55 protein-coding genes (2 of these 55 only partly in view) are annotated in these 57,671 nt (G+C 44.8%); 36 read left to right on the top strand and 19 right to left on the bottom strand.

Features of this window, described 5'->3' with window-relative positions; all coding sequences use genetic code 11:
• The 3 genes from F8C82_RS02525 to F8C82_RS02515 all read left to right on the top strand — a co-directional run.
• A protein-coding gene (locus F8C82_RS02525) for an ABC transporter permease (protein ID WP_151691857.1) crosses the window boundary here: on the top strand, window positions 1-645 show its 3' portion. Its footprint begins 600 nt before the window's first position; only the last 645 of its 1,245 coding nucleotides appear in the window; its start codon lies off the left edge, out of view; the stop codon is at window positions 643-645.
• Window positions 646-700: 55 nt separating this feature from the next.
• On the top strand, window positions 701-2,989 hold the full coding sequence (locus F8C82_RS02520) for a transglycosylase domain-containing protein (protein ID WP_151691856.1): 2,289 nt from the start codon (window positions 701-703) through the stop codon (window positions 2,987-2,989).
• Window positions 2,990-3,051: 62 nt separating this feature from the next.
• Entirely contained in the window at window positions 3,052-5,589 is a 2,538-nt protein-coding gene (locus tag F8C82_RS02515; protein ID WP_151691855.1) for a T9SS type A sorting domain-containing protein, read from the top strand.
• 83 nt (window positions 5,590-5,672) lie between these two features.
• Here the strand turns inward: F8C82_RS02515 and mazG are convergent, their stop codons facing one another.
• From mazG to def, 4 genes are read right to left on the bottom strand one after another with little or no spacing between them, the layout of a single operon-like run.
• Window positions 5,673-6,461, bottom strand: coding sequence for a nucleoside triphosphate pyrophosphohydrolase (mazG, locus tag F8C82_RS02510; protein ID WP_151691854.1), 789 nt, complete (start codon window positions 6,459-6,461; stop codon window positions 5,673-5,675).
• Window positions 6,462-6,503: 42 nt separating this feature from the next.
• Window positions 6,504-6,929, bottom strand: coding sequence for a DUF5606 family protein (locus F8C82_RS02505; protein WP_151691853.1), 426 nt, complete (start codon window positions 6,927-6,929; stop codon window positions 6,504-6,506).
• Window positions 6,930-6,943: 14 nt separating this feature from the next.
• Window positions 6,944-7,498: a tetratricopeptide repeat protein gene (locus F8C82_RS02500; RefSeq protein WP_151691852.1), complete on the bottom strand. Its 555-nt coding sequence runs from the start codon at window positions 7,496-7,498 to the stop codon at window positions 6,944-6,946.
• Window positions 7,495-8,064, bottom strand: a complete 570-nt coding sequence (gene def, locus F8C82_RS02495) for a peptide deformylase (protein WP_151691851.1) — start codon at window positions 8,062-8,064, stop codon at window positions 7,495-7,497. The genes F8C82_RS02500 and def overlap by 4 nt, the downstream gene beginning before the upstream one ends.
• A gap of 106 nt (window positions 8,065-8,170) precedes the next feature.
• On the opposite strand from def, the gene ruvX reads away from it, so the two are divergent.
• The 4 genes from ruvX to F8C82_RS02475 are packed head-to-tail and all read left to right on the top strand — an operon-like array spanning window position 8,171 to window position 11,350.
• Window positions 8,171-8,590, top strand: coding sequence for a Holliday junction resolvase RuvX (gene ruvX / locus F8C82_RS02490; RefSeq protein ID WP_151691850.1), 420 nt, complete (start codon window positions 8,171-8,173; stop codon window positions 8,588-8,590).
• Between the two features lie 43 nt (window positions 8,591-8,633).
• Window positions 8,634-9,452, top strand: coding sequence for a 2,3,4,5-tetrahydropyridine-2,6-dicarboxylate N-succinyltransferase (locus F8C82_RS02485; RefSeq protein WP_151691849.1), 819 nt, complete (start codon window positions 8,634-8,636; stop codon window positions 9,450-9,452).
• Window positions 9,452-10,567 carry a glycosyltransferase family 4 protein gene (locus F8C82_RS02480; protein ID WP_151691848.1) on the top strand — a complete coding sequence of 372 codons (1,116 nt, stop codon included), beginning with the start codon at window positions 9,452-9,454 and terminating at the stop codon, window positions 10,565-10,567. The genes F8C82_RS02485 and F8C82_RS02480 overlap by 1 nt, the downstream gene beginning before the upstream one ends.
• A 3-nt stretch (window positions 10,568-10,570) precedes the next feature.
• Window positions 10,571-11,350, top strand: a complete 780-nt coding sequence (locus F8C82_RS02475) for a glycosyltransferase family 2 protein (protein WP_151691847.1) — start codon at window positions 10,571-10,573, stop codon at window positions 11,348-11,350.
• Here the strand turns inward: F8C82_RS02475 and F8C82_RS02470 are convergent, their stop codons facing one another.
• Window positions 11,351-12,406 carry a glycosyltransferase family 4 protein gene (locus F8C82_RS02470; RefSeq protein ID WP_151691846.1) on the bottom strand — a complete coding sequence of 352 codons (1,056 nt, stop codon included), beginning with the start codon at window positions 12,404-12,406 and terminating at the stop codon, window positions 11,351-11,353.
• Between the two features lie 163 nt (window positions 12,407-12,569).
• Here F8C82_RS02470 and F8C82_RS02465 point away from each other — a divergent pair, with 163 nt between their 5' ends.
• Genes F8C82_RS02465 through F8C82_RS02455 form a run of 3 tightly spaced genes read left to right on the top strand, consistent with a single transcriptional unit; the run spans window position 12,570 to window position 14,911 of the window.
• On the top strand, window positions 12,570-12,911 hold the full coding sequence (locus F8C82_RS02465; protein WP_151691845.1) for a hypothetical protein: 342 nt from the start codon (window positions 12,570-12,572) through the stop codon (window positions 12,909-12,911).
• A gap of 18 nt (window positions 12,912-12,929) precedes the next feature.
• A complete protein-coding gene (locus F8C82_RS02460) occupies window positions 12,930-14,360 on the top strand; it encodes a CCA tRNA nucleotidyltransferase (protein WP_151691844.1) in 1,431 nt (476 codons plus the stop codon).
• Window positions 14,361-14,371: 11 nt separating this feature from the next.
• On the top strand, window positions 14,372-14,911 hold the full coding sequence (locus F8C82_RS02455; protein ID WP_151691843.1) for an IS1096 element passenger TnpR family protein: 540 nt from the start codon (window positions 14,372-14,374) through the stop codon (window positions 14,909-14,911).
• Between the two features lie 50 nt (window positions 14,912-14,961).
• On the opposite strand, the gene F8C82_RS02450 is transcribed toward F8C82_RS02455, so the two are convergent.
• Complete coding sequence (locus F8C82_RS02450; protein ID WP_151691842.1) at window positions 14,962-15,261, bottom strand: hypothetical protein; 300 nt, start codon at window positions 15,259-15,261, stop codon at window positions 14,962-14,964.
• Between the two features lie 197 nt (window positions 15,262-15,458).
• On the opposite strand from F8C82_RS02450, the gene F8C82_RS02445 reads away from it, so the two are divergent.
• From F8C82_RS02445 to F8C82_RS02425, 5 genes are all read left to right on the top strand, one after another.
• On the top strand, window positions 15,459-17,282 hold the full coding sequence (locus tag F8C82_RS02445) for a YfbK domain-containing protein (protein ID WP_170266125.1): 1,824 nt from the start codon (window positions 15,459-15,461) through the stop codon (window positions 17,280-17,282).
• Between the two features lie 94 nt (window positions 17,283-17,376).
• The gene (gene miaA, locus F8C82_RS02440; RefSeq protein WP_151691840.1) at window positions 17,377-18,282 is read left to right on the top strand and encodes a tRNA (adenosine(37)-N6)-dimethylallyltransferase MiaA; all 906 of its coding nucleotides are present in this window, start codon (window positions 17,377-17,379) and stop codon (window positions 18,280-18,282) included.
• Between the two features lie 9 nt (window positions 18,283-18,291).
• Complete coding sequence (lpxK, locus tag F8C82_RS02435; protein WP_151691839.1) at window positions 18,292-19,314, top strand: tetraacyldisaccharide 4'-kinase; 1,023 nt, start codon at window positions 18,292-18,294, stop codon at window positions 19,312-19,314.
• A 69-nt stretch (window positions 19,315-19,383) separates the two neighbouring features.
• Window positions 19,384-20,841, top strand: coding sequence for an Asp-tRNA(Asn)/Glu-tRNA(Gln) amidotransferase subunit GatB (gene gatB / locus F8C82_RS02430; protein WP_151691838.1), 1,458 nt, complete (start codon window positions 19,384-19,386; stop codon window positions 20,839-20,841).
• Window positions 20,842-20,846: 5 nt separating this feature from the next.
• Window positions 20,847-22,040: a TlpA disulfide reductase family protein gene (locus F8C82_RS02425; RefSeq protein WP_223279415.1), complete on the top strand. Its 1,194-nt coding sequence runs from the start codon at window positions 20,847-20,849 to the stop codon at window positions 22,038-22,040.
• Here the strand turns inward: F8C82_RS02425 and gap are convergent.
• From gap to ytxJ, 5 genes are all read right to left on the bottom strand, one after another.
• Window positions 22,037-23,023, bottom strand: coding sequence for a type I glyceraldehyde-3-phosphate dehydrogenase (gene gap / locus F8C82_RS02420; RefSeq protein ID WP_151691837.1), 987 nt, complete (start codon window positions 23,021-23,023; stop codon window positions 22,037-22,039). The genes F8C82_RS02425 and gap overlap by 4 nt on opposite strands.
• Window positions 23,024-23,126: 103 nt before the next feature.
• A complete protein-coding gene (locus F8C82_RS02415; RefSeq protein WP_151691836.1) occupies window positions 23,127-26,255 on the bottom strand; it encodes a T9SS type A sorting domain-containing protein in 3,129 nt (1,042 codons plus the stop codon).
• 82 nt (window positions 26,256-26,337) lie between these two features.
• Complete coding sequence (gene lipA, locus F8C82_RS02410) at window positions 26,338-27,210, bottom strand: lipoyl synthase (protein WP_151691835.1); 873 nt, start codon at window positions 27,208-27,210, stop codon at window positions 26,338-26,340.
• Entirely contained in the window at window positions 27,211-27,984 is a 774-nt protein-coding gene (locus F8C82_RS02405; protein ID WP_151691834.1) for a hypothetical protein, read from the bottom strand.
• Window positions 27,977-28,318 carry a bacillithiol system redox-active protein YtxJ gene (gene ytxJ / locus F8C82_RS02400; RefSeq protein ID WP_223279414.1) on the bottom strand — a complete coding sequence of 114 codons (342 nt, stop codon included), beginning with the start codon at window positions 28,316-28,318 and terminating at the stop codon, window positions 27,977-27,979. The genes F8C82_RS02405 and ytxJ overlap by 8 nt, the downstream gene beginning before the upstream one ends.
• Window positions 28,319-28,525: 207 nt before the next feature.
• Between ytxJ and ung the strand changes: the two genes are divergently transcribed.
• From ung to F8C82_RS02375, 5 genes are read left to right on the top strand one after another with little or no spacing between them, the layout of a single operon-like run.
• Window positions 28,526-29,242, top strand: coding sequence for a uracil-DNA glycosylase (gene ung, locus F8C82_RS02395; protein WP_151691833.1), 717 nt, complete (start codon window positions 28,526-28,528; stop codon window positions 29,240-29,242).
• Between the two features lie 7 nt (window positions 29,243-29,249).
• On the top strand, window positions 29,250-30,563 hold the full coding sequence (locus tag F8C82_RS02390) for a DNA recombination protein RmuC (protein WP_170266124.1): 1,314 nt from the start codon (window positions 29,250-29,252) through the stop codon (window positions 30,561-30,563).
• The gene (locus F8C82_RS02385; protein WP_151691831.1) at window positions 30,560-31,903 is read left to right on the top strand and encodes a GWxTD domain-containing protein; all 1,344 of its coding nucleotides are present in this window, start codon (window positions 30,560-30,562) and stop codon (window positions 31,901-31,903) included. The genes F8C82_RS02390 and F8C82_RS02385 overlap by 4 nt, the downstream gene beginning before the upstream one ends.
• Entirely contained in the window at window positions 31,851-32,609 is a 759-nt protein-coding gene (gene rlmB, locus F8C82_RS02380) for a 23S rRNA (guanosine(2251)-2'-O)-methyltransferase RlmB (RefSeq protein WP_151691830.1), read from the top strand. Before F8C82_RS02385 ends, rlmB begins: the two co-directional genes overlap by 53 nt.
• A 38-nt stretch (window positions 32,610-32,647) precedes the next feature.
• Window positions 32,648-35,038: a M1 family aminopeptidase gene (locus F8C82_RS02375; RefSeq protein ID WP_151691829.1), complete on the top strand. Its 2,391-nt coding sequence runs from the start codon at window positions 32,648-32,650 to the stop codon at window positions 35,036-35,038.
• A gap of 20 nt (window positions 35,039-35,058) precedes the next feature.
• On the opposite strand, the gene F8C82_RS02370 is transcribed toward F8C82_RS02375, so the two are convergent.
• Window positions 35,059-37,680 carry a valine--tRNA ligase gene (locus tag F8C82_RS02370; RefSeq protein WP_151691828.1) on the bottom strand — a complete coding sequence of 874 codons (2,622 nt, stop codon included), beginning with the start codon at window positions 37,678-37,680 and terminating at the stop codon, window positions 35,059-35,061.
• Window positions 37,681-37,834: 154 nt separating this feature from the next.
• Between F8C82_RS02370 and F8C82_RS02365 the strand changes: the two genes are divergently transcribed.
• The 5 genes from F8C82_RS02365 (at window position 37,835) to F8C82_RS02345 (ending at window position 42,009) form a co-directional block, all read left to right on the top strand.
• A complete protein-coding gene (locus F8C82_RS02365; RefSeq protein WP_151691827.1) occupies window positions 37,835-38,275 on the top strand; it encodes a DUF1573 domain-containing protein in 441 nt (146 codons plus the stop codon).
• Window positions 38,276-38,358: 83 nt separating this feature from the next.
• A complete protein-coding gene (locus F8C82_RS02360) occupies window positions 38,359-39,558 on the top strand; it encodes a pyridoxal phosphate-dependent aminotransferase (RefSeq protein WP_151691826.1) in 1,200 nt (399 codons plus the stop codon).
• A complete protein-coding gene (gene murB, locus F8C82_RS02355) occupies window positions 39,558-40,577 on the top strand; it encodes a UDP-N-acetylmuramate dehydrogenase (RefSeq protein WP_151691825.1) in 1,020 nt (339 codons plus the stop codon). The genes F8C82_RS02360 and murB overlap by 1 nt, the downstream gene beginning before the upstream one ends.
• A gap of 67 nt (window positions 40,578-40,644) precedes the next feature.
• Window positions 40,645-40,845, top strand: coding sequence for a membrane or secreted protein (locus F8C82_RS02350; protein ID WP_188477447.1), 201 nt, complete (start codon window positions 40,645-40,647; stop codon window positions 40,843-40,845).
• A 174-nt stretch (window positions 40,846-41,019) separates the two neighbouring features.
• The gene (locus tag F8C82_RS02345) at window positions 41,020-42,009 is read left to right on the top strand and encodes a class 1 isoprenoid biosynthesis enzyme (RefSeq protein WP_151691824.1); all 990 of its coding nucleotides are present in this window, start codon (window positions 41,020-41,022) and stop codon (window positions 42,007-42,009) included.
• Window positions 42,010-42,023: 14 nt separating this feature from the next.
• On the opposite strand, the gene F8C82_RS02340 is transcribed toward F8C82_RS02345, so the two are convergent.
• Complete coding sequence (locus F8C82_RS02340) at window positions 42,024-43,025, bottom strand: FAD:protein FMN transferase (protein WP_151691823.1); 1,002 nt, start codon at window positions 43,023-43,025, stop codon at window positions 42,024-42,026.
• A gap of 69 nt (window positions 43,026-43,094) precedes the next feature.
• Here F8C82_RS02340 and F8C82_RS02335 point away from each other — a divergent pair, with 69 nt between their 5' ends.
• The 7 genes from F8C82_RS02335 (at window position 43,095) to F8C82_RS02305 (ending at window position 47,901) form a co-directional block, all read left to right on the top strand.
• Window positions 43,095-44,066, top strand: a complete 972-nt coding sequence (locus F8C82_RS02335; RefSeq protein ID WP_151691822.1) for a hypothetical protein — start codon at window positions 43,095-43,097, stop codon at window positions 44,064-44,066.
• 40 nt (window positions 44,067-44,106) lie between these two features.
• Window positions 44,107-44,931, top strand: coding sequence for a VOC family protein (locus F8C82_RS02330; RefSeq protein WP_151691821.1), 825 nt, complete (start codon window positions 44,107-44,109; stop codon window positions 44,929-44,931).
• 77 nt (window positions 44,932-45,008) lie between these two features.
• Complete coding sequence (locus tag F8C82_RS02325) at window positions 45,009-45,341, top strand: zinc ribbon domain-containing protein YjdM (RefSeq protein ID WP_151691820.1); 333 nt, start codon at window positions 45,009-45,011, stop codon at window positions 45,339-45,341.
• Window positions 45,341-45,709: a group III truncated hemoglobin gene (locus F8C82_RS02320; protein ID WP_151691819.1), complete on the top strand. Its 369-nt coding sequence runs from the start codon at window positions 45,341-45,343 to the stop codon at window positions 45,707-45,709. The genes F8C82_RS02325 and F8C82_RS02320 overlap by 1 nt, the downstream gene beginning before the upstream one ends.
• Window positions 45,710-45,711: 2 nt before the next feature.
• Window positions 45,712-46,203, top strand: coding sequence for a hypothetical protein (locus F8C82_RS02315; RefSeq protein WP_151691818.1), 492 nt, complete (start codon window positions 45,712-45,714; stop codon window positions 46,201-46,203).
• Between the two features lie 72 nt (window positions 46,204-46,275).
• The gene (locus F8C82_RS02310; RefSeq protein WP_151691817.1) at window positions 46,276-46,974 is read left to right on the top strand and encodes a DUF2490 domain-containing protein; all 699 of its coding nucleotides are present in this window, start codon (window positions 46,276-46,278) and stop codon (window positions 46,972-46,974) included.
• 48 nt (window positions 46,975-47,022) lie between these two features.
• On the top strand, window positions 47,023-47,901 hold the full coding sequence (locus F8C82_RS02305; RefSeq protein WP_151691816.1) for a hypothetical protein: 879 nt from the start codon (window positions 47,023-47,025) through the stop codon (window positions 47,899-47,901).
• Between the two features lie 159 nt (window positions 47,902-48,060).
• On the opposite strand, the gene nqrF is transcribed toward F8C82_RS02305, so the two are convergent.
• The 6 genes from nqrF to F8C82_RS02275 are packed head-to-tail and all read right to left on the bottom strand — an operon-like array spanning window position 48,061 to window position 53,992.
• Window positions 48,061-49,371, bottom strand: a complete 1,311-nt coding sequence (gene nqrF, locus F8C82_RS02300; RefSeq protein WP_151691815.1) for an NADH:ubiquinone reductase (Na(+)-transporting) subunit F — start codon at window positions 49,369-49,371, stop codon at window positions 48,061-48,063.
• A gap of 25 nt (window positions 49,372-49,396) precedes the next feature.
• Window positions 49,397-50,014: an NADH:ubiquinone reductase (Na(+)-transporting) subunit E gene (gene nqrE, locus F8C82_RS02295; protein WP_151691814.1), complete on the bottom strand. Its 618-nt coding sequence runs from the start codon at window positions 50,012-50,014 to the stop codon at window positions 49,397-49,399.
• Window positions 50,015-50,035: 21 nt separating this feature from the next.
• Window positions 50,036-50,716: an NADH:ubiquinone reductase (Na(+)-transporting) subunit D gene (locus tag F8C82_RS02290; RefSeq protein WP_151691813.1), complete on the bottom strand. Its 681-nt coding sequence runs from the start codon at window positions 50,714-50,716 to the stop codon at window positions 50,036-50,038.
• A gap of 1 nt (window position 50,717) precedes the next feature.
• Entirely contained in the window at window positions 50,718-51,413 is a 696-nt protein-coding gene (nqrC, locus tag F8C82_RS02285) for an NADH:ubiquinone reductase (Na(+)-transporting) subunit C (RefSeq protein ID WP_151691812.1), read from the bottom strand.
• 3 nt (window positions 51,414-51,416) lie between these two features.
• On the bottom strand, window positions 51,417-52,619 hold the full coding sequence (locus F8C82_RS02280) for an NADH:ubiquinone reductase (Na(+)-transporting) subunit B (RefSeq protein WP_151691811.1): 1,203 nt from the start codon (window positions 52,617-52,619) through the stop codon (window positions 51,417-51,419).
• A gap of 20 nt (window positions 52,620-52,639) precedes the next feature.
• The gene (locus tag F8C82_RS02275) at window positions 52,640-53,992 is read right to left on the bottom strand and encodes a Na(+)-translocating NADH-quinone reductase subunit A (RefSeq protein ID WP_151691810.1); all 1,353 of its coding nucleotides are present in this window, start codon (window positions 53,990-53,992) and stop codon (window positions 52,640-52,642) included.
• A 184-nt stretch (window positions 53,993-54,176) separates the two neighbouring features.
• On the opposite strand from F8C82_RS02275, the gene F8C82_RS02270 reads away from it, so the two are divergent.
• The 4 genes in view from F8C82_RS02270 to F8C82_RS02255 are tightly spaced (at most 41 nt apart) and all read left to right on the top strand, a layout consistent with a single transcriptional unit that may run on beyond the window.
• A complete protein-coding gene (locus tag F8C82_RS02270) occupies window positions 54,177-55,433 on the top strand; it encodes a type IX secretion system plug protein (RefSeq protein WP_151691809.1) in 1,257 nt (418 codons plus the stop codon).
• Between the two features lie 41 nt (window positions 55,434-55,474).
• Window positions 55,475-56,545 carry a DUF3667 domain-containing protein gene (locus F8C82_RS02265; RefSeq protein WP_151691808.1) on the top strand — a complete coding sequence of 357 codons (1,071 nt, stop codon included), beginning with the start codon at window positions 55,475-55,477 and terminating at the stop codon, window positions 56,543-56,545.
• Between the two features lie 6 nt (window positions 56,546-56,551).
• Window positions 56,552-56,938, top strand: a complete 387-nt coding sequence (gene apaG / locus F8C82_RS02260; protein WP_151691807.1) for a Co2+/Mg2+ efflux protein ApaG — start codon at window positions 56,552-56,554, stop codon at window positions 56,936-56,938.
• 20 nt (window positions 56,939-56,958) lie between these two features.
• A protein-coding gene (locus F8C82_RS02255; RefSeq protein ID WP_151691806.1) for an L-threonylcarbamoyladenylate synthase crosses the window boundary here: on the top strand, window positions 56,959-57,671 show its 5' portion. Its footprint extends 253 nt past the window's final position; 713 of the gene's 966 nt are visible here — the first part of the coding sequence; it begins with the start codon at window positions 56,959-56,961; its stop codon lies off the right edge, out of view.

Raw genomic sequence — 57,671 nt, 5'->3', positions numbered from 1 at the left:
CCCAAAGGTTCCTCATCCATTTTCTCTGGCGATAATGCCGTGCTCATTCCGATCACCCGAGCTAGAGCTAGCCTCACCTCCCCCTCATCAGGCTACAGCATTAATGTGATGACGGGAAATGGCGCCAACTTAGATGCCACCGTGAGTGAGGCGACAGCCGTAATGCGCGCAATCAGAAAACAACATCCACGAGAAGAATCATCCTTTAATATTACCCGAAGTGATGCGCTTAGCTCAATGTTACTAGAGAATAAGAATCAACTCTACATTGCAGCCATTGCTGTTAGCCTCATCACACTATTAGTAGCTGCCATCAACCTGCTGAATATTATGTTGGTTAGCGTTCGTCAGCGTACGCGAGAAATTGGTACCCGAAAGGCTATTGGCGCTAAGCAAAGACACATTGTACTCCAGTTCTTAACGGAAGCGGCGTTAGTAAGTCAGCTGGGTGGCGTAATGGGAATCATTTTTGGAATTATCATTGGTAACTCAGTTGGATCACAGCTAGGAACCACATTTACTGTTCCTTGGGATTGGGTGATTTTTGCAGTGAGTATCACATTTGTAACTGGAGTTCTTTCTGGCTTATACCCTGCAGTTAAAGCGGCTCGTTTGGATCCGATAGAATCCCTTCGTTACGAATAGCGGATTCACCGAAATCACGTCGCGTATTTTGTAGTCATTTCCTCTCAAAACCTATATGAAGAAGAAAAAGAAGTCCACTCGTCGCCTTTGGATTGTACGATTATTCAAACTTGCTCTTGCCGGAGCAGCCCTACTAGCTTTGTTCATCTTCTTGGTGTGGGCCGGTGCTTTTGGTCGGTTACCCAATGATGAAGACATCCTATCCATCCGCAATTATTTAGCTTCTGAAGTATACAGTTCAGACAACACCTTGATTGGTAAATACTTCGTTCAAAACCGTACAGGGGCTAACATCGACGAGATTCCCCAAACACTGATCGATGCGTTAGTTGCCACGGAAGACGCTCGTTTCTTTGAACACAATGGAGTAGATAAGCGAAGTCTTGCTCGTGTAATCTTTAAAACCCTCATCTTGCAAGACGCCTCTTCCGGTGGTGGCTCTACCCTTACTCAGCAGCTAGTTAAAAACACCTATGGTAGAGACGACTTTGGCTTTTTGTCAATGCCCGTAGCCAAGGTGAAAGAAATCATTATCGCTCAGCGCTTCGAAGAAACTTTTAATAAGGAGCAAATCTTAGAGTTGTACTTGAATACAGTGAGTTTTGGTGAAAACGTTTATGGGATCGAAACCGCCTCCCAACGTTACTTCAATAAGAAACCCGCCTCACTTTCTATTGAGGAATGTGCCGTACTTGTAGGACTTCTCAAGGGTAACACTCTATACAATCCGAGAAGGAATCCAGAACTCGCACTCGATCGTCGCAATACCGTGTTGGACCAAATGGCGAAGTATGAATACATCACTGAAGCAGCAGCGGACTCTATTCAAGCCATCCCAATGGAATTGAATTACTACAATTTGGAATCCGATAATCCCGCACCCTATTTCATCGCTCATATTGAACCTCAAATTAAGGCCATTCTTGATGAGCTTAGAAAGCCTGATGGCTCAGAATACGACTTGAGAACGGACGGACTGATAATTGAAACGACCTTAAATAGTCGTCTGCAACAATATGCCGTTGCCTCTGTAGAACGACACATGAAATCTCTTCAAGGTGAGTTCAATGCTCATTGGGGACATAACAATCCGTGGGGCAATAACCACAGTGTGATTCAAAGCCAAGTTGTAAAAACTGGAATCTACAAACGACTAAAAGCCAATGGAAAAAGTGATGAAGAAATCATCGAGGCGATGTCGATTCCTCACCCTATGACTGTGGTAGATCTCAGTGGAGAACACGGAGTGAAGAATGTGGAAATGAGTTCGCTTGACAGCATAGGATATTACCAGTCCATGTTACACACAGGCTTTCTAGCCATGGAACCCAATTCAGGAAACGTCTTGGCTTGGGTAGGGGGATTGGACTATACCTACCTTCCGTATGACCATGTCACCACTCGCCGTCAAACAGCTTCAACCTTTAAGCCTTTTGTGTACGGCGCAGCCATTGAATCGGGCATTGATGAGTGTACCTATTTCAGAAATGTCTCTCAAACTTATCCTGATTACGACAATTGGCATCCAACCAACTCTGGTGGAGATGATTCTCTCTATTATAACCTGAGAGGAGCTCTGAAAAAGTCGCTGAACGTAATTTCTGTTGAAGTCTTGCTTCGAACAGGAATGGGCAAAGTAGAGAACTTCGCCAAGCGTGCTGGATTTTCAAGCCCAATTCGTCGCGTTCCATCTATGGCACTTGGAACAAATGAAGCCACCCTACTTGAGATGGTGAATTCATACTGCACCTTTGCCAATCACGGAAAACGCGTTCGTCCCCGGTATATCACAAAAATTACAGATGCATTTGGCACTGTGATATACAAAGCCCCAGGAGCGTCGAGTTCAGATGCTATAGAGAATGCAGTATGCGATGAACTCACGTCATACTTGCAAGCAGTCATCAATGAAGGTACCGCACGAAGTGCACGTTCTACCTACGGACTGAGCAGTGAATACGCCGGGAAGACGGGAACCGCTCAAGACTATGCCGATGGATGGTTTATTGGATACTCTCCAAAGCTTGTAGCTGGTGCATGGGTTGGAGCGAGTAATCCTAAAGTTCACTTCAGAAATGGAGCACTTGGTGCTGGATCACACATGGCTCTACCGATTTGGGCGAGATTCTTCCGAAGTATTGAAGGTTCAGGCTACCGTTCTAAGTACACGGGTAGTTTTGAGCTCAACCCACTATCTGACAGCTTGGATGTACGAGATTGTCCTGATATACGCGAAGCAGATTTTCTTGAGCGTCTAGGTAATTACTTCGACGATGGAGAAAGAAAAGTAGACACGAACGATACAGGTGATCGAAGCTTCTGGGATAGACTCTTTGGAAGATAAAACGAACCAACCGTAAATTAGTTACATTCGTTATAAGGAACGTCTAACCTTAGATTCTCTTTATGACCTCAGCACTACGCTCTCAAAGATGTTTATGGGCTTTCCATTTGATGGTACTTTCAATAGGGTTGATGGGGCAATCGCTTCATTACCAAGTACAGGAACTAACTGATTCCCATCCCCCTACCCACAACGCTACTTCTGTCACCAGCGCTAAAAGGGCAACAACAACCATATATTCCGAGAACTTTTCAAATGGAGTTCCCGCAGGATGGAACACCTATGGCTACAGTTCTTCAGGAACCCCTATGCCTGCCTGTATTTGGGAGTATCGTGGAACGTCTACAACTCCTAACAATACTGTGGGATCTAGAGGCGCCTATAGTACTAGCTCGAATGGATTTAATCAACCACTTAACTCTACCACCCGCTCCAATGGGTTTATGATTTTTGACTCCGACTACCTAGACAACGGGGGTGTAAGCGCAAATCAAGGTCAAGGACCTGCGCCTACTGGACACGTTGGAATCCTCAGATCGGACACCATTGATTTGTCAGGACAATTCAATCTTCGCTTAGTATTTGAACACAGTGCACGTGTTTATCAAGCAAACTTGGTGGTAGAATACTCCGTTGATGGAGGTCTGACATGGCCGTATTCAGACACGATCGCAAGCCATAATACACTCGGCATCAATGGGTTCATTTCGAACGCCACAGTAGCGTCCCGAGACATTTCTTCCACCATTGCAGGGGCTAGCAATGCAATGATTCGATTTGTTTTTGATGGAACACCAGGCAATACAATCAATCACGGCTATTACTATTGGATGATTGACGACATCCGCATTGAGGTGATCCCTCAACATGAGCTTCAGATTACTTCTGTGAATAACCGTCCTGCCATTTTCGTAGAGGCTGGAAATCCAGCGCAGCCTCTCAAGAGTATCTACGGGCATCAATCTGTAGATGAAGCCCGCCCCATCGCTTTCTCGGGAATTATTGAAAACACAGGAGCTAGCTACCAAACGAATGTTCAGCTCAAAGTTGATGTCGTGAATAGCGCTGGCGTGGTTGTACATACCTGTTCCTCCATCGCTATCGACACCTTGTTCCAAGGAGCAACGGCAAGCAGAGCACAAACGACAACCAGCACATGGACGCCTTCGACCATTGATGAATACCAATTGAAGTATTATCTATCTTCCGATTCGCTCACTACCTCCTCCAACGATTCTCTCCCCTTCTCGTTTTCCAATTACATCACGTCTCTTGATTTTAGTCACAAAGACAATAGTATTGGTTCCAATGAACTAGGGGATACAGGACAGATTGCCGTTCGTATGGAATTTCTGCAAGATGAATACATCCACAGTGTCCAAGTGGGTATCGACGGAAATAACACGGACGTAGGTGGAATTCTTGAAGTATCCATTTACGATACTGCTGGATTCAATCTGTCCTCTGGATTTCCTACTTACCCCATCGCAACCGCTAGCCATACGATCACCCAAGCCGACATCAATAATGAAATGGCCGAAATCAGCATGGCAACCCCAGCTACAGGCAGCTCGGCCTATTGTGACATGTCGGTAACAGGGGCTTATTACGTGGTGGTAAAACTAAACACTCTGAATGGCACAAAAGACATAGCGATCTGGAATGATCAGCAAGTGATTCAACCCCTGCTTGCAAGCATTATGTACTTCACAAAATCGAACCCAAGTTGGTATTTCGGTTTCACTACGCCCGAATTGAATGCTCCGCATATCCGTGTAAAAAGCTCCAACCAATGCTATTTAAACATAGACATGGGAACTATAGAAAGAGCATGTGGACCGTATTCCGCCCCAAGCGGAACGACTTATACCCAAAGTGGAACTGGATTTTTGGACACCGTTCCTTCAACTTCTGGATCAGGTTGTATAATGGTTTATCATTTTGATCTTGATCTCGAAGCTGAAGGATCTATCGCGGTTGAAATTTGCAATGGTAAGTCTTTCACGCTCCCTTCGGGCAACGGAACACTTCAAACGGCAGGTACCTACACAGACACTATAGTAGGAGGAGCCGCTGCAGGGTGCGACAGTATTGTGAATATCACCTTAACCACAGTCAACGTGAATATGGCCGTTACGCGTCAGCCGAATTCAACCATCTTACAAGTTGGTGAAACTTCAGCCTCATATCAATGGATTAAATGTGACAACCCGAATGCTGGCATTATTAACGGAGCTACCGGTCGACTATTCTACGTTCCTGCCAATGGTTCTTATGCGGTGATTGTAACTAAAGGCGGATGTAAGGACACTTCCAACTGTTTCTCCGTGCAAGATATAGGCCTCAATGATCTCCATTCTCCCACAGCTGTCGTCTATCCCAATCCGGCTCAATCGGTATTGCATGTTCAGCGATCCAATTGGAATCGTGTAATCCGGGTTGAGTTATGTGACCTCAGTGGAAAAGTTCACACAACTGTAGAAAATCCGAATGAAGACCTCTCACTCCCTGTGAATCAGCTTCAGAATGGCATGTATATTCTCAGAGTCATAAGTGCGGATAACTCGTCCACTTCTGTGAAAGTTTCCATTCTGAGATAACGAAACTACACTTCTGTTTCAAATTGAAAAGGTGAGTCTGGAATATTCCCAAACTCACCTTTTTCTGTATTCATTAGGCGAAATTACTTCGAAGCAGCTTTCGCCTTATCCCAGTAGTAATCGAGCTCTTCTAAATTCATCTCGCTCATGCTTTTGCCATCTTCCCGTATGGCAGTTTCCATAAACTTAAATCTGGAAATAAACTTCTTGTTGGTGCGCTCAAGGGCCATTTCAGGATCGAGATCTACAAATCGGGAATAGTTGATCATCGAAAAGAGCACATCGCCAAATTCAGCTTCCATCTCTTCACGATTTCCACTTTCCACCGCTTCTTGAAACTCATTCAATTCCTCGTGAACTTTGTCCCAAACTTGAGTGCGGTTATCCCAGTCAAAGCCCACGCCTCTTGCTTTATCTTGAATACGGGTGGCTTTAACCATGGCAGGAAGAGAGCGAGGAACTCCTTCAAGAACACTTTTCTTTTCGTTGTTTCCTTCTTTGAGTTTGATTTTCTCCCAGTTGGCTTTCACTTCTTCTTCACCTGTCACCTTTACGTCGCCATAAATATGAGGGTGACGATGAACGAGCTTATCGCAAATGCCGTGAAGAACATCTCCTACATCAAAAGCTCCTTTTTCTGAACCAATCTTTGAATAAAAAACCATGTGTAACATGAGGTCGCCAATCTCCTTCTTGATTTCCTCCAAATCATTGTCCACAATGGCATCGGCCAATTCATACGTCTCTTCAATGGTGAGGTGACGAAGGGACTCCATAGTTTGTTTTCTATCCCACGGACATTGCTCTCGCAATTCATCCATGATGGTCAGTAGTCGACTAAAAGCCTCTAAGTTCTCTTCTCGGGTATGCATGGGGTGAGGTGTAAAAAAAGGCGAGAAAACTCGCCTTAATCATTATTCTTCCGTCTTGACCTCTTCCGCTTCGGCTTCTGGAGCTTCCGCAGTAAGGTGACCTGTTTGATGCAAGATGTTATACCAGCTCAACACTTTTTTAATATCACTTGGATATACTCTATCGGTGTCATACTCAGGCAGAATCTCAGCGAAGTACGCTTCGAGTTCACGTGCGCTCGACTTTGGAGAAAGTGCTTTCTCTTCACCGTGCTTTTCCAACATTGTTTCGAAAATCTCTTTGAGAGGCTTTTCGTCGTCCATTGTGAAAATAGCGATATCCTCAAGTGCACTTACCTGTGCTTGAGCACCAATGCTCAATCTCTTCTTGTCAGTGAGATGTTCAACAATCACCCCGCCTCTGCTCTGTGCTACGAGTTGATATAAACCCGGCTTGCCACCAATGGCTAATACACCTTCTAAATTCATACTGTCGATCTAGTTTATTCTTGTGTTTTGTTTGCGTTCTCCAACCACGCCTTCACTTGGGTATCAAGATCCGTTGTGTCTGTGCTCATTTGCAACATCGCTTGCGCATCTGGAGCCCAATCATGGGATGGGTAGGCTTCTAAAAAATGCTCAAAGCTCACGGCTGCTCTTTCTTTATCTCCCATTTTATCAAAGGCTACACCCGATAGAAAAACCGACTGAGGTGCCAATGCATGGTTGGGATGGTCTTCAAAGATATTGGCGAAATATGTAACAGCGTACAATTCCTTACCTGGAATATTCTGAGCAATCTCACCGGCCTTGTACCAATAAATAACAGACGCCGTATCCGCTTCAAACTCTTTGGCATACCCCACGTATGCATCGATCATTTGAAGACCTAAATCTTCATCCAAATCTCCCTCGGCAGCTTTCAACACCGATTCCAACGAATCGATACTCGTCTTCATTTCCGCCTTTCTATCCACTACCTGAGATTCTTTTTGCTCGCATGAAACCAAGCTTACAAGCACGGCTAACATGAAAAATGCAACGATGAACTTTCTCATTTTTTTGGGAATTTCATTCGGTAATCCACTTTGATTTTCCCTTTCGAGATGTTCTGTAGCTTGCCTTTAATCATACGTCTTCTCAATGGTGACAAGTGCTCCACAAACAAAACTCCTTCAATGTGATCGTATTCATGTTGAACCACCCGAGCAGCTAAACCGCTCAGCTCTTCTTCGTGTTCAACCCAATTCTCATCGAAGTAGCGAATGCGTAATGTCTCATGGCGATAGACATCTTCATGAATATCAGGAATGCTTAAACAACCTTCAGAAAAAGCCCATTCTTCTCCTTCTTCATTCAGAATCTCTGGATTGATAAAGGCTTTCTTAAAGTCTTTGAGTGTCTCGTATTCCTCATCTCCCTCTTCTACAAAACCACTGGCATCTACAACGAATAGTCGAAGTGACTTTCCCACTTGGGGTGCCGCCAACCCAACACCATGTGCGTTGTACATGGTCTCGTACATATCTTCAATTAGCTTAGGCAACTCTGGATCGTTCTTTTCCAAATCCTCTCCTCTCTTTTTCAGAACAGGATCACCATATGCTACAATCGGTAAAATCATCTATCTCTAATTTGAAGGGCAAAGGTATGAAAGTTACAACGCTAATCTAAGCAGAGAAATGAGGATGTAATCTCGCTACTCCATCTAAATTGCAGACCTTTGCGCCATGGGTAAATTATTGGCATTTGATATCGGCGAACGCAGAACGGGAATCGCAGAAAGTGATCCGATGAAAATTATTGCATCTCCCGTAGGCTACGTGGAAACCTCAACGCTTCTCGACTGGCTGACATCGCACTTATCCAACAACGAAGTTGAAACCCTGGTCGTTGGTAAACCTATTCGAATGCACGGTGTGCCTTCCGACGTAGAGACGTTTATTTCAGAGCTCATTGTCAAGGTGCAATCTGCCCACCCTAATCTTTCTATAGAACGTGAAGATGAGCGCTTTACATCAAGAATGGCTCAACGCGCAATGATTGATGGGGGAATGAAAAAACAGAAGAGAAAAGAAAAGGGAATGGTCGACCAGATTTCCGCAGTACTCATCCTGCAATCGTTTATGAATAGAGGACCATCCTTTTGATTCAGACCTTATCTTTGCAGACTTAAAATTTGAACACTTTGTCATGATTGATACACTTCAACAAAAGATAGAAGCCGCTTGGGTAAACAGAGATCTTCTCCAAAACTCAGAAACACAAGACGCGATTCGAAAAGTAGTTGAATTGTTAGATAGCGGTGAACTTCGCACTGCTGAACCGACTAACGACGGCTGGAAGGTGAACGAATGGGTGAAAAAAGGAGTGATTCTCTACTTCCCTATTCAAAAAATGGAAACCATCGAGGTGGGTCCATTCGAGTTCCATGACAAAATCGCATTGAAAAAAGACTACGCAGCTAAAGGAGTTCGCGTTGTTCCTCATGCCATTGCTCGCTACGGATCATATGTATCTAAAGGAGTGATTATGATGCCAAGCTACGTGAACATTGGCGCCTACGTAGACGAAGGCACGATGGTAGATACGTGGGCTACAGTGGGTTCATGTGCTCAAATTGGAAAGAACGTTCACCTCAGCGGAGGTGTTGGAATTGGTGGAGTTCTTGAGCCAGTTCAAGCTTCTCCTGTTATTATTGAAGATAACTGCTTCATCGGTTCTCGATGTATTGTAGTGGAAGGTGTGCACGTGGAAAGCGAAGCTGTTCTCGGTGCTAATGTTGTCCTAACGGCTTCTACCCGCATCATCGACGTAACGGGTAATGAACCTGTTGAAATTCGTGGAAGAGTTCCAGCGCGATCTGTCGTAATACCAGGTACAACCACGAAAAAATTCCCAGCAGGAGAATATCAAGTACCTTGTGCGCTTATTATCGGAAAGCGCAAGCCTTCAACAGATTTGAAGACTTCTCTAAATGATGCGCTACGCGAGTATAACGTTGCCGTTTGATGAAAATAGGTTTTGACGCAAAGAGGTGTTTTAGAAATACCACCGGACTTGGAAATTATAGTCGGCATATTGTAGATATGCTAGCTACTGCTCCGGAGGAATTTGACCTTCACCTCTATACGCCCAAAACCGGAAGCGCCTACCCATCACCGCCGAAGAATGCACACATCCATACTCCATCAGGAATTTGGAAAGGTCCACTCGGTTCCGTGTGGAGGACTACCCAATTGGCAAGTGAGGCCGCCTCAGATCACATCGATATCTTTCATGGGTTGAGCAATGAACTTCCGATTGGTCTTCACAAAAAAGGAATTGCGTCTGTAGTGACCATTCACGATTTGATTTTTGAGCGATATCCGAGTTTCTATAAAACCGCTGATCGAAAGATCTATCGGAAGAAGTTCTACCATGCCGCTCATAGTGCAGACATAGTTGTAGCTATCAGCGAACAAACGAAGTTCGATTTGATGGAATTTTACAAGGTTCCAGAATCGAAGATTGAAGTTATTTACCAAGATTGTAACCCCGTATTTGACACGAACTTCAGTGAAGAGGAACTCTCGAAAATCACCCGAGATTACAACTTGCCTTCGGAGTTTATCCTCCAAGTAGGGACCCTCGAGCAAAGGAAAAATGTGGGAACAACAGTACGAATGCTAGCTCACATTCCTGAAATCCCATTGGTACTCGTTGGTCGCTCTACACCTTACTTTGAAGCCTTGATGAAAGAGGCGGAACTGGGGGGATATTCCGATCGAATTCACCACATCCGTGTGGATGGTATGCGAGATTTAGTGGCCTTTTATCAAATGGCTACCGTTTTTGTCTATCCTTCAATTTTCGAAGGATTCGGCATTCCGATTATTGAAGCCCTTCGATCTAAAACACCAGTAGTTACAACTAACAGTGGTGTTTTCCCAGAAGCCGGAGGCCCAGATTCTCTGTATATCAATCCAGAAGATGAAGAAGAACTGGCCAATTCCGTTCAGCTTCTGCTCAATGATTCCGACCTCAGACAATCTGCCGTTGACGCGGGATATACATTTGCCGAGAAGTTCCGTACTTCGCAACTGCTTTCAGAATGGACCACCCTTTATAAGCGATTGAAAAAATAGCGTATGACTCCCATTACTGCCATCATTCCCACATACAACGAAGAGGTTTGTATCCGCAAATCCCTAGAATCTGTTCTTTGGGCTGATGAAGTGATTGTGGTAGACTCCTTCAGCACAGATCGTACGGAATCCATTGTTCGCGAATACGACAAGGTGAAGTTCATTCAACACGAATACAAAAACTCCACCTCACAGAAGAACTGGATTATTCCCCAAGCGGAGAATGATTGGGTGTTCATCCTAGATGCAGATGAATGGGTAGAAGAAGATGCCATTGCGGAACTGCGCGAAATGGCAAACAACCCCAGCGAATACGTCGCCTTTAGATCACTGCGCACCAATTACTTCATGGACAAACCCGTGAACCACGTTTGGAAGGGAGATTCGGTAATTCGATTGATCAACAAGAACAAATGTAGATACGAAGACAAGGAGGTTCACGGTGAAATACTGGCTAATGGTCCAGTTAAAACTCTTCAACACCCTATTCAACACGACACATATAGAGGAAAAGGATACGATTCATTCATGTTGAAATCACTGCGTTACAGCACGTGGTCTGCTATGGATAAAATCGACAAGACTCCCAAAGTGACTGGATTTCACTTTATCATTAAGCCCTTCTTCACCTTCTTCAAGCACTATGTATTAAAAGGTGGATTCAAGGATGGAACTCCGGGCTTAATCCTTTCCTGTTTGAACGCTTGGAACGTTTTTCAGCGATATGTGAAAGTTTACCGAATGCACAGAGGTGAAACCTTCCAAAAAGAACTATTCAAGTAACTAGAGTAGAATTTCTCGATACAAGTCTAGATAGTTCTTCATGGCTTCGTCCCAAGTGAACTTGCTCGCACGATCTTTTAACTTTTCAGCGGCATTTGCATCTTTAGAGAATGCGTCTAACCCCGATTTGATCTTGTGGGCCATGCTTGAAGCGGTCATCTTTTCAAAGTAGTAAGCCACCTCTCCTCCTATTTCGGGCAAACTGGTGGCTCTACTCAAAAACACGGGAGTACCAACCGACATCGCCTCAATTGGTGGCATTCCAAATCCTTCGGCAAAGGAGGGAAACAGTACTGCCGACGCATTTCTATAGCACCAATCTTTTTCGCCTTCGCTGATTTTGCCCGGCAAATGAACTCTTCTCGAAAGTCCGTACTTCTCAATTTCTGCCTTCACTTCTGCACCATAGGAGGTGGATGAATCTCCAGCTAAAACCAAGTGGTAATCAGGAAAAGACAACATAACTTCCACCAATAAGTGGAAATTCTTCTTGGGGTTGAAAATGCCAATGCTAAAAAAGAAGGGAATTTCAGGGTTGAAACCTTTCAAGGGTTGAGAAACAACATTTGACTGCAACTCTACTCCATTGTGAATGACGCTCACTTTTCGTCCTACTTGTGGAAACACTTTGAGCAAATCTCCCTTGGTAAATTCAGAAATACAAGTGATGTAATCCGCCTTCTTCACTTCAGCTCCTAAGCGTTTTTGGTACTTCGCGGCTTTTGCAGGAGACTTTTCATACAAGAAATTCAAATCGTGAACCGTGAGCAACCACTTCGTATTACGCGGTGGTTTATGCGAAGGAAGTTGGTACAAACTGTGCCATAAATCCGCCGTACTTCCCGATCGCAAATACCGATGATGCCACTTCGCCTTCTTCGCATTATCAGCAAACAGATGTTCTGGAGCTCCCCATCCGAAAATTTCGAATTGAAACTCATCACTCCCCTTCTCTACGGCGTATTCGGCAAAGCGCATAGAAAACTGCCCCAGACCGGAATTTGGAACCTTTGTTCGATACGTATCAATCCAAATAATAGGTCTTTTCGATGCCAAGTGATATTCTCCTAAAAAGTGAGCGTAAAATGAACTCCAGCAAAGCTAGTTAAAGCAAGTTGGAAATGTGCGTTCCCTTCTTTCGTAATCCACAATTCCAAAGGCCTTTTCGCAATCGTTTTATTAACTTCGCGCCCTAATTCGACGTCAATTCACCCAGCACATGCTCATTCAAATTGCAACCCTGTTTTTGTTCATCGTTGCTGTGCTCGCCATTTTAGCGGTTTATGCCTATAAAGTAGGGCTCCATCTGCAATTAATCCAGATTGAGAAGCACATGGAGCCGGGAAGAATCATGGACATTGTCTTTTTTGATTTCAAGAATGCCGACGAACGAAAATTGCGTGTGGAAGCCTTCCTTCGTTATCCATTGATGTTCCCTGTTGTGATTGAAGAGGACGACAATGATGAAGTGGTTCAGCTCAAAAAGAAAATCAAGAACTCGAATTACGGGTTGTACTTATTGCTCATTGCATTGATTATCTTAAATGCGATGAACGCCTAAACAGGCTCATTCTCAACCATGGAGAAAGCTCAAGACATTGCCAAATTTGTAGACACGTCCATCTTTCACGTTATTGGAAAGTGTGCGGATGAACTCGACATGCCTTGTTATGTAATTGGCGGATATGTCCGAGATCGGTTGCTAAATCGCGGCAATGGAAAAGACATTGATGTTGTGGTCATTGGCTCGGGAATTGACGTAGCGAAACGAGTAGCGAAAGCGCTTCCGGGTAAGAACAATCTCAGTGTATTCAAGAATTTTGGAACAGCTCAAGTCAAGCACGGCAATCTCGAAATTGAATTTGTAGGTGCCCGAAAGGAAAGCTATCGCGCTGATTCGCGCAAACCCATTGTGGAAGACGGCACTTTATCCGACGATCAAAATCGCAGAGACTTTACCATAAATGCGCTGGCAATTGGGTTGAGTAAAGGTGAGTACGGAAAACTCCTTGATCCTTTTGATGGACTAAAGGACCTGAAAGACGGTCTGATTCGTACACCACTTGAACCGACGATTACTTTCTCTGACGATCCGCTTCGAATGATGCGTGCCGTTCGCTTTGCAACGCAATTGAACTTTACCATTGTGGACGAAAGCATGAAAGCCCTAGCTTCTCAAGCTTCTCGATTGGAAATTATTTCCATGGAGAGAATCATGGATGAATTCAATAAAATAATGGCAGCTCCTCAACCGAGCAAAGGGCTTGCTCTTCTCTATAAAACGGGCCTACTCGAACAATTTCTTCCCGAAATGCTAGCTTTAAAAGGCGTGGAGGAAGTTGAAGGACAAACGCATAAAGACAACTTCTGGCACACTCTAGAAGTTGTAGACAATATCGCCACACGAACCGATGACGTTTGGGTCCGATGGGCTGGATTGCTACACGACATTGGAAAACCTCGAACCAAGAAGTTTTCAAAAAAGGTGGGATGGACCTTTCACGGTCATGAGTTTTTGGGAAGTAAAATGGTTCCAAAAATCTTCAAACGCCTTAAACTACCAATGAACGACAAAATGAAATTCGTTCAGAAATTGGTAAAAATGAGCTCTCGTCCTATTGCCGTGGTCAGCGATGACGCTACAGATTCCGCCGTACGACGATTACTCTTTGATGCGGGAGACGATATAGATTCTTTGATGATTTTGTGCGAAGCCGATATCACTACAAAGAATCCGAAAAAGAAGAAGCGATACCTCAAGAACTATGATGTAGTTCGAAACAAAATGGTTGAAGTTGAGGAAAAAGATCGCCTGAGAAACTGGCAACCACCTATTTCTGGAGATGAAATAATGAAGGCATTCCAAATGAATCCGGGACCTGAAATCGGACAAATTAAGGATGCCATTCGCGAAGCAATATTAGAAGGAGATATTCCCAATGAACACGAAGCAGCCCATGCTTTTATGATTTCAAAAGGAGTAGAAATGGGGTTAAAACCCGCTGAATAAAAAGATCTGTCATGAGTACTATTCACAAACTACGCGTAATCCTCGACACCAAGGAAGACATCTTTAGAGACATCGATGTTCCTGCGGATCACACCTTAGAGCAGCTTCACTCAGCGGTCCTCAATGCTTTTGGGATTGAAGACGGTGAAATGGCTAGCTTCTTTCACACCGATGAGAATTGGGCACAGGGAGAGGAGATTCCAATGGTAGACATGGGTGGACATCCCGATGCAGCTAGCATGGCTCAAGTTCATGTGGAAGACCTTCTTGTTCGTCCGGCCGACCGACTTCTATATGTATATGATTACCTGAACATGTGGACTTTCTTCGTGGAATTCGTTTCCACCTTCGAAGCCATTGAAGGAGAAGAATACCCTTCTGTATCACTCACATACGGAGATACCCCTAAAGAAGCTCCATCCAAAGACTTTGGTGGTGATGCTGGAAAATCAAGTGGTAGCGGCCTATTTGGCGACGCATTTGACGAAGGTGAAGGTGACGACGAAGAATACGACGGCGACCTCCATGAAGGGGAAGGAATGTGGGAATAGTCGATAGCCGTTGGCTTAAAGTACTTGAACTAAAAGCCAACGGATAATCGCTAAATAACCACGTCCCAAATACGATGAACGGGAACACTATTTCCGCCTTTAAGCACAATCTTCTTCTCGGTTTGAGCCCATATTGTGGTGGTAATTTTCTTTAATCCCACAGAATCCTCAAACACGATAGTAACCTTGTACTTCTCCAAGTTGCCTAAACTTGTAGCGCGGTGAATTCGCTGTGCACGCTCCTTAATCGACTGCCCGTCACGGAGCACTTCATCCTTTGGAAAAACCAATCCAACTACCTCTTCTTTCTCGATGAGTTGAGCGTTTTCATAAGCTTGTTCAAGGCTCATTTGTGTACTATTTGTTCGGATACCTGTATTCATTTGTCAACTTGCTTTATGGGGAAAGTATAAGATAGTGAATTTCTCAATTCGCTCAACCAGCAGTGGTTGACCATCTCGATATTTCTTCTGAACCTAACTCTTGGTTCAATTCTTGCGTTGATTGAGTGGAAGACCTAACGAAGTTCAACTCAAATTCGATGATGATGAGAAAACTACTCGCACTATTCCTCACCCTTCTTACCACACTAGCTATAGCACAAACTGGCAAACTCAATGGTGTGGTATGTGATCAAAACAACAAAGAACCTCTGGTTGGGGTTCGACTAATGCTCATACAAAACAATACCATGAGCGATGGAGTTGTCACTGATTTTGAAGGTAAATTCCTTTTTGAAAACATCTCTGCCGGAAAGTATACCCTGCGTGTAACCCACATCGGCTACGAATCCAAAGACATCACTGACATCATCATTAAACCTGGCCAGTTAACGAAAAAAGACGTTGAACTCGCACCTGAAGAGCTTTCCATTGAACTACTAGAAGTTGTTGAAGATGACATTGAAATTAGCGAGTTCGGCTATAATGCTCCAGTGTATGCGCATAGAAATAGAACCTCAAACGAAGAACAGCGCGAGCAATACAATCGCAACCTACCCGCTGGATTTCAAAGCATAGGCTACGCACCTCTCTCTACCTTTTCCATGGATGTTGATCGCGCTTCCTATACCAATGTTAAACGCATGATTGAAGAAGGGACTCCCGTTCCAACCGACGCCGTGCGATCTGAAGAGTTCATCAATGCATTCAGATACAGCGTAAAAGAACCGGGTGAAGACGATGTATTCGGATTTACAACGGAACTTACCCAGTGTCCGTGGAATGCAGATCATCAAATCCTCAGAGTGAGTTTAGCAACCGAAAATGTAAGGACAGATGACCTCCCTCCTTCTAACATGGTATTTCTAATTGATGTTTCTGGCTCCATGATGGGCCCTGATCGAATCGGCCTGATCAAGAAAGCGCTGATTATGGTGACTGACCAGTTGCGCGATCAAGACCGCGTTTCCATAGTGACTTATGCGGGAAGTACTCGCGTCGTTCTTGCCAGTACACCAGGAACCGAAAAAGACAAAATTTACAATGCGATTCAGGATTTATCTGCCTCTGGAAGCACCAACGGCGCAGGTGGAATTCAGTTGGCTTATCAGCAAGCACAAGAGGGATTTATTGAATCGGGGTCGAATCGTATACTTCTCTGTACAGACGGTGATTTCAATGTTGGTATCTCCACTCAAAGTGAACTCATTAAGATGATTTCTGAAAAGAGAAAAACAAACATCTTTCTTAGTGTGGTGGGCTTTGGTTCTGGAAATTACCAAGAAGGAACCATGGAGCAACTCGCCAACAATGGAAATGGCAACTTCAACTATGTGCGAGACTTATATGATGCCAAACGAATTTTCGTAGAAGAGTTTGGAGGCACCTTCTTTACGGTGGCCAAGGATGCAAAAATACAGGTGGAGTTCAACCCACTATTTGTGAAGCAATACCGCCTTATTGGTTACGAAAACCGGATGTTAAAGGATGAAGATTTCGACAACGATGAAGTAGATGGAGGCGAAGTGGGAATCAATCATCAAGTAACCGCAATCTATGAGATTGTTCCAGGAGATGGCAGCTCACAATCCAATCTCCAATATCAATCTTCTTCTCCTACTGGAAATACGGAAGAAATTGCCTCTGTTTCCATTCGATACAAATCTCCGAATGGACATATTAGCGCCATAGAAAGTCTCCCTATTTCAAATCGTGTTGAGGACAAAATGAGCACTGACCAATTGTTCGCTTTATCGGTTGCCTCTTTTGCAGGTCTTCTTCGTGAAGATGATAATTTCCGAATTGAACTACCTGAAATTATTGAACTAGCCGTAAACGGAAAAGGTCGAGATGAAAATGGAGAACGTTCAGACTTTATCCAGCTCATGCGACTTTATCAAAATCTTCAAGCCTCAGCTCATACCGACTAAGCTCCTCTTTCTTTTGTGATTGTTTGTGTGTATTGCCCTGCGTTAATAGCGCGGGGCGATTGCATTATGTCGAGGGTATGTCGACCTTTGTCCCATGTCGAAACCAACGCTCATTGCAGTACTAGGCCCAACCGCTTCTGGAAAAACCGAATGGGCCATACAATTGGCAGAACACTTCGGGTCAGAAATTCTCTCGTGTGATTCTCGTCAATTCTATCGTGAGCTCAAAATTGGTGTTGCCCGCCCATCCGAAGAAGAATTGGCCAGAGCTGTTCATCATTTCATTGCCGACCGCTCCATTGAAACACCGCTATCTGCAGGCGAGTACGAACGTGAGGCACTAGCTAAGCTCGATATGCTATTCTCCAAAAACCCTGTCCAGATTGTAGTTGGAGGAAGTGGACTCTTTGCCAAAGCGTTGATGGAGGGGTTTGATGACATGCCTGAAGTTGATCCTTCCATTCGCGAACGACTCAATGCGGAATTTGCCCAAAACGGAATCGATCCATTGCGTGAGATGTTACTCAAATTAGATCCCGAACATGCTAAACGGGTGGATTTGCACAACCACCAAAGAGTGATCAGAGCCCTAGAAATCTGTCTTCAAACCGGAAAGCCTTACTCCGTTTTCCGCAGTAAAAAGCGTACAAGTAGGCCTTTTGACGTGATTAAAATCGCTCCGGATTGGGAGAGAGAAATTCTGTATGAGCGCATCAACACAAGAGTAGATCTCATGGTTTCTGAGGGATTGGAAGAAGAAGCTCGTTCAGTTCTACCCTTCCGACACTTTACGGCATTGCAAACGGTGGGGTACCGCGAGTGGTTTGACCATTTTGACGGATTGATGGATCGAGAAACCTGCATAGCCAAGATAAAACAGAACAGCAGAAACTACGCGAAGCGTCAGCTCACATGGAATCGCAAAGAGAGCGATCTACGTCTCTTTAATCCTACGGATTTCGATGAAGCATTAGTAACTATCGAATCTAAATTGCGCTAAATTCGTCGCATGCGAAGACCACTGCTTCTACCCTTTGTACCCCTTTACTGGATTGCAACTTCTGTTCGCAACTCCCTGTTCGACTTGGGAATACTTCGCTCTAAGTCATTCCCCATTCCCATCATTTGTATGGGAAACATATCTGCGGGTGGCACGGGAAAAACACCTCACACCGAGTGGATTCTACATCAATTTTCTGAAAAATATAAAATTGCTGTTTTGAGCAGGGGGTATGGCAGAAAAACCAAGGGTTACCTCGAAGCTACTCCTAATAGCACCGCTAGAGAAATCGGAGATGAACCACTTCAAATCGCGCAGCGCTTCCCCCATGTTAAGGTGGTTGTTTGCGAAGATCGAGTGAATGGTGTGAATCAATTACTTCAAGATAAAAATGCCCCCGATGTAATTGTATTAGATGATGCATTCCAACATCGCTATGTGCATGCAGGATTGAATTGGGTTCTCACTCCGTACAACGACTTATTCACCAAAGATTTTCTACTGCCCGCAGGAAACTTGCGTGAAGATGTGCGAGCCTTGGAAAGAGCGGATATCATCACCGTGACCAAGTGTCCACATAAACTGAATCAAGAGGAGCGTGAAATTCTACGCAAGGAGATTAATCCTACGGATGTCCACACTCTGTCCATGAGTAGAATGACCTACCTCCCCCTCACCAATGCGCAGAATCACAGCGTGCAGAACCCCAAATCAGCATTGGTAGTAACGGGTATTGCGAGTCCAGATCACCTCATCAACCACCTCATAGATCGAGGTGTTGAAGTTCATTCCCTTCGATTCAAAGATCATCGGGATTATACCCATTCCGATGCTCAGAGGATGATCAATGCATTTGAAAACAGCAATGTAGAATGTATCATTACCACCCGTAAAGACTTTGTTCGCTGGCCTTCCAATGCTGAGTTAGATGCCATTCCCACTTACATTCAAGACATCTCCATTGAGATGGATGAAGATTCTGGCGTTATTTACAGAATCATCGATCGATTTATTTCTGACTTTCAGGCCTAAGAGAGTGTTAACACATTCCCAGATTCCCTGCGGATTTACTTACTTTGCACTGCTGCAAAAACGCGATCAATGAGCGCATCAAAAATGGACGCCTGGGAGGCGATTATCGGACTTGAAGTCCACACCCAATTAAGTACCAAGAGTAAAGCCTATTCCTCTGACGCAACAGAGTATGGCGCTGCACCCAATTCACAAGTATCTCCAATATCACTAGGTCATCCAGGTACCTTACCTGTGGCCAACAAATCGGTGATTGAATACGCCGTGAGATTGGGCATAGCCTGTGGTTGTGACATCCGTGAATGGAATGAGTACGCGCGCAAGAATTACTTCTACGCCGACCTTCCAAAAGGATATCAAATTACTCAGGATAAAACACCTATCTGTACAGGAGGTGCTGTGAGAATTGAAACGACAGAAGGAGGTGAGAAATTCATCAACCTGACTCGAATTCACATGGAAGAGGATTCGGGAAAGAGTATTCACGATTTGGATCCTTTCCACTCTTTAATCGACCTGAACCGTGCCGGCGTACCCCTTCTAGAAATCGTTTCTGAACCTGATTTTAGAAATGGTGAGGAGGCTTATGCGTACTTGAACGAGATTCGAAAGCTCGTGCGCTACCTCGACATCAGTGATGGGAACATGGAGGAAGGCTCGCTTCGCTGTGACGTGAACGTATCGGTACGAAAGAGAGGAACAGAAAAGTTTGGAACCAAAGTAGAGGTGAAAAACCTGAACTCATTCCGCAATGTTCAAAAGTCCATCGACTTCGAAATCAACCGCCAAATTGCAGCTATTGAAGCGGGTGAAACCATTGTTCAAGAAACCAGAACATTCGATGCGTCTACCGGTGCCACAGCTATTTTACGAGCGAAAGAAGACGCACACGACTATCGATACTTCCCTGAACCAGATCTACAACCCGTTGTTGTTACACAAGACTATGTAGAGAAGGTAAAAACTACGCTCCCTCCCCTACCGCGAGAACTTTATTTGAAGTACACGGAGAACTTGGGGCTATCGGATTATGACGCCAAAGTATTAACCGAAGATAAAAGTGTAGCCATGTATTTTGAGGAGTGTTTGGCTCATACTCAAAATGCCAAAGGTGCTTCAAACTGGATTCAAGGTCCAATTAAAGGTTGGCTGAATGAACGTGCAGAAGTCATTGAAAACTTCCCAGTTCCAGCGGCTACGATTGCAGAACTGATTGCACTCGTAGATGATGGCAAGGTGAGTAACACAGTGGCCAATCAGAAGATTTTCCCTCTTCTTTTGGAAAAACCAGACGGCAAACCAGAGGCCATTGCTTCAGAAAACGACTGGGTTCAAGAGAGCGATTCAAACGCCCTTCAAGCACATGTTGATGCGGCTTTGGCACAGTATCCAGACAAGGTAGAAGAGTACAAAAATGGAAAGAAAGGTGTACTCGGACTCTTTATGGGCGAAGTGATGAAACTATCACAAGGAAAGGCTGACCCGAAAGTGGCCAGCCAAATGTTGAGAGAAACTCTAGAAAAATAATTTCCATGAGAATTTATCTAGCTGCTATTGCAGGAATTGCATTGCTTTCTTCCTGTTCGAACACATCGAATCAGGAGACTTTTCACATTGAAGGAAATGTGAATACAGATGATGTTGCTTACATCCAACAATTGATGGGTGACAGTACAGTGGTAGTAGACACTCTCGATTTATCGGGGAGCCACTTTAGCGCTGATATTCCGGCCAATGGTGAAGATGGGATTTACAATGTGATGTTTGCTGGAAACGTTAATTTCCGTTTTGCGGCAAGCCCAAATGACACCTTGAAATTTGATATTAACATCACACCGACCTTCCTACATTACACGGTGGAAGGAAACGAATACAGCAAGTTGCTTCAGGAGCAGCAAGTACTAATGGGAAACACCATCAGCGTGCTTGACTCATTGGATGGCATCAACAAGATGTACAGAGACAGTGTGAATTTTGAAGAGGTTCGCATGGGACTCAATCAAGTCTATCAAAGCACCATGATTAATCATCGTCAGGCTTTGATTGACATGGTGAATGACGACAGTACGAACCTCACCAACATCTTTGTGATCTATCACCAAGTGGGAAATTCTCCTGTCTTGAACCCTTCAACCGACATTGATATCTTTTATCGCATCGACAACGGTGTGTTTTCGAGATATCCCGACCACCCAATTGCGAAAACCTACCACAATAGCATCCAGAAATTCCGCGAGAACGTTGCTCGTCAGCGTGCTGCCCAACAAGCTCGCATGAGCATTCAAGAAGGGGCATTGGCACCGAGCATTACTCTAAAAGATCCTTTCGGAGAAGAAAGAGCTCTAAAGGATTTGCGCGGTAAAGTGGTGTTGATTGACTTCTGGGCCTCTTGGTGTATGCCATGTCGACAAAACAACCCACACCTTGTGAGTATGTACAACAAGTACAAGAACAAAGGATTTGACATCTATTCCGTTAGTCTTGATGGTTTGCCGAATCAAAGGGGTCTTCCTAGGGAGGATTGGAGAAATGCGATTCAACAGGACGGCTTGATTTGGCCGAATCACGTCAGCGACTTAAAGGGATGGGACTCTGAAGTGGTTACTTCTTATGGCATTGAAGGTATTCCATTCACTGTACTCATCGACCGTGAAGGTTACATCTTGGGAACCAACTTGCGTGGCGAAGCACTTGAGCAAAAATTAGAGATCTATTTGGGAAATTAATTGGAAATGCGGCTGATGAGATCATGAAGGCGGTTGCTATACCCTACTTCATTGTCGTACCAGCCCACTACTTTCACTTGTTTTCCGAGTACAGAAGTTAGTTGTTCATCAAAGAGACAACTCTCTTTCAAACCCACAATATCGGCGGACACAATCGGATCTGCCGTATAGCCTAAAAAGCCTTTCAGTTCATTCTGAGAGGCTTTTTTAAATGCGGCATTCACCTCTTCTACGGTCGTATCTGATTTAACGGTAAAGGTGATATCGGTCAATGAACCATCAGGAACAGGAACGCGGATTCCACATCCTCCCATCTTTCCCTCTAAATCTGGAAACACCTTAGAAAGTGCTTTTGCTGCTCCGGTTGTAGTAGGCACCATGGAAAGAGTCGCAGCCCTAGCTCTTCTCAAATCCTTGTGTGGAGCATCATGGAGACGTTGATCACTCGTAAAACTATGCACAGTAGTGATATAAGCGTGCTCAACGCCAAAATTCTCGCGAATCACCTTGATCATTGGCGCAGCACAATTCGTTGTACACGACGCATTAGAAACGATGGATGGATGTGTGGTGAGCAATTCATCATTGATTCCCAATACTACCATCGGAACTTCTGCATCTGCAGGAGGCGCACTGAGAACCACCTTCTTCACATGACCTCTCAAGTGGTGTTCTAAATCTGGACGGGTCTTAAACTTCCCGGTAGATTCCAATACCACATCCACATCCTTCCATTCAATTTCAGCAGGTGTACTTGAAGAAGACAAGCGTATGGGTCTTCCATTTACTTGAATCTGCGAATCTGCAAAATCTACTTCACCAGGGAATCTTCCATGAACGCTATCATACTTTAGAAGATGAGCCAATGTAGGGCCATCGGCTAGATCGTTGATTTGAACAACGCGAATAGCGTTTGATGCTTCTGAAATCCGGAGGAACATTCTCCCAATACGTCCAAAGCCGTTAATGCCAACTCGAATCATGTGCGCGATAAATTGAGAATACGAAAGTACAACTTCGAGGTAGACAGAATAAAAAAAGAGCCGCACAATGGCGGCTCTTCTTCTGTATTAAAGTGTGCGAATACTATCGCTGAACAATCACTTTTGCAGTGTTAATGGTGGAACCGTTAGCCAAGCTCACCATGTAAGCACCAGCACTCAATCCGTTAAAGTTCACTTCAACAGTTTGCTCACCTGCACCCATTCTACCGTAGTTGATAGAGCGAACTACACGGCCATTCAAATCGCGCACAGTAACCGATACTTCAGAAGTTGCGTTCAATTCGAATGCGATCGTTGACTTGGTCTTCGCTGGGTTAGGGAAGATATTCAACTCCTCACGGTTATTGAATGTCATTTCATTCTCCTCAACAGAAACCGGACGGTTGGTAAGAGTTGAACCTGTTCTGTAGAAACCTCTACCGTGAGTTGCGATGTAGAAATCACCTTCTACAATTGTTGTATCAGCTGGGCTCAACTTGTTTGTGCGGTACTGCTCAATTTCAAACACTGGAACCATAGGCATACCGTTGTTCTCATTGGTCCACTGTGGAGTACCTGCCGCATCAATATCTTGAATGGCAAACATACCCAACTCGGTACCGAGTAGAACCGCACCTGCATCTCCCTTGTCGAATGAAGAGGCATATACTGGCATAGCTGGAAGGTTACCTTGCTTAGATGTAAATACTGGCGAAGCAGAGGTAGCATTTGTTGAGTAGTATACGTAATCTGTTTGACCGTAGTTACCCAAAGTTGCAATCACGCGATCGTTATCGTTAGGGTCTACAGAAACACTGGTCACGTTTCTACCAAAGCTGCGGATCAAATCAACAGCAACTGGTGTAGGTTGACCTACAGTATCGAACAAGATATCTGCATCGTCGGTGCGGGCAGCATCAAGATTTGAGATACGGTAAAGGCGACCAGAAGTGGTACCCACGTAACAGATATCACCATCAGAAGTTACGGTCATGCTCAAAGGAGATTCACCGTTTTGAAGCTGCGCAACTTTCCACCAATCTGGAGTTCCGCTGAAGTCAAGTGCTTCGCGAGTCATCCAAATACCACCGGCAAAAGCACCGTTGTTATCGTGAGAAGTAAGACCTGCAATCAAGAAGGATTGAACAACATCTTGGAAGTAAGCGGTATCGTTAGCACCAAGAGTTTGTGTCAATTGAACATCCATTAAAAGCCCACCTGTTTTACTCGGTACGCGGAACTCAGATCCAGCAGGGTAGCTCACGTTACAAGTAACTACAATCTCAGCAAGAGGAGCTGTATTGAAGGTTGCCATGTAAGTTCCTGTTGCAGCATCAAACGTTCCTGTACCGTCACCCGTTAGATTACCTGCTGCATCAGATTGTAGTGAAAGGGCTCCACTTACAATTTCAAAAGATGATGCATCAAATACTGCTGGAGCATAAGGACGGGACAAAGTAGATGTAAACGTAACGTCTGTACCGTTACCGAAACCAAGACTTTGAGAAGCTGGGAAAGCGTAGAACATTACACTGTCGATAGACTCTAGGTCGTTATCGTCTTCGTAAAGCTCATAAGGCATAATCCAGTTGGCAAATCCACCCGACATAGGCTGGAACAAGTTCTTCATGTTTCCTTCGTAGAAAGCAGAGAAAGACTCACCGTTGTTCTCTGAACGACCAAGGTCACCGTTCTGGTTTTCACCGAACATTACCTTCGGTACCAACCAAGAAATCTCAGCTTCACCACCATCTGCAAACTTGTTATTGATTTGCAAACGCGTGCTGTAACTAGCAAAGTTTTGAGAACCGTCGATCAATTGAGTACCATTATCTTGTGTACCGCCAAGTAGGCTGCGATCTTGACCCAAACCGAACTTGTAGAACTGAATGGTACGGAAGTTCAAGTTGCGCTCTCCCCAAGTTACACCGTGGTCACTTGATTTAAAGATACCGCCGTCACTCGCCAACCACAAAATGTCTGGGTTCTTAGGATCTGAAATAAGTTCGTGAAGGTCAGAGTGGATGTAGTAAGGGTTACCAGGAGAATCATTGGTAGTATTCACTTGGCTCCACTGACCGTTGTACCAGGTCCAAAGTGTAATACCACCGAACCAAATTCTATTTTTATCTTTTGCACTAACGGAGAAAAGTAGGTCGTAGATACCTTGACAGCTAGAACCACTACACATTGGATCGAACTGAGCACCTTTCGTTCCGATTTGAGTCCAGGTAGCACCTGCATCAATGGAGCGGTACACACCTTTCAATTGACTACCATTACCTTCAACCACGTAGATGTAGTTAGGGTCTTGTGGCGAAACCGCAATTCTCATACGACCTTGCGTACGAGGAAGTGTTCCTGCCATACCTGAACCTGAAGAAAGTTCAGTCCAATCACCCGCGTTCCCTGTAGAAGAGTACATCAAACGGCTACCATTATCTACATAAAGGTTACCATTCACGTCAATTGTGAAGTCACGAGTGAAACCAGAAAGAACGATGCTCCAAGTTTGGCCACCGTCTTGAGATCTACGCAAACCACCTGGAGTAGCGGCATAGATTGTGTTTGCATCATTTGGATCGGCTTCAATATCACCAACAGCGGCCCAACCATCGTTGGTTGTTGGGCTAGAAGGAACCGTGTTCGGCAATACAGTAAATGTCTTACCGTTATCGGTACTCTTGAAGATACCACCACCGATGAAAGCAGGAGTACTTGAAGCACCATTACCAAAGTAACCGATGAATGGGAATTCTCCAGTACCGTAGTAGATATCGCCATTTGTCGCTTGACAAATAGAAACTACTGCTAGGTTTTCATCCATTGGACTCACTGGAATCCAAGATGAACCGCTTGTACGTGAACGATAAAGTCCACCACTTACGGAAGCAGCATATACGATGTTAGAAGAATCGCGATCTACCAAAAGAGCTCGAGCTCTACCACCAGAGTTTGCTGGCCCTAGACTCTCCCACTGGAGATTAAGCGTTTTGTTACTCGACAAAGCCGAAGCTTGTCGGCGAGCCTCTTGTTCCATTCTTGGATCAACAGTACCCGTTGTGATATCTACACGAAGTGAATTGAGATACTCTGCCGCTCCGGCAATAGCCTCAACTCCCGAGGAAGTTGCTCTAGGAGTATAACGTGCTTGTAAGCTCTGCGTTGCAAACAATGCTGAGCCAACAACGCTAATTCCAACTAAACCAAGGAGTAAACGTCCATTTTTCATACACAAATCTTGTTATCGCGATTCTGAGGCGTTAAAAATAGGTAAAATGTGTGTTTTACAAGGGAAAAACTTAACCCTTACTTCACACTAAATGTTTTTCAGCGTGATAACTCGACCGAACAAGCGGTCCGCTCTCCACATATCTGAATCCCATTTCTAAACCAATTTCTTTGTACTTATCAAATTGTTGAGGTTCAACAAAGTTAACGACAGGAAGGTGCTTAGGGGTTGGTTGTAAGTACTGTCCAAGTGTAATAATATCCACATTCGCCGCTCTCAAGTCGCGCAATGTTTCAATTACTTCCTCCTCTGTTTCTCCCAGTCCGAGCATAATGCCCGACTTCGTTCTGTGAATTCCACTCTCTTTCAAATAGCGAAGAACTTCAAGACTTCTCTCATACTTCGCCTGAATACGAACCTTTCTGGAAAGGCGTTTTACCGTTTCCATATTATGAGAAACAATCTCTGGATTGGCCTCTACGATTCGATCAATGTTGCGCGTAATCCCTTGAAAATCTGGAATTAGGGTTTCCATGGTTGTCCCTGGACTCATTCTTCTCACCGCTTTGACGGTTTCAGCCCATAGGATGGAACCACCATCGGCGAGATCGTCGCGGTCTACTGAAGTAAGGACACAGTGCTTTACTTTCATCAAACGCACAGAACGAGCTACGCGCTCAGGTTCATCCCAATCAATGGCATCTGGGCGACCTGTAGCAACGTTGCAAAAACCACACGATCGCGTACACGTGTTACCCGCAATCATGAAGGTAGCAGTACCCGCACCCCAACATTCTCCCATATTGGGACAATGTCCGCTTTCACAGATGGTATGTAGATCGTAATTATCTACCAGTTTGCGAACGCTTTTGTAGTTGCCTCCGGTTGGAAGCTTGACGCGCAACCATTTTGGCTTGCCTGTCTTTGTCTTATTTTCTTCTGTTGAAGTGCTCATTTAGAACCACTTGTTTCCAAAGTTGAAACTTACGTACAACTGCCACCACAAGGCTAAGTTGTCCGTTTCTGCCATTACCGGAACTCCACCCGGTTCATACAACCCAAACCAACTTGGGTAGTAATCAAAAATCGCCCCCACTTCCATGGAGGTGATGCGTTGATCGAGGAAGTTGTAATCAAAACTAACTCCCACTTTTCCATATACGCCTAGGCGCATTTGGGTTTCATTAAATCCAGTGAAGAAAGAATCTTCACCGTATACGTATACATTATCGTGTTCGTCTGGATTGTAGCGTTCAACCACATCGATGTAAGTACCATCACCGCTAACCTTTCGAACTTCCACATAAATCGGTTTCAAAAACCCCAAAGCGACACCGCCATAGGTTTGAAGCGAAATGGAAACCGAGCCCTGATCGGTTTTGTCAAACAGGATTCTCTCCCGTCCATAGCCTCCACGCAGGGCAAAAAAATCATTGATTTTACCAAAGGTGAAGCTTCGAGAATTCCCCAAAATGCTTTGAACTGGGTATTTTATTTCTCTGGGATGACGATAACTGGTGTAGTCTATCTCGTATCCCCATTTATTGTAACCATCAGAGTAAGAAAGTCGGCGAAAATTAACTCCCGGCCAAGGAGATCGCGTGTGTAAGATCAAACCCACTGAAAATTCCTCTCGATAGACCGTACGTCGAAAGTCGGCATCTGTCTCAATCTGACCTTCTGCCAACATACTCAACAATACCACTCCTATCGTTAGAAATTTACGCATGTTCCATCCAAGTATCTACTACCTCTGAACTCACTCCTTCGTGAGAAGTGTGTTCCACACATTTTCCGTCTACTATCCATAGTAGCTGAGGCGACTGATGACCCACGCCATACTTTTCTGCGATGGCATTGGATACAGAACGATACCTCAACAGGTCTAAATAGTAAGCGGGAATTTCATCCGTATCTAACCCCGACAAACGTCTTTGTGCCATTGATGAAATGAAACAACGGGTACTGTGCTTGTAAATCAACACACCCTTGCCATTCCGAGAAGCACTATCAATTTCATCCAATTGGCTCTCCGAAGTGAGCTCGATGAAACCTTTCATCATGCTCGGTACTCTACGTCAGGCTGACCCGCGTCACCCTGAAATGCTGGGCAAGGTTCATGAGATCCACACGAGGCTACTAGAAGACCTAAGGCTGCTATCAATGCAAAAGTCAATCGCTTCATTCTGGTGATTTTTCTGTTCTTTGTATAAATGACAAATGTAGCCAAAATAGCGTAAGCGCTTCAGACAAATTCTCTTCTGCTTTACATGACCACAACCACATTGTCCATACGTAAGTACGTACCCGAGCGTTGGTTGGATGCCATTTTTCCAAAAAATGCTCCGTCTACATTCGATTCACTATTCGACTATATTGACAACGAATTTTCTACCAAAAAGGTTTATCCCCCCAAAGAAGAGACCTTCAAAGCACTGGAATATTGTGCCCCAGAAGAGATCAAAGTGGTAATTGTTGGACAGGATCCATATCACGGTCCCAACCAAGCACACGGCCTTGCCTTTTCCGTTCCCAATGGCATCACTATCCCTCCTTCTCTCAAGAACATCATTAAGGAAATGGGACATGATATAGGATGTGGAACACCGAGTTCGGGCAATTTAGAATCGTGGGCCAAACAAGGTGTTCTCTTGTTGAACTCGAGTCTAACCGTTGTAGAGTCTAAACCAGGTAGCCACGCAAAATCGGGTTGGCAAGATCTCACAGACACCCTCATTCAATACATTTCCGCTCAACAGAAAAACGTCGTTTTTATACTGTGGGGAAGTCATGCGATTTCTAAATCAACTTTGATTGAGGATCACAAACACCTCATTCTAACCGCACCTCACCCTTCACCTCTTTCAGCGTATAAAGGATTTTTTGGATGCGCTCATTTCAGCAAAACGAATGCGTACCTTGTCGATTCGGGAAAATCGCCCATTGATTGGTGTCTCGAATCCCCAAACCTGTTTTCAAACGTCTAATTTTCAGATGGAAATACTTTTTGTCATACTCTCTGCCCTGTCTTTCATTCTGTTGGTGATTCTCCTGATTCGATCTCAAACGAACAAGACGCCCGAAGTAGACTTGAATGCCTATGTAAGTGTTGACCTGCTCAAGCGTGAGCAAGCCTATGTAGCTGAACTCAAATCGAACAATGAAAAATTGAGTGCCGAATTGATGGAACTCAATAGAATGATTTCAGCGGAGAAACAGGCTAAAGTTGATTTAGAGCGTCGTCTCGAAGAACACGCCGCTGAAGTGGAAAAGCTTCAAGAAAAATTCCAGAAGGAGTTTGAACTGGCTGCCAATCGCATCTTAGACAAAAACACCGAGAACTTCCAAAAGCGAAGCTCGGAACAGATGAAAACCATCCTCTCACCACTTCAAGAAAAGATTGTCTCTTTTGAAAAGAAAGTGGTAGAAACCCATGAAAAAGGAGTTTCTGAACGCGCTGCTTTAAAAGCGGTGGTAGAACAACTCAGTCTACAAAACAAGAACCTGAGCGAAGAGGCTCAAAACCTCACCAAGGCCCTTAAGGGAGATGTGAAGAAACAGGGAAATTGGGGAGAAGTGATCCTGGAACGAATACTCGAATCGTCTGGATTGAGAAAAGGGTTTGAATACACTACCCAAGAGAGTTTTCGAAATGATGAAGGTCGATTGGTTCAGCCCGATGTAGTGATCCACCTTCCCGACGAAAAATATGTGATAGTCGATTCTAAAGTTTCATTGGTAGCCTATGAAAAATTGGCTGGAGCCGAAGAAGCAGAGGACATTGAAAAAGCCCTCAAGGAACACAGTCTATCGGTACGAGCGCATGTAAAAGGTCTATCCGACAAAGCCTATCAAAAACTACACAAAGAGAAAAGTCCAGATTTTGTGCTGCTCTTTATTCCCATTGAAGGCGCATTTAACGCGGCTCTACAATTCGACAACGCGATTTATGAGGACGCTCTCGACAAGAATATCATTATCGTTAGTCCAACCACCCTTCTAGCCACGCTTCGAACCATAGCGTCCATTTGGAAACAGGAATACCAGAATCAAAACATCCGAAAAATTGCGGATGAAGGTGCCAAGTTGTACGACAAACTTGTAGGCTTTGTTGAAGATATGCAGAAGTTGGGCAAACAAATGGACACTACTCAGCGTACTTATGAAGGAGCCATGAAGAAACTCTCTGAAGGAAGTGGTAATTTGCTTCGCAGAGGTGAAAACATGAAGAAACTTGGACTCCAAACAACAAAGAGTATTGATAAAGAGTTGTTGGATAACGACAGTGATAATGAGTTGATTGAATGAGACTTTCTCTGACCTATATCGCACTTATTGCCTTGGCATTAACGCTGGCTTCTTGTGGTTCTCGCAAGGGCCTAGGGGCGTTGGATCTCAATCATATCTATCAAAAAGATGGCACTTTGGTTCGACCTAGAATTCGCATCTACAATACCGATCAATTCAACTCCAAAGTCTACTTCTCTTTCTCTTCTGAAGAAATTCTTTACAGCCGATTGCGTGCTGATGAACCTTTTGAAGCCAGCGTGGATGTTCAAATCTTCGTTTATGAAGACTTCAGTTTAGGCTCCATTATCGACACTTTTTCTACAAGCATTTCAGAAAGTACCATGGAACTAACACCTCACACCATTTATGGAGAGGTGGATGTAGCCATTCATGAAATGCGACCTCTGGAACAGTACGTGCTGCTCATTCGCTTCAATGATCGAAATAGAAAACTCTACTTCGACGCGATCCAGCTCCTAGAGCGATCCAATCCATTGAGTAGACAAAACTACTTAGTGCTTGATGCCGATAGTAATGTGGTTTTTGGAGACCACATCCTACTCAATAAAGATTACCGAGTACTGGCAAATACCGACGATAAACAACTTCACGTTCGGTACTACAATCGCGAGTTCAACCCAGGCCTCCCTCCTTTTGCCAAACCCGGAGAAGGAAATTTTGATCATACCGCAGATTCTACCTTCAGAGTGTCCAATGGCGAACGTTTTCAAGTCCATGAGCAAGGATTCTATCACTTTCAAACCGATCCAAGTGTTCGCGATGGGTTCACCCTGTACAACTTCTACGACACTTATCCTCTGGTGACAGACAAAAAGCACCTCATCTATCCTATGCGTTACCTCACTTCCAATTTGGAATACGATGGTATCAATTTAAATGATGAAGATTCCGCCAAATACGCCATCGACAAATTCTGGCTCACACACGCTAGCAACGAGGAAAGAGCGAGAGATCAGATTGAAGAATACTACGAGCGCGTTGAAGCTGCCAATGTTTATTTCACCTCTTACAAAGAAGGATGGATGACAGACAGAGGGGTGCTTTATGTAATTTATGGTCCTCCTCAAAAGATTTATCGCACCCTGAACACCGAAATATGGGTTTATGGTGAAGAGACCAGCTCACTTAACTTTACCTTTGCATTCGATCGCATGGTCAATCCGTATACCGGAAACGACTATAGCCTACGTCGCTCTTCGGAATACCGATACGGCTGGGGAATGGCGATTGACGCATGGAGACATGGGCGTATTTACGATGTCTCAGATATCAAAAAGGCACAAGATGAACGAGACCAGCAACTCAGGCAAACAGCCGCACCTCATATATGGTATTAGACCGGTAATAGAAGCGATAGAGGAAGGTCTCGAAATTGATCGCATCTATGTTCAGAAAGGATCTCGCGGTGGAGTTTTCCAAGAACTTTGGCCTTACATCAAGGAACGTGGACTTCCCTTTAAGCACGTACCTCTTGATAAACTCAACAAGCTTACAAGAAAGAATCATCAAGGCGTAATCGCCTATGTTAGTGCGGTTCCTTTTGGTTCCGTAGAAGATATTCTTCCAAGTATTTGGGAACGAGGCGAAACACCACTTTTGCTCCTTCTCGATCGTCTCACCGATGTTCGAAATGTTGGAGCTATAGCTCGAAGTGCAGAGTGCGCAGGCGTTCATGCCATCGTTATTCCAGAAAAGCACTCAGCACCAATGCATGAGGATGCCGTAAAGAGTAGCGCAGGAGCCCTGCTTCGCGTCCCCGTTTGTCGCGTTAAAAACCTACAAGACACACTTCATTTCCTACACGATTCGGGAATTGAATCGGTAGCATGTACAGAGAAGACCGAGGAAGAAATGTATGCCCTCAATTTCAATCAACCGCTCGCCATTGTGATGGGTTCGGAAGAAGATGGAATTTCCCCAGCGGTGATGAAACTCTGTAAACACAGAGCTCGAATTCCAATGATGGGAAATATCGGCTCTCTGAACGTTAGCGTTGCTGCGGGAATCGTTCTTTGGGAAACGGTGCGCCAAAGAAAAGCATAGAGCGTTCGGCGATTGGAGTAATTCCCTATTTTTACGGGATGCGCTCACTAATACTCGCCGGTTTTATCGGCCTATTTCAGTTTTCGGCACACGGACAATTTGCGTGTGGCGATTTCAAGAATGTTGCATCACCAGCAGGTGTTCCAAATTTGAATTACTCTGCTCTCAGCGATACATTCGATATTCATCATACCCACTTGGATCTAGACTTGTACGCTATTCCAGTGAATGATTTCAAGGCCATTGCTTCCTTAGATGTGGAGCGATTGATGAATTCATCCTCTTTTCGATTTCAACTGGATGGTTTCTCTGTTGATTCAGCTACCGTGAATGGACAAAGTGTAACGGTTGTTCCAGCTGGAACTTCACCTTTTGTTCAACTCACTTCACTGCCTGCATCTTGGTCGGTAGGAACACATGCTAATGTGGTGATCTATTACAGCGGCGCTGCTCCAGCAGACCCTACCGGTTGGGGCGGATGGCATCAAACATCTCCCTATTATTTCAACCTTGGGGTTGGATTTGGTGTGAATCCACACAGTTATGGAAGATCACTTTTCCCTGCATTTGACAATTTTGTGGAGCACTCCACATACAGTTTCAATATCCTGACAAAATCCCCACGCAAGGCGTACGCGAATGGCGTGCGAACTGCTATGGTTATAAACGGTGATTCCATCCATCAATCTTGGGATTGTACAGATCCCATGTCGGCCTACCTCGCAAGTGTAGCCGTTTCTAACTATGCAGAATTAGAAGGAACCTTGAGCAAAGTAGGTGGTTCTACCGTCCCTAGTTTAATTCTCGGTCGTCCTGCAGACACTGCCAATGCGAAGTCGAGCTTTGGTCACCTTCAAGGAATCCTCACCTCTTTTGAAAACTGGTATGGTCCCTACGTTTGGGACAAAGTGGGATATGCACTCACAGCAACCGGAGCCATGGAGCACGTAACGAGCATCCACCTTCCTGTCGGTTTAGCGGATGGAACGTACAATCGCGAGGATATTATTGCACATGAATTGGCGCACCACTGGTGGGGAAACCTCCTTACATGTGCCACAGCTGAAGATATGTGGATCAACGAGGGATTGGCAGAATTCAGCTCTCACCTCTATGAAGAAGACGTCTACAGCCGTGAACGATACATTCGCACAGTGAGAGGGAACCAATTGTATGTATTGAATTACGCTCGAAAAGACGACGGAGGCTACTTCGCCCTAAACGGAATTGACCACAGCACAACATATGGAACCCATGTTTACCAAAAAGGCGCATGGATTGGTCACAATTTGCGTGGATATCTCGGCGACTCTATTTTCTCTGCTGCGGTGACATCCGTTTTGAGCAACTACGCTCACACCAATGTGACTACCGCTCAATTTCAAAACTACATGAGCGCAGCTTCAGGAGTTAGTTTGGCTGATTTCTTCAGCGATTGGATCACCACTCCTGGGCATGTTGCTATTTCCATCGACTCTATTGAGAGTATGGCCTCTGGTAACAATTGGGATGTCAGGATTGATCTTTCGCAGAATCGAAAAGCGCGAAGCACGTATCTCTCATCTGCACCGATGGTACTCAATCTGTACGGCCCAAATGGAGAAAAGCACCGCACCACTATAATGGTAGAGCAGGCTCATGAAAGCCATCTGTTGGTCGGACTCAACTTTAACCCCGTTTACGCCACCATCAACGAAGGCGAGGACTACTTGGCAGGAACCACCTATAACAGAGTGAAAGGAATTGGGTTTGGAATATTCAACTTAGACAATGCCAAAGCAAGACTCACCGTCAATACAGCCACAGATTCGCATTACGTATATGTAGCTCACCACTGGGCAGGTCCAGAGCGGCGAAGCTCCATTGCCAATGTTTCAAGCAATAGATTTTGGACCATCCGTGGCATGTGGGGTTCCGATTTTGACGCTGGACTTCGACTATTTTACGATGGCAGGATTGCCAACGGAGGAATGGATGACGATTTGGTTTCCGTTACAGAAGACAGTTTAGTTCTCCTCTATCGCTTCGATGCCTCGGAAGAATGGACTCTTTATCCTCATTTCACGAAAAACACAATGGGCAGTGCAAGTGATCAATTCGGTCAAATTAACCTGACAAAAATACTCCCGGGAGATTATGTGTTGGCCAATGCTTCCGCAGATATCGGCCTGAAAGAATCGGGAATGGGCATACCTCCATTGCGAGTTTATCCGAATCCGAACCACGGCACATTAAAAATTGAATTACTCGCTGAAGCCAGTGGTTCCACCCCACTCCAAATTGTAGACGTATCGGGTAAATCGGTCTTTGAAACCGACTGGCAGTTGGTTCCGGGCATGAATGAAAAAGTACTCGAACTCAACATCCCTTCGGGAAGCTACATCGTGAAAACAAAAACGGGTGAACAGAAAATTCTATTCACCCGCTAGTATTCTACTTCGTGTAAAGCTTAGCCCTTTAAGGCCGTTAAACGCTCTTCAATCAAACTGATCTTAGCTTCAGCATCCGCCAATTTCTTTCTCTCGTTGGCAATTACTTGCTCTGGGGCATTGTTCACGAAGCGCTCATTGCTCAGCTTCTTGTTCACAGAAACCAAGAAACCTTTTTGGTAATCGAGGTCTTTGTTGAGTTTCTCAATTTCCGCTTCGATGTCAATGGCATCTGAAACAGGAATATGATACTCTGAAGTCCCCGCACGGAAGGCAAAAGCTTGTTCTGGCTTCTCTTTGGCTTGAACAAATTCAGAGATGTGTCCCAACTTCGTAATGAACGGCAAGTACGCCGGCGAATCGTCGCTCGTGCTCACCAACTCCAATGGCTCTTTTGGAGAAATATTCTTCTCCTTTCGGATGTTTCGGATTCCCGAAATCACCTCTTGAGCGTGTTGGAACGAAGTCAATGCAGTTTCATTCACCTCTCCTTCACTTGGCCAAGGGGCGTACATGATAGTTTCGCCGTCCTTACGCTCCGTCATCAATTGCCACAATTCCTCTGTAAGGAATGGCATGAATGGATGAAGCAATTTCAGGAGTTCCTCAAAATATCCAATCGTCGAGTTAAGGGTAGTTTTGGAAATAGGCTGCTGATAGGCTGGTTTCACTAACTCCAGGTACCATGAACAGAAATCATCCCACACCAACTTATAAGTTGACATCAGGGCGTCTGAGATACGGTACTTGCTAAATGAATCGTTGATTTCAGCCGTCGCTTGCTTTAGACGTTCACCAAACCATTCCACTGCCGCTTCACCTGCTGCATCTGGAGCACTTTCTGACACTTCCCATCCTTTAACAAGACGGAAAGCATTCCAAATCTTATTGGAGAAGTTTCTTCCTTGAACACAGAGTTCTTCATCAAACGGAAGGTCATTCCCCGCAGGAGAGGTCAACAACATTCCCACTCGAACTCCATCGGCGCCATACTTTGCCATCAAATCGATGGGGTCTGGAGAATTGCCGAGTGACTTCGACATTTTTCTACCCAATTTATCGCGAACGATACCTGTGAGGTAAACGTTACTGAATGGCTTCTTCCCTTTGTATTCGTAACCCGCCAAGATCATTCGAGCCACCCAGAAGAACAAAATCTCCGGTGCCGTCACCAAGTCGTTGGTTGGGTAATAGTATTGAATCTCTTCGTTTTCAGGATTGCGAATGCCATCAAAAACAGAAATAGGCCACAACCATGAGCTGAACCAAGTATCCAAAACGTCTGGATCTTGGGTAAGATCGGTAGCTGTGATCGCTCTTCCCGCTTTTTCAGTAGCCTTTGCAATTGCTTCCTCTTCCGACAAAGCCACAACAAAGTCATCTGCCCCTTCCCCGTAGTAGTAAGCAGGTATTTGATGTCCCCACCATAGCTGACGTGAGATGTTCCAATCGCGAACATTCTCCATCCAATGGCGGTATGTATTCTTGAATTTCTCAGGGATGAGCTTCACCTCATCATCCATCACAGCTTTTAGAGCCGGTTCAGAAATTTCACTCATGCGTAGGAACCACTGCAAACTCAATCTCGGTTCAATCACAGCTCCTGTGCGTTCCGAAGTTCCCACCGAAGTGTTGTAATCTTCTACCTTCTCAAGTAGGCCTTTCTCCTCAAGTTCCTTGTAAATCGCCTTGCGTACTACAAATCGATCCTGACCTTCATAGTGAAGACCATTCTCATTCAAAGTGCCATCCGCATGGAAAATATCTATGGTATCTAATTGGTGACGCTGTCCGATTTCGTAGTCATTCACATCGTGCGCTGGTGTCACTTTCAAACAACCTGTACCGAATTCGAGATCCACGTAATCATCTTCAATCACAGGAACTGCGCGTCCCACAACAGGAACGATAAGCTTCTTTCCTTTCAACTTGGTGTAGCGCTCATCCTTTGGATTCACACATACGGCAGTATCGCCCATGATTGTCTCCGGACGGGTAGTAGCCACTACCACATACTCTTCGGTTCCCTCAATAAAATACTTCAGGTAGTAGAGTTTTGCATTCACGTCTTTGTGAATCACCTCTTCATCCGAAACTGTTGTTTTCGCCTCTGGATCCCAATTCACCATGCGGTTGCCGCGGTAAATGTGACCTTTCTCATAAAGGTCTGCAAACACCTGAAGGACGCTTTCACTTCTCGCTTCGTCCATGGTAAATGCCTCGCGTTCCCAATCACAAGAAGCACCGAGCTTCTTCAATTGCGAAAGGATGATACCTCCGTGCTTGTGCGTCCAGTCCCACGCATGTTCCAAGAACTCCTCACGACTAAGGTCAGATTTCTTGATCCCTTCAGCGCGAAGTTTTTGAACCACTTTGGCTTCTGTTGCAATAGAGGCGTGATCTGTACCCGGAACCCAACAAGCGTTCAATCCTCGCATACGAGCCCTACGAACCAAGACATCTTGAATGGTGTTATTCAACATGTGTCCCATGTGCAAAACGCCGGTGACGTTAGGCGGAGGGATAACAATAGTATACGGTTCGCGCTCATCTGGAACTGATCGGAAGAAGTTATTCTTCATCCAGTAAGCGTACCATTTGTCTTCAATTGAAGTCGGGTCGTATTTTGCAGGAATCTCCATGCTATTGAATTGATTGAAGCCGCAAATTTAGAAAATGCAATCCATCGACGGGGCATGATGTTTGAACGGCTTATAAGAATGTGTAAAGAATTAGGTAGATTTCTACGAACTGTAGTAACTTTACCCTTCGAGTTTAACTATAAGGACGAGAACAATGAAAAAATTACTGATGACTCTAGCTGTGGTATTCTTCGGAATGACCTATGCATCTGCTCAAGAGAACCCTAACGCACCCGTTATGACTTTTGAGTCTACAGTTATGGACTACGGTACTATTGAACAAGATGCCAACGGAGTTCGAGTATTTGAATTCACCAACACTGGTAAAGAGCCATTGATTATTTCTAATCTTCGAGGTTCTTGCGGATGTACTGTTCCTGATCAAAGTATCGTGAACAAGCCAATCGCACCAGGTGAAAGTGCAGAGATTAAAGTGCGTTATGACACACACAGAGTGGGTAGATTCCAGAAGTCGGTTACAGTAACCTCTAATGCTTCACAAGGAACTATCGTGTTGACTATCAAAGGGAATGTTCGCCAAGCGCAAACTACTCCTGTTAATGAGAACACTCCTACCTCACGCGTATCGCGCTAACGATAAAATTTTATCACCTTTGCCCCCGTTGGAATGCTCCTTCGGGGGCTTTGTGTTTTTAGAACTTTTTAATACCAGTTGTCATGCCCAGAATATCGACCAAGGGAATGGCTATGCCGGAATCCCCTATCCGGAAACTAGTTCCTTTTGCTGAAGCGGCAGAACAAGAAGGACGCAAAGTGTACTACCTGAATATCGGTCAGCCGGATATTCACACACCTCAAGGCGCACTTGATGCCGTGAAAAATGCAGAGATTGATACGCTTGCGTACAGTCACTCTGCGGGCAACGAGTCATTGAGAAATGGTTTGGCACATTATTATCGCTCGCATCAAATCGATGTGACTACAGGCGACTTACTTGTCACTACCGGAGGATCTGAAGCATTGACTTTTGCATTCGGATCCATCATGGACGCCGGTGATGAAATCATCATCCCAGAACCTTTCTACGCCAACTACAATGGCTTCGCCATTCAAACCGGAGTGAAAGTGGTTCCAGTTGAAGCGACCATTCACAACGGATTTGCTTTGCCTCCCATTGAAGATTTTGAAAAGCACATCACGGATAAAACGAAGGCCATCCTCATCTGTAACCCAGGTAACCCGACCGGTTACTTGTATTCAGAAGAAGAGCTTCAACAATTGGCCAAACTCGTACTCAAATACGACCTCTTCCTTATTGCGGATGAAGTTTACCGCGAGTTTGTATACGACGGAGTGAAGCATCACAGTATTATGACACTTCCCGATTTGGAACAGCATGCGATTATGATCGACTCTGTATCCAAGCGCTACTCCATGTGCGGTGCGCGTATCGGTATGCTCGTGTCCCGCAATCAAAACGTGATGAGAACAGCTCTCAAATTTGCACAAGCGCGTTTGAGTCCTCCTACATACGCTCAGATTGCAACCGAAGGAGCACTTGACACTCCTGAATCTTACTTCACAGAGGTAAATGATGAGTATGTTAAGCGTAGAGACATCTTGGTAGATGGACTGAACAGCATTGACGGTGTTTTTTGTCCAAAGCCACAAGGGGCATTCTATTGTGTAGCGCAGCTTCCTGTGGATGATGCCGACCGTTTTGCACAATGGCTCCTTCAGTCGTTTGAGCACAACAACGAAACTGTAATGATTGCTCCAGCATCTGGATTCTATGCAAAGCCTAGCTTAGGTAAGCGTCAAGCGCGATTGGCCTATGTACTCAATCAAGAATCCCTTCAAAAATGTGTGGAATTGATGCGTAGAGCATTGGCTGAATATCCTGGCGGACACATCTAATGAGAAAGTACGAGAATCCATCACTCAAAAACTTCAACACCTTTGGGCTCGATGAAAGAGCCCGCGAAGTTTGGGTACTGGAAACGGAAGAAGACGTAGTAACTTTTGCGAAAGATGAGGCTGCACTTAACCGACTCCAACTCATTTTGGGTGGTGGTTCTAACCTCTTGCTCACAGGCCCCATCAATGGTCTTGTGGCACATATTGCGCTAAAGGGACGAGAGATTCTTTCTCAGGATGACAAACACGTTTTACTTCAAGTAAAAGCGGGCGAAAGCTGGCATGAAACTGTTCGGTGGACGGTTGAAAACAACTTTGGAGGATTGGAGAACTTATCACTAATCCCCGGGCAAGTAGGTACAGCTCCCGTTCAGAACATCGGTGCATACGGCGTAGAGTTGAAGGATCACTTCCATTCTTTGGACGGCGTTGTTTTGGGAACAGGTGAACGCAAAACATTCACCGCAGAAGAATGTCAATTTGGCTATCGAGACTCGATTTTTAAGCACGAGTGGAAGGCGAAATTTATCATTACAGCGGTTCGCTTTAAGCTGACGGTAAATGATCACGCCATTCGCACATCCTATGGCGCCATTCATGCACAATTGGATGAGTGGAATATCGCTCAACCTACCATTGACGATGTTTCGAAAGCTGTGATTGCCATTCGCCAAAGCAAGCTTCCCAACCCTGCCGAAATCGGTAACAGCGGCAGTTTCTTCAAAAATCCTGTAGTAGCTATAACCGAATACGAGCGTGTAAAAGCGGAATATCCAGATGTAGTAGCCTACCCCGCCGGCGAAGGAAGAATGAAACTCGCTGCAGGTTGGCTTATCGATCAAAGTGGTTGGAAAGGCTACCGAAAAGGCGACGCTGGGGTTCATATCAAGCAAGCCCTCGTATTGGTCAACTATGGAAACGCACGTGGCGCGGAGGTTTGGGATCTCGCTCAAACCATCATCAAAGACGTACACGAACGTTTTGGCATTTTACTAGAACCCGAGGTGAACATTTTGTAATTTTGTCCACAGTTTTACGTCTGCCCAAATAGACGTAATCCTAAAGAATATTACAGTTATGATGGCATTGAAACTCTTTCTAATCGCTTTTGTACTAATCGGACTCGGTTTCTTGGGTATCGCGATTAAGATTTGGGCGAAGAAAGACGGTGAGTTTGCAGGAACATGTGCAAGTCAGAGTCCCTTCCTAAACAAAGAAGGTGAATCGTGCAGCTTCTGTGGAGCAACACCTGATCAAAAGTGCAAATCGCCGGAAGAAAAGGCGTAAACGCTTTACATCAAAAGAATACGAAATCCCTCTGGCCTGTTGGTTTGGGGGATTTTTTATTTAGTCTCTGGTCTTCAGCTTCAAGCGCCTCAACCTAATAACCAACAGGCTACCTAAGCTAGGAACTTTAAAAAATCAACCCTAGTTTTAGACCCTTATTAGATACCCTCTTTCATGGCAACCAAGCGACTTCGCAATTTTCTGAGCATCCCTTCCATTTTCGCGTTCATTTATAAGCGTTATAAAGCACAGAAAAAATTCATGCAGGGAACGATCCTTGCTGATTTAGAAGACTTTATTGCCAACAATGATCACACGTTGACGGAGAAGGACATCGAGAAAATTCGATTCTACTATGGCTTGGCTGTTCCCGTGATCGGGCAGTTCTATGGCGAATTGAGAGGCTATCAATTGTCGACCACCGATATCAACTCTCTTACCTATTTAGGAGGAACGACAGGATTGTTTGACGATTTCTTCGACGAAGACCATACTTCTAAAGAGCAATTGACAAAAATGCTCACTCATCCAAATCTCAAGGACGCTCAAACCCCAAACGAAAAGCTCTTCCTTCAGTTCTACACCAAGGCGCTGAATCATCCCAATGCGAATTGGATAAAGGAATATTATCTGGCAGGCATGGAGGCTCAGGTGCAGAGTGAAAAACAACTCCGCCCGGGATTGACACAGGAAGAGATTGCAAAGATCACCCGACAAAAAGGGGGAATCTTTATTCTGCTCTACCGCTGCGCCCTAGAAGGAGAAATTTCAGAGAAGGAAAAGGAGTTGCTCTTTCAAATTGGATTCTTAGGTCAACTTGAAAATGACACGTTCGACATTTATAAGGACTACCATGGAGGCATCCATACACTTGCCACCACTACAAAATCAATAGCGGAACTTCGTGCAACATATAAATCTCTGATGAGCAGAGCTTTTCAGTTGATTGATGAAATGGAATTCTCTGAAAAGAACAAAAAGAAATTCTCTCGTCTACTTGCTGTAGTGGCAACTAGAGGTCTTGTTTGTCTCGATCAACTTCAATCGCTAGATCGCGGAGATTTTGAGCCTAGCGCATATTCCAAAGATCAATTGATTTGCGATATGGGAAAAACGAGAAACGCGCTGAAGTGGATCAATTACTATTTGAATTGGGATAAGTAGAATTCGAAAGCGGATTAATGCACCATCGCATCAAAACCTTCCGTGCTCCAAACTTCCCAATCGCCCGTTAAGCCTCCGAATACAAAGTAGGCTTCCACATCACTTCTGCTTTGCACAAATGCTTTGGCTTTGTCTAGGCCCATTACCATACACGCCGTGGCGATGGCATCTGCATCCATACAGCTGGACGTCACAATGGACACACTCAAGAGTCGGTCGCGCGCGGGATATCCTGTTTTGGGGTCGATGGTATGACTAAACTTAATTCCCGAGATAGAGTCAACAAAGAACTTGCGGTAATTTCCAGAAGTGGCCAACGACGCGCTATCAAGGTTTACAATTACTTGAAAGCGCTGTTCCTGAATTTCTTCACTGGGTTTATCTATTCCCACAATCCATGGATTTCCTTCTAAATTAACGCCTCGCGCCTTCATCTCTCCTCCCACTTCAATCAAGTAATTGGAAATTCCACGGGCATCCAACCACTCGGCAAGTAGATCTACACTATAGCCCTGCGCAATGGCATTCACGTCAATTTTAAGACCTTTGGGCCGAATCAATTTGCCGTCGCTTCCCATTCTCAAATTGTAGAATCCCGTCAACTTGAGTAGACTATCCACCACTGCAGAGTCTAATTCTCCTCTTTGTTCAGCACCGAACCCCCAGTAGTTTACCAGTGGCCCAACGGTCATGTCGAAAGCTCCGCCTGTTTCTCGGCTGATTCTTTGTCCTGCCTGAATACACGTAATGAAAAGTGGATCGGTCACCGAATCCAGCTCGCCTGAATTTACTTTGGAGAGCGTACTGTTTGGATTCCACGCCGAAAGGCTTCTATCTACTTCAAAGAGAATGCTGTCTACCTGGGTGTGGAAGTCTTTCCCCGCTGATGCCATGTACACGATGGAATATGTTGTCCCCTGTGCTCTTCCTCGTAACGTATATTTCAACTGCACGTCTTCTTCAGAACATGAAATCAGTAGAAATAGGCTGACCAATCCGAGTAATAAACTTCGCATGTCTTGATTCTTTGACACAAAGGTATACAATGACCAGCTTCGTATCTTTAGGCTCTAAGTTCTTTCATTGTGAAAACACTCACTTCACTTTCCATCGCTTTATTGACACTGGCTTCCTGCTCCTCGAATGAATCGCCTGAAGCTGAGAATACACCCAGTTCTGCCATTCATTCAGACACTCTACAAATCGCTCTTCGCGCTTATGCTGATTCACTCACCGCACAACTCATTCATCCGAGAGAAACTTGGATGACGTACGCTGTTCTGGATAGCATGACTCATCCGAAAACTCATGTGAGGTCCTATTACACTCCTTCGGCAATCGCTATCCTCAACATGGCTAACGCCTCTATTTCAGAAAACTTGGGAACTCCATTCTATAATTATGTATACACACATCCCATAGAATTTGCAGAACAAGCTGCAACATGGGACAGCTCTTGGGAAGAGAACATGATGCGTATTGGGAAGTGTATTGCACGTGAATTTGACCGCGAAGGTTCTCCAATTGAGAGTTACACAAGTCTAAAGAGACGGATTCTACTGGACACTGCGTTTACATCTGCTCCCTTGGAATCTCGTCAAAACCTAATGCACCTTCTCACTCTTATTTCTGTACATCTCAATATTCCCGTGGACCTTAGCACTTTGGAAACTCGAACGGATACGTGCTACGTTCCGTTGTCACACGTACTTACCGCAGATCTCAATGGTGATAAATCCCCGGAGAAAGTATCATTTCTCAAAGAAGGTCAGGTAGCTGGAATCCAAATAATTGATGGCAAATCGGGAATGCTCACATTGATAGGGTTCAATCGAACTTATCGCAATTTCTTGGCCGATTACAGTTGGGCTGAGGATTGGAGACTCGTTCTTCCCAAGCGTACAACCGATCATATAGTCAGTGACGGCGACATCGTAGAGAAACCACTTGAACTTGAAAATGTGTCCATAGAAGTTCGCAGAAAATCTGAAATTGGAAGTAAAGGGCTTATTACTTTTATAAACGGCCAGTACTATTGGGTCCATCAAGGCTGTTAATCTCATGGCTTTTATAACTTGCTAACTCAAATCCTCGAGTATGAAAGACATCACCCCCTGCATCTGGCATTCAGCTAATCTCAGCGAGATGGTAGATTATTACACCACTATTTTCCCAAATGTTGAAGTGCGTTCACAGAGTGAGATGCTGGTGGAATTGACAATGGGTGGAAAACTCTTCCGATTCCTTGCGGGTAACACGTCCGAACTTCCCAATCCTTCTATTTCCTTTTACCACTTGTGCACAACAAAAGATGAGGCCTACGATCTTTGGGAAAGATTAAGTTTAGATGGGCAGGAGATGGTTCCACTCGACTCCTATCCGTGGAGTCCACTTTATGGTTGGATAAGCGATAAATTTGGGATCAGTTGGCAAATTGCCGTTCATGAATGGGAAGAAATTGGTCAGAAGATCACTCCTGCTTTACTTTTCGTCAATCAATATGCGGGAAAGGCTCGCCCAGCAATTGAATTGTACTCTCGCCTCTTCGATAAATTCGACCTTGATGGGATCATGTATTTTGACGAAACCGAGAAAATGATTCAGCATTCTCAATTTGCGCTGAACGGTCAAAAGTTCATGTTCATGGACAGTCCCGAACCACATGAATTCACCTTCAACAATGGGATATCCTTCATGGTAGAGTGTGAAGATCAGGCAGAAATCGATCATTATTGGAATGCCATCACCCGTTACGGCAAGGAGGGAATGTGCGGTTGGTGTACCGATGAATTTGGAGTGGCCTGGCAAATCTACCCGCGTAAACTATCGGAATTGATGAGCAACCCCGAAACGGCTCGCCGTACCGCAGAGAACTTTAGAAATATGAAGAAGATTGTGGTGGATGAGTTGGGTGACGGGTGACGGATGTCTGGGGACCGATGACAGGTGGCTGGTGACGGATTCCCTATCTTTACAATCTCAAACAAAACCCCAAAAAAATGTCTCAAATCCCTCCATGCCCGGAATGCAATTCAGCTTATGCCTACCCTATGGATTCGCTATTGGTTTGCCCGGAATGTGGTCACGAATGGAATCCGGATCACGTGGAAGAAGAAGGATTGGTTGTCAAAGATGCCAATGGTAATGTTTTGGCGGATGGTGACACCGTCATTGTTCTGAAAAACCTTCCTGTAAAAGGAGCTTCAGGACCCGTTAAAGCAGGAACCAAAGTGAAAAACATTCGTCTCACTGATGGCGATCACAATATTGATTGTAAAATCGATGGCTTTGGCGCCATGGCATTGAAGTCGGAATTTGTAAAGAAAGGCTAATGGACATCTCCACTCGAGAGGACATCATTCGCCTAGTGGACACGTTTTACTCAAGAGTAATGGTTGATGACTTGATTGGGGTATTCTTCACCGAAGTATCTCCTATCAACCTCAAAGAACACATGCCCATTATGTACGATTTTTGGGAAACCATGCTTCTGGGAGGTTCGAGTTATTCTGGAAATGCGATGCACAAGCATTACAGCATGAACGGCAGAAAGCGCATGAAACCCGAACATTTTGAACGCTGGCTAACCACTTGGGAATACACGGTAAACGAATTATTTTCGGGTACCAAAGCAGATGAAGCGAAGACTAGAGCGAAACATATCGCCAACTTGATGTCCCATAACATGAACTCTCTTTAAACATGATAAACGCCACTCCTGACCCGAATTTTAAACCGAGTTTCAAAACCCTTCAGATCATTCATATTGCCTTGTTGATGGGACAAATTCTGTTCTGCTTTGTGGCATTCCTCAACGTGGATAAAGAAGGAGTTATGCATTTCAATTCAAACCTCACTTCCAATGTGCTCTACGTTGTTTGTATTACCTTGGTGATAGTGGGGAATACAGCGAACTACTTCATTTCGAACAAATTCTTAAATCAGGTAAAGAACGGGAACAACCTAAAGACTAAATTCCACCAGTATCAAGTATCAATGATCATTCGATATGCGATTATAGAAGGTGCAAACCTCTTCACTATTGTGGTATTTATGCTGACAGGCAACACGCTCATGTTGTACATCGCAATCGCTGTGATTGGCATCATGGGTCTCCTTCGACCAAGACGTACGCACTTTACAGATCTTGCAGAGTTGACCTCTGAAGAAATGCGTGAATTCGAATCGATATGATCACGGAATACAAGCGCTAACTCAACTTGTACTTTTCGGATAACTTTCCCTTTGGTGATACAATCCTCCTACATGAGTCGACTTCTAACACTACTTCTAACCTTCACTGTTTGTCAAACATTCGGGCAGACCCGTACAACACAAAGCGTGCTTTGGACACATGCCCAAGTGAAGGCGAACTGGGGTTCAGATTGGACCTTACAACAAGACTTTGAAGAAGCACTATACTGGTTTCCGGCACGTCAGCATATCTTCCAAGAGAGAACACTGGTAACAAAGGGAATTGGAAGCGGCTTTCGCATTGGGGCGGGGTTCGTATACTTCACACAAACCCTTCCTAACGATCCACATGTAGAAGGACTCGCCACCTTTCGAGAATTGCGTCCTATCCTTCACGTATCGCACAAATGGCATGTCAACGAACATTGGGCTATACACCAAAGATTATGGCCAGAATTTCGCTTCATTGAAGGGTTTGATACCTACGAATACGCCACCACTCGTGTTCGCTACCGCATTATGGCACAACTCGCTATTTCAGACTGGGGACGACTTGATTTGTACGATGAAATTCACGTCAATACCTTCCGCAAATCTGAAGTACTTACCAATAGATTGGATCAAAACAGAATTGGATTCAACCTGTGGTACACCGCTTTTAAACATCACAAGTTTGCTGCGGGATATTTCAATTGGTATCAAGAGCGCATTCCAGCGGGTAGTTTCTTCAATAGGCATATTGTTCGACTCTCCTACAGTTATCAGATTTAAGAACAGGCATAAGCCGTATCTTCGGCTAGATTCTGCAACTATTATCCTATGATCGTTCACATCGGTTATCACAAAACCGGCACTACTTATCTACAAACACAGTTGTTTCCCAACCTAAAAGGAGTCAACTATGTGGATGTAATGGAGGATGACTGCATTGTAGTCGCCAGTGAATCTTCACATTTGGAGGTAGATTGGTCTGAAGTGGCTGAACGTGTGAAGTCGTGGGGAGAAGAGCCACTTCTACATTCTGCAGAGCAGCTCACCGGGCCGCTTTTCTATCACACTGGATTGGGAAAGACGGATACCGCTCATCGTTTGCAAGAACTGGGAGCTACGAAGATTATTATTACCATTCGCGACCAAATCAAACTCATAGATTCCTGTTACCGCCAATACATTCAAGAGGGAGGTACTCTTCGTTTCAAAACCTTCTGGCATGAGTGGAAGTTTGCACCGAATCCGTTGCATTTTGATTTTTATCGGCTCATTGAGTACTATGTTGACCTTTATGGAAAAGAGAACGTATTGGTCATTCCCAATGAGTGGATTCGTCAGGATGAAGCTAGAGTAATTGACTTGGTGGAACGATTCACTGGAGGCAAATACACGCCATCCAAAACTCCAGCTCGATCAAATCAAAGTCTATCCAATTTAGGGATTGCCTTCTTGAGGTTCACCAACAAGTTTACTTTTAGCGCGCACGCCCCCTCTACTCTTTTTGTTCCAAAGCGTTTAACGACTTGGAAGATGCGCTCCCTCTCTGAGAAATTCCTCGACCCGTATATTTTCTCCGTGATCTCGAAGCACAAGAGCTATGTTTCAGAAGAGGAAGCAAAAGAGTACTCCGAATTATACCGTTCGGGAAACCATGCCTTGAACGAGCTCTATAACTTAGAGCTAGACAAATTGGGCTACCCCTACTAGAACTTTCATCGCAAAGCTGGGATTCTCCTCCAGAGTCTAGGTTGTGCATTCTGCTGAAATCACAACCCAATTGAACCCAATTCCCTTCGAACTCTCCAAAGGTTATAAAAAAAGCCCCGATGATCTCTCATCGGGGCTGTATAGGGAAACTCTGAGGGATTAGCCTCCAAAGTCGTCGAAGCTTACATTCTCTGGTGGAACGCCAAAGTCGTCACACATCTTGATTACCGCAGCGTTCATCATAGGAGGTCCACAGAAGTAGAACTCGATATCTTCCGGAGCATCGTGCTTAGAAAGATAATTATCGATCAATGCTTGGTGAACGAAACCGACGTAACCGTCACCTTCGTCATCAATGTGTTGCTTAGCTTTCCAATTATCCTCTGGCAATGGCTCAGAGAGAACAATGTTGAAAGTAAAGTTCGGGAAGTCTTTTTCAATGTCTTGGAAGTCCTTCAAGTAGAAGAGCTCACGACGTGAACGTCCACCGTACCAGAAGCTCACCTTACGGTCAGTTTTCAAAGTGTGGAACAAGTGGAAAAGGTGTGAACGCATTGGCGCCATACCTGCACCACCACCGATGTAAACCATCTCTGCGTTGGTCTCTTTGATAAAGAATTCACCGTAAGGACCTGAGATAGTTACTTTGTCTCCTGGCTTGCGTGAGAACACGAATGAAGAACAGATTCCTGGGTTCACATCCATCCATGCATTCTTCTTGCGATCCCACGGTGGAGTAGCAATACGAATGTTCAACATGATGATGTTTCCTTCGGCTGGGTGATTGGCCATGGAGTACGCTCGGAAGATTTCTTCGTCGTTCTTCATCTTCAAATCCCAAAGACCAAATTTGTCCCATTCTCCTTTAAAGTCATCTGGATCACGACCTAAGTCAGGGTGAGCTGTAATGTCGATATCCTTGCTGAAGTCAACCTCCAACGCAGGAACGTCAACTTGAATGTAACCACCCGCTTCAAAGTCAAGTGATTCACCTTCTGGCAAACGAACGACAAACTCTTTAATGAAGGAAGCAACGTTGTAGTTAGAAACCACTTCACATTCCCACTTCTTGATACCGAAGATTTCTTCAGGCACCTTGATCTTCATGTCGTTCTTCACCTTAACCTGACAGCCCAATCGCCAGTCTTCCGCAATTTGTTTACGGTTGAAGAATCCTGTTTCAGTAGGAAGAATTTCACCACCGCCTTCGGTAACCTGACACTTACACATACCGCAAGTACCACCACCACCACAGGCAGATGGAAGGAAGATTTTCTGGTTGCCTAATGTTTGGAGAAGTGTTGTTCCAGACTCCACTTCCACCTCTTCACCGTTGATATCCAACTTCACGGGTCCAGAAGGAGCCAAACGAGCCTTAGCCTGAAGCAAGACCGTTACGAGTAGGATAATCACCAATGCGAAGATGGCTACACTGGCAATAACAATAGTTGATGTACTAGCTAAAAACATATCTGTTTTCTTTTTCCCGTTTCGGTTAGAGCTTAATTCCCATGAAACTCATGAAGGCAATACCCATCAAACCAGTGATGATGAAGGTAATACCCAATCCACGAAGTGGAGCAGGAACCTGAGAGTAGCGGATCTTTTCACGAATCGCTGCGATGGCAACGATAGCCAAGAACCAACCCACACCACTACCTAGACCAAACACAGTAGCTTGTCCGATAGTTTGATAGCCACGCTCTTGCATGAAGAGTGCACCACCAAGGATGGAACAGTTTACAGCGATAAGTGGAAGAAAGATACCCAAGGCAGAATAAAGCGCTGGAGCGAATCTTTCTACGATCATTTCTACCAACTGAACGATAGAAGCGATAACCGCGATAAACATGATAAAGCTCAAGAAGCTCAAGTCTACATTCTCAAATTCAGAGCCGAGCCAAGAAAGGGCTCCGGCCTTCAATACGTAGTTCTCAAGCAACCAGTTTACAGGCAATGTGATACCGAGAACGAAAATCACGGCGGCACCTAGACCCACAGCTGTTTTAACAGTCTTAGACACGGCCAAATAGGAACACATGCCCAAGAAGTATGCGAAGATCATGTTCTCAACGAAAACACTCTTCACGAATATGTTTACTAATTCTTGCATCGTAATCTAGCTTTGAATCTATTATTCTTCGATGAGTGACTTCGTTCTGCTGCGTTGAACCCAAATGATCAAAGCAACCACGATCAATGCCATTGGAGGAAGCAACATCATACCGTTGTTTTCATAACCAATAGCGTATAGTCCGGTTTTATCTGCAGCATTACCCAACACTTCGATTCCGAAGAGTGTACCCGAACCTAAAAGTTCGCGGAAAAATGCCACGGTTACGAGGATAAAACCATAACCTGCTGCGTTACCCACTGCATCAAGGAAAGATTTCCAAGGTGTGTTTCCCAAGGCAAATGCCTCAAAACGTCCCATGATGATACAGTTCGTAATAATCAAACCAACGAATACCGAAAGTTGTTTACTCACGTCGTAAACAAAGGCCTTCAAAACTTGGTCAACCAAAATTACCAAGGATGCAACGACAACCAGCTGCACGATGATACGAATTCGGTTAGGGATAATGTTACGCATCAAAGAGATGATCACGTTACCTGCTGCCAATACCACAAACACGGAGATGGACATAACGATGGCCGGCTCCAATTTAACCGTAATGGCAAGGGCTGAACAGATACCCAATACCTGAACGGTAATCGGGTTGTTCTCATTGAGCGGATCAGAGATGAGCTTACGGTTCTTCTTAGAGAACAAAGGCTCACGCGATTTTGCTACTTCTTGAGTTTCTGTGCTCATCTTACTGTGCGTTAGTGTTCTTGAAATAGTCAACGTACGGAGTCAAACAGTCTTTCAACATGTTTCCAACTCCCACCGAAGTAATTGTACCTCCAGAGATACCATCAACTTCGTGTTCGTTGTTTGCACCTGTCTTCACAACCTCAACAGAAACGAAATTGTTCCCGTCCATGATTTGCTTTCCAGAGAATTGCTCTTGGAAACGGTCAGTTGTAATCTCCGCACCCAAGCCAGGAGTTTCACCCTTGTGACCGAAAGTAGTACCGTAAACGGTGCTTCCATCTGACAAAAGAGATACGTATCCCCAAATTGGACCCCAGAGACCTTTACCTCTCAACGGAACAATGTAAAAAGTTGTGTCGTTCTTGCTAGCCACATAAAGTGGAACTTGACGTTCTGCAACTGGCTTTGAAACGGCTGCGGCCATGTCAATTTCGAATGCGCCTGTTTCTGATTCTACGGCTTGACCATTCTGAACAACTACTTGCTCAGTAATGAACTTGTCGAACTCAGCCGGTGCCTCAGAACGCTCTACCATGATGCCAATTGACTTCAAGATATCTTGTTGCTTCTCTTGGCGAACGTTTGCGTCTTGTCTATCCTTTAGTGAAATGGATGCACCTGATAGCAAAAGAGCTACCACAACAACCATCACCAATGCGAATAGGTATGTGTATTTATTACTGTTTACATCCATGGCTTATGAGTTAGCAGTTGCTAGTTGTGCGCGCTTCTGACGCTTCTTAACATTCGCCTGAATCACATAGTGGTCAATCAACGGAGCCATCACATTCATGAAGAGAATGGCAAGCATCACACCTTCAGGGAAAGCTGGGTTGAAAACGCGAATCATGATACAGAAGATACCTGTCAAGAAACCGTAAATCCATTTGCCTTTCTCGGTTTGAGCGGCAGAAACTGGATCTGTTGCCATCAACACGATACCAAAGGCGAAACCACCATAAACGAGGTGCTGCCAGAATGGAAGTGCCATGTAAACTTGTTGATCAGTACTGATAGCATAGTCAGCAACTAAGTTGAAGATGAGGCCCATGGTTAGAGCACCTGCAACCCCGCTGAGCATGATTTTCCAGCTACCAATTCCCGATGCAATCAACATAATTGCACCGATCAAAATAGCCAAGGTTGAAGTTTCACCAATGGAACCAGGAATCTGACCAATAAATGCGTGGTAAGCATCGAGAGCCTGACCTCCAATAGCTGGAGCTTCAGAACCCGCTGCATACTGTCCTAGAGCCGTTGCTCCAGAAAATCCGTCAACCACACCTTCTCCACTTTTAAGACCGCTGATCCATACTTGGTCACCCGACATCCAGCTTGGGTAAGCGAAGAATGCAAAGGCACGAGCAGTAAGCGCAGGGTTCAAAATGTTCATACCAGTACCACCAAATACCTCTTTACCAATAAGTACGGCGAAGATGGTAGAAATAGCCACCATCCACAATGGAATATCGGCAGGCATGATCAATGGAATAAGCATACCTGAAACCAAGAAGCCTTCGTTTACAGGGTGCTTGCGGAGGTACGAGAATAGAATCTCAACACCAAGACCTGCAGCATACGTTACAATGATCATTGGAAGGAGAATCTGCACACCGTAAAGGAAGTTTTCCATCAGTGTACTCTCAACACCTAGAGCGGTGAAGTGCCAGTAACCTGTATTCCACATACCGAAAATCATAGCCGGTACCAATGCGAAAATTACAGTTACCATGGTTCTTTTCAAATCGATAGAGTCACGCACGTGGGCACCGCTATGAGCAGTGTGATCCGGCACGAACATCATCGTTTCGAGGGCGTTATGCAACGGGTACAAAGGCTTCAATTTACCTGTAGTAACCGCCGGACGCGTCTTGTCAAGTATGTTTTGAATGAATTTCATATCTCTAACTTGTTCCGTCCTTAGTTCATTTCCTTGTACATGTAGTCGAGACCTTCACGAACCGTTTCTTGCAACGGCAATTTGGAAGTACAAATCACTTCACAAAGTGCAAAGTCCTCGTCAGTCACTTCGTAAATCCCCAAGTTTTCCATCAATTCAATATCGCGAACCATAACGGCCTTGATCAATTGTTGTGGATAAATATCAAAAGGGAATACTTTCTCGTACTGACCAGTAACCACGAAAGCTCGCTCTTCACCGTGCATGTTGGTATCGAGAACAAACTTCTTATTTGGATTCATCCAAGTGAGGAAAGTTTTCGACAAGGAGAACTTACCGAAGCCAGGAAGTACCCAACCGAGGAACTCCGTTTGATCGCCTTCTGGAATGACAGTGAGTTGTGTATCGTAGTAACCCAAGTAACCTTTCGCACCGGTGTTACGGCCGGTCAACACGTTACCTGAAATGAATCTGTTATTCGATCCCTTAATACCTGAAGAAACCAATCCCTCGATAGATGCACCTGCTACCATGTGATAGTATTGTGGAGCTTCTACTTCAGAACCTGTAAGTGCAACAACCTTAGAAGCGTTGTAACGACCTTCAGAGAAAAGTCGACCCAACATCACAACGTCTTGAGGCTTCATTGTCCAAACTACCTCTCCCTTGTTGATTGGAGCGAGGTGATGGATTTGAGTTCCCACGTTACCTGCTGGATGTGGACCTTCAAAGTGGTTTACTTCTACCCCTTTCGCGTTGGCGAAAGCCGGACAAGCAGACACTCCGTTTTCCAGAGACAAGTACACCTTGCCTTCTGTCAACTTAGCCAGTGCATCGATACCGGTTTGGAATTCGTTCTCCAAGCCTTGAAGTGCAAAATTCAAGTCAGGAGCCAATGGAGCAGTGTCCATACCTGAAATGAAAATCGCTCTTGGCTTGTCGTCCGGACTCGCAATACGACCGTAAGGACGCATTTGAATCGTCGGCCAAATACCACTGGACAACACCTTCTCAATCACCTGCTCTCTCGAGAGGTCAGAAGGGTTGGCCTTACCGAGGTCGCGATAAGTTGTTTCACTTTCCGCAATGATGCGGATTGCCATTATTTTACGCTTCTCTCCGCGTACAACTTCAGCAATTTCACCGCTCACTGGAGAACAGAACTTGATGCGTGAATCTACCTTACTGTGGAAGATCACATCACCCGCTTGGACCTTGTCGCCCTCGCGTGCCTCTAGTTTAGGAATAACACCGCTGAAATCGTCGGGAATTAGCGCATAGTGGCTTACTCTTGGGGTTTCGCCGAATTTCAATTCAGCCGTACCCACAAGCTTAATGTCGTATCCTTTGCGGATCTTGATCAATTTCGACATGTCACCGAGACGATTATCGTTTAGAAAAACACGGGCAAAAGTAATGATTAGTCACGCTCTAACTTCGCTTTTAAGCTATTTAGAACAGTTCTAAACTATATACTGATAGCCACCGTTTATGGGAGGCCGAAATTACTAAATAAATGGGTACTTTGGCACCTATTTTAAACGTTGTCTGAAGAATATGACACGAAAGCATCTATTTTCTATCCTTCTGTTCGCTGCGTCTTTCTCGATCACAGGCCAAGACATTCCAGCAGTTAACAATGTATACGACGATAATATTCGCACAGTTCGACTACTGAGAGTAGGCGAAACGGAAAGCATGCCCTTTGTGCGATTGGGAGCGAATGGCGCCATCAAGTTGATGTTTGATGACCTCGCAGCCGACTTCAAAAATTACCAGTACACTTTTCTCCATTGCAACGCAGATTGGACCCCTTCCGATTTGATTCGAGCGGAGTATATGGAGACATACCAGCAGGAGATTATTCGAGACTACAATTTCTCATTCAATACCTACGTACCCTACACGCACTACGAACTGTCATTCCCAAATCAGTACATCAAATTCACCAAGTCGGGTAATTACTTACTTATCGTTTACCTCGATACCCCCGATGAACCAGCTTTCACCCTTCGGTTTGTGATTTATGAAGACGTTGTGAATATTTCTTCCGACACACACCGTGCAACTACAGCAGATCAAATGGCGGACCACCAGCAAGTAGATTTTAGCATCTACCACGGTGAATACCCCATACCAGATGCTTTCCGCGATCTTAAAGTGACGGTGATGCAGAACCATAGATGGGACAATGCCATTACCAACCTCAAGCCACGTTTCATGAGCAACAACACGCTCAACTACGATTACGATCTAGAGAATAATTTCCTGGGAGGCAATGAGTTCCGCGAGTTCAACACAAAGAATATGCGATCCCTTTCGCTCCGTGTCCGGAAAATCGAAATTGATACGGCATTTGTCGCTTATGTAATGGACGAAGAGTCCCGTAGGTTCAAGCAGTTTATCACTTGGGAAGACCTCAACGGTGGTTACCGCATCATTAAGCAAGATGGAGAAGACGAGCACACGGAGGCCGATTATATCCGCATGGATTTCAAACTCAAATACGACTACCCACTTCCAGGAGGGTGTTATCTTTTTGGAGAATTGACCAACTGGCGCGTAGATCCGAAGTACGCACTCACATACAATCACGACGAGGGCACATACACTGGACAGTTCTACTTTAAGCAAGGTTTCTACAATTACCAGTACGCTACCATGACAGCCGCCGGAGGTGCAGATACTACGCCATTTGAAGGTGACCACTGGCAGACAGAAAACGAATACACCATCATTGTGTACCATCGTGAAATTGGCATCCGCTACGATCGTGTGATTGGCATAACCACATCCAACTACATCGGCGATTAACACGGTTTATTTTCGTATCATTCGATACCTAATCCCACCCAATGGCCAAGCGGATCAAAAAAACAGAAACCTGCCTCAATTGCGGAACACATCAAGGCGATGCGAATTATTGCCCTAACTGTGGACAGTTCAATAACTCGAAAAAGCCGAATGTACTTGAATTGATTCGCGAGGCTCTCGAAAACCTGTTTGCATTTGATTCGCGCTTTTACAAGACCCTCGGGCCTCTTCTTTTTCGCCCCGGGCGGCTCACCATTAATTACGTAGAGGGCAAGAAGTCGAGATACGTTCTCCCCATTCGTCTCTTCATCATTTCCATTTTCCTCTTGCTCGCTGTTATCTCTTGTAACAACAGCATTGATAAAGAAAGATGGTATGAAGTTGATCGACCTCAACTGGAAAACGAAGGGGCCAGCTTGCTTTCCTCCGTGGTACACCTCAATGTGGACACCAGTGGAATAAGTCCAGCGAAACTAGACAGCTTGATTGAAAATGACTGGATCATTCTAGATACTGCTTCAAACAGATTTCTGGTAAATCCTAACAAGGGCTATAGCAATACGGTCAATTGGTATTTTGGTGACTCGCGGTTTTCTGAATTCTATCAATATTCATACAACCACAAACTCCAACCCGTAGACGAAGCGCTTGAAGAGCTGAACTTCGAACCCACCTTCACCAACCACCTCCTCTATTCGACGGCACTGAAGATCTCTCTGATGAAAGGAGATGACTTCGTGAATTACATCAGCAGCAATGTGCTGATTATCCTTCTGTTGTTTATTCCCATCATTGCACTGGTCATGAAGGGGCTCTACATTTACAAGGGAATCTATTATGTAGATCACTTTGTCTTTGCCACCCATATACAAACGGCGCTGTCCTTGTACATGTCTCTGCTCATCATGAGTTATTGGATATTGCAATCGGAGGTTTTGTACTTGGTCTACTACCTTGGCATCATGACCTACATCTTCCTTGCAATAAAACGGTTCTACCGACAAAACTGGTTCATCACCTTTATAAAATTCTCTATCCTCAATATCGTACTGTTCATCGTAACGATAATTTTTATACTTTTAGTTGCAACCGTTTCTGTAATACTCTATTAACTAACCTTGGTCACTCAAGTCACTTCAGGAATTCGCGTTAGCGTGGAGACCGGTTTTGAAGGAAGATTTTTCTCAAAACACGGTCCTCTTTACGTGTTTACCTATGATGTAACCATAGAGAACCAAAGCAGTGAAACCGTTCAGCTCTTGGGGCGACATTGGTTTATTTACGACACTGGTGAAGGCCCAAGTGAAGTAGAGGGAAATGGGGTGATTGGTAAGCAACCAGTTATTGCCCCAGGTGAAGTTCACACCTACCGTTCGGGTTGTCATTTACGCGCAAGCATTGGCGCCATGCGAGGAGTTTACAACATGGTGCGACTCAATTCTTCAGAACGATTTGAAGTAAATATCCCCACTTTCCAATTTTTCGCAAGCCCAAGACTCAATTAAGGCTCGTACCTTTGCCCGCCATGAGGGCTACCATCGGAACATCCATATCAGAAGCAATTGATCACCTCAATAAAAATGAGGTTGTTGCCATTCCTACAGAAACCGTTTACGGTCTGGCTGGAAATGCCCTAGAACGTGAATCGGTCATTCGAATATTTGAAACGAAAGCCCGTCCGGCATTTGATCCACTCATTGTTCACACTCACTCTGTAAATGAGTTTCACAAATATGCAGATGTTCCTGCGGAAGTAATTCCATGGGTCCAAAAGCTGAGCCCGGGTCCCATCACCTACATCCTCCGTAAAAAGCCCATCATTCCAGATTTGGTGACCAGTGGACACCCTACGGTTGGACTTCGCATTCCGAATCACCCACTTACGTTGGAGCTTTTGCGTCGACTTGATTATCCCCTTGCCGCGCCAAGCGCTAATCCGTTTGGGTATGTAAGTCCTACCAAAGCCTCTCACGTAGCCGATCAATTGGGAGGTAAAATACCGTATATCTTAGATGGAGGCGATTGTGAAGTGGGAATCGAATCGACCATCATCGACCTTTCGGGAGAGAAACCCGTGATATTGCGTTTGGGTGGATATGAATTGAGTGAACTCGAATCCATTATTGGAATGGAGTTGAACGACATCCGCCTGTCGAGTTCCGCTCCGCATGCGCCTGGAATGCTTCACAGCCATTATGCACCAGGGGTGAAACTCTTCACTTCATCTATTGACGACTT

The organism is Phaeocystidibacter marisrubri (assembly GCF_008933165.1).
Classification (GTDB): domain Bacteria; phylum Bacteroidota; class Bacteroidia; order Flavobacteriales; family Schleiferiaceae; genus Phaeocystidibacter; species Phaeocystidibacter marisrubri.
Note: the sequence above shows the minus strand (reverse complement) of the source record. Positions and strands in the feature narration are given on the sequence as shown.

Excerpts from the sequence above, each read along its gene's own strand:
- F8C82_RS02520 (WP_151691856.1), top strand. The coding sequence starts at position 701 with ATGAAGAAGAAAAAGAAGTCCACTCGTCGCCTTTGGATTGTACGATTA.
- F8C82_RS02515 (WP_151691855.1), top strand. The coding sequence starts at position 3,052 with ATGACCTCAGCACTACGCTCTCAAAGATGTTTATGGGCTTTCCATTTG.
- mazG (WP_151691854.1), bottom strand. The coding sequence starts at position 6,461 with ATGCATACCCGAGAAGAGAACTTAGAGGCTTTTAGTCGACTACTGACC.
- F8C82_RS02505 (WP_151691853.1), bottom strand. The coding sequence starts at position 6,929 with ATGAATTTAGAAGGTGTATTAGCCATTGGTGGCAAGCCGGGTTTATAT.
- F8C82_RS02500 (WP_151691852.1), bottom strand. The coding sequence starts at position 7,498 with ATGAGAAAGTTCATCGTTGCATTTTTCATGTTAGCCGTGCTTGTAAGC.
- def (WP_151691851.1), bottom strand. The coding sequence starts at position 8,064 with ATGATTTTACCGATTGTAGCATATGGTGATCCTGTTCTGAAAAAGAGA.
- ruvX (WP_151691850.1), top strand. The coding sequence starts at position 8,171 with ATGGGTAAATTATTGGCATTTGATATCGGCGAACGCAGAACGGGAATC.
- F8C82_RS02485 (WP_151691849.1), top strand. The coding sequence starts at position 8,634 with ATGATTGATACACTTCAACAAAAGATAGAAGCCGCTTGGGTAAACAGA.
- F8C82_RS02480 (WP_151691848.1), top strand. The coding sequence starts at position 9,452 with ATGAAAATAGGTTTTGACGCAAAGAGGTGTTTTAGAAATACCACCGGA.
- F8C82_RS02475 (WP_151691847.1), top strand. The coding sequence starts at position 10,571 with ATGACTCCCATTACTGCCATCATTCCCACATACAACGAAGAGGTTTGT.
- F8C82_RS02465 (WP_151691845.1), top strand. The coding sequence starts at position 12,570 with ATGCTCATTCAAATTGCAACCCTGTTTTTGTTCATCGTTGCTGTGCTC.
- F8C82_RS02460 (WP_151691844.1), top strand. The coding sequence starts at position 12,930 with ATGGAGAAAGCTCAAGACATTGCCAAATTTGTAGACACGTCCATCTTT.
- F8C82_RS02455 (WP_151691843.1), top strand. The coding sequence starts at position 14,372 with ATGAGTACTATTCACAAACTACGCGTAATCCTCGACACCAAGGAAGAC.
- F8C82_RS02450 (WP_151691842.1), bottom strand. The coding sequence starts at position 15,261 with ATGAGCCTTGAACAAGCTTATGAAAACGCTCAACTCATCGAGAAAGAA.
- F8C82_RS02445 (WP_170266125.1), top strand. The coding sequence starts at position 15,459 with ATGAGAAAACTACTCGCACTATTCCTCACCCTTCTTACCACACTAGCT.
- miaA (WP_151691840.1), top strand. The coding sequence starts at position 17,377 with ATGTCGAAACCAACGCTCATTGCAGTACTAGGCCCAACCGCTTCTGGA.
- lpxK (WP_151691839.1), top strand. The coding sequence starts at position 18,292 with ATGCGAAGACCACTGCTTCTACCCTTTGTACCCCTTTACTGGATTGCA.
- gatB (WP_151691838.1), top strand. The coding sequence starts at position 19,384 with ATGAGCGCATCAAAAATGGACGCCTGGGAGGCGATTATCGGACTTGAA.
- F8C82_RS02425 (WP_223279415.1), top strand. The coding sequence starts at position 20,847 with ATGAGAATTTATCTAGCTGCTATTGCAGGAATTGCATTGCTTTCTTCC.
- gap (WP_151691837.1), bottom strand. The coding sequence starts at position 23,023 with ATGATTCGAGTTGGCATTAACGGCTTTGGACGTATTGGGAGAATGTTC.
- F8C82_RS02415 (WP_151691836.1), bottom strand. The coding sequence starts at position 26,255 with ATGAAAAATGGACGTTTACTCCTTGGTTTAGTTGGAATTAGCGTTGTT.
- lipA (WP_151691835.1), bottom strand. The coding sequence starts at position 27,210 with ATGAGCACTTCAACAGAAGAAAATAAGACAAAGACAGGCAAGCCAAAA.
- F8C82_RS02405 (WP_151691834.1), bottom strand. The coding sequence starts at position 27,984 with ATGCGTAAATTTCTAACGATAGGAGTGGTATTGTTGAGTATGTTGGCA.
- ytxJ (WP_223279414.1), bottom strand. The coding sequence starts at position 28,318 with ATGATGAAAGGTTTCATCGAGCTCACTTCGGAGAGCCAATTGGATGAA.
- ung (WP_151691833.1), top strand. The coding sequence starts at position 28,526 with ATGACCACAACCACATTGTCCATACGTAAGTACGTACCCGAGCGTTGG.
- F8C82_RS02390 (WP_170266124.1), top strand. The coding sequence starts at position 29,250 with ATGGAAATACTTTTTGTCATACTCTCTGCCCTGTCTTTCATTCTGTTG.
- F8C82_RS02385 (WP_151691831.1), top strand. The coding sequence starts at position 30,560 with ATGAGACTTTCTCTGACCTATATCGCACTTATTGCCTTGGCATTAACG.
- rlmB (WP_151691830.1), top strand. The coding sequence starts at position 31,851 with ATGAACGAGACCAGCAACTCAGGCAAACAGCCGCACCTCATATATGGT.
- F8C82_RS02375 (WP_151691829.1), top strand. The coding sequence starts at position 32,648 with ATGCGCTCACTAATACTCGCCGGTTTTATCGGCCTATTTCAGTTTTCG.
- F8C82_RS02370 (WP_151691828.1), bottom strand. The coding sequence starts at position 37,680 with ATGGAGATTCCTGCAAAATACGACCCGACTTCAATTGAAGACAAATGG.
- F8C82_RS02365 (WP_151691827.1), top strand. The coding sequence starts at position 37,835 with ATGAAAAAATTACTGATGACTCTAGCTGTGGTATTCTTCGGAATGACC.
- F8C82_RS02360 (WP_151691826.1), top strand. The coding sequence starts at position 38,359 with ATGCCCAGAATATCGACCAAGGGAATGGCTATGCCGGAATCCCCTATC.
- murB (WP_151691825.1), top strand. The coding sequence starts at position 39,558 with ATGAGAAAGTACGAGAATCCATCACTCAAAAACTTCAACACCTTTGGG.
- F8C82_RS02345 (WP_151691824.1), top strand. The coding sequence starts at position 41,020 with ATGGCAACCAAGCGACTTCGCAATTTTCTGAGCATCCCTTCCATTTTC.
- F8C82_RS02340 (WP_151691823.1), bottom strand. The coding sequence starts at position 43,025 with ATGCGAAGTTTATTACTCGGATTGGTCAGCCTATTTCTACTGATTTCA.
- F8C82_RS02330 (WP_151691821.1), top strand. The coding sequence starts at position 44,107 with ATGAAAGACATCACCCCCTGCATCTGGCATTCAGCTAATCTCAGCGAG.
- F8C82_RS02325 (WP_151691820.1), top strand. The coding sequence starts at position 45,009 with ATGTCTCAAATCCCTCCATGCCCGGAATGCAATTCAGCTTATGCCTAC.
- F8C82_RS02320 (WP_151691819.1), top strand. The coding sequence starts at position 45,341 with ATGGACATCTCCACTCGAGAGGACATCATTCGCCTAGTGGACACGTTT.
- F8C82_RS02315 (WP_151691818.1), top strand. The coding sequence starts at position 45,712 with ATGATAAACGCCACTCCTGACCCGAATTTTAAACCGAGTTTCAAAACC.
- F8C82_RS02310 (WP_151691817.1), top strand. The coding sequence starts at position 46,276 with ATGAGTCGACTTCTAACACTACTTCTAACCTTCACTGTTTGTCAAACA.
- F8C82_RS02305 (WP_151691816.1), top strand. The coding sequence starts at position 47,023 with ATGATCGTTCACATCGGTTATCACAAAACCGGCACTACTTATCTACAA.
- nqrF (WP_151691815.1), bottom strand. The coding sequence starts at position 49,371 with ATGTTTTTAGCTAGTACATCAACTATTGTTATTGCCAGTGTAGCCATC.
- nqrE (WP_151691814.1), bottom strand. The coding sequence starts at position 50,014 with ATGCAAGAATTAGTAAACATATTCGTGAAGAGTGTTTTCGTTGAGAAC.
- F8C82_RS02290 (WP_151691813.1), bottom strand. The coding sequence starts at position 50,716 with ATGAGCACAGAAACTCAAGAAGTAGCAAAATCGCGTGAGCCTTTGTTC.
- nqrC (WP_151691812.1), bottom strand. The coding sequence starts at position 51,413 with ATGGATGTAAACAGTAATAAATACACATACCTATTCGCATTGGTGATG.
- F8C82_RS02280 (WP_151691811.1), bottom strand. The coding sequence starts at position 52,619 with ATGAAATTCATTCAAAACATACTTGACAAGACGCGTCCGGCGGTTACT.
- F8C82_RS02275 (WP_151691810.1), bottom strand. The coding sequence starts at position 53,992 with ATGTCGAAATTGATCAAGATCCGCAAAGGATACGACATTAAGCTTGTG.
- F8C82_RS02270 (WP_151691809.1), top strand. The coding sequence starts at position 54,177 with ATGACACGAAAGCATCTATTTTCTATCCTTCTGTTCGCTGCGTCTTTC.
- F8C82_RS02265 (WP_151691808.1), top strand. The coding sequence starts at position 55,475 with ATGGCCAAGCGGATCAAAAAAACAGAAACCTGCCTCAATTGCGGAACA.